42 protein-coding genes are annotated in these 57,671 nt (G+C 69.3%); 15 read left to right on the top strand and 27 right to left on the bottom strand.

Annotated elements, in window-relative coordinates:
* The first annotated feature begins 107 nt into the window (after positions 1–107).
* Positions 108–1,751 carry an AMP-binding protein gene (locus tag HUA76_RS30450; RefSeq protein ID WP_174462816.1) on the top strand — a complete coding sequence of 548 codons (1,644 nt, stop codon included), beginning with the start codon at positions 108–110 and terminating at the stop codon, positions 1,749–1,751.
* Here the strand turns inward: HUA76_RS30450 and HUA76_RS30445 are convergent.
* The 5 genes from HUA76_RS30445 to HUA76_RS30425 form a co-directional block, all read right to left on the bottom strand.
* A complete protein-coding gene (locus HUA76_RS30445) occupies positions 1,738–2,274 on the bottom strand; it encodes a TfoX/Sxy family protein (RefSeq protein ID WP_174462815.1) in 537 nt (178 codons plus the stop codon). The two genes, HUA76_RS30450 and HUA76_RS30445, sit on opposite strands and share 14 nt — an antisense overlap.
* Positions 2,275–2,381: 107 nt before the next feature.
* Positions 2,382–3,155 carry an AraC family transcriptional regulator gene (locus HUA76_RS30440; protein ID WP_217440416.1) on the bottom strand — a complete coding sequence of 258 codons (774 nt, stop codon included), beginning with the start codon at positions 3,153–3,155 and terminating at the stop codon, positions 2,382–2,384.
* A gap of 46 nt (positions 3,156–3,201) precedes the next feature.
* Complete coding sequence (locus HUA76_RS30435; RefSeq protein ID WP_174462813.1) at positions 3,202–3,723, bottom strand: hypothetical protein; 522 nt, start codon at positions 3,721–3,723, stop codon at positions 3,202–3,204.
* A gap of 63 nt (positions 3,724–3,786) precedes the next feature.
* Entirely contained in the window at positions 3,787–4,575 is a 789-nt protein-coding gene (locus HUA76_RS30430; protein ID WP_174462812.1) for an endonuclease/exonuclease/phosphatase family protein, read from the bottom strand.
* Between the two features lie 51 nt (positions 4,576–4,626).
* Complete coding sequence (locus tag HUA76_RS30425; protein WP_174456498.1) at positions 4,627–5,571, bottom strand: LysR family transcriptional regulator; 945 nt, start codon at positions 5,569–5,571, stop codon at positions 4,627–4,629.
* Between the two features lie 70 nt (positions 5,572–5,641).
* Between HUA76_RS30425 and HUA76_RS30420 the strand changes: the two genes are divergently transcribed.
* On the top strand, positions 5,642–7,006 hold the full coding sequence (locus tag HUA76_RS30420; RefSeq protein WP_141641596.1) for an MFS transporter: 1,365 nt from the start codon (positions 5,642–5,644) through the stop codon (positions 7,004–7,006).
* 51 nt (positions 7,007–7,057) lie between these two features.
* Here the strand turns inward: HUA76_RS30420 and HUA76_RS30415 are convergent, their stop codons facing one another.
* The gene (locus tag HUA76_RS30415; protein WP_174456496.1) at positions 7,058–7,528 is read right to left on the bottom strand and encodes an NUDIX hydrolase; all 471 of its coding nucleotides are present in this window, start codon (positions 7,526–7,528) and stop codon (positions 7,058–7,060) included.
* Positions 7,525–8,688 carry a DUF2380 domain-containing protein gene (locus tag HUA76_RS30410; RefSeq protein ID WP_254625247.1) on the bottom strand — a complete coding sequence of 388 codons (1,164 nt, stop codon included), beginning with the start codon at positions 8,686–8,688 and terminating at the stop codon, positions 7,525–7,527. The genes HUA76_RS30415 and HUA76_RS30410 overlap by 4 nt, the downstream gene beginning before the upstream one ends.
* 771 nt (positions 8,689–9,459) lie before the next feature.
* Between HUA76_RS30410 and HUA76_RS30405 the strand changes: the two genes are divergently transcribed.
* Both HUA76_RS30405 and HUA76_RS30400 read left to right on the top strand, forming a co-directional pair.
* Positions 9,460–10,167, top strand: a complete 708-nt coding sequence (locus HUA76_RS30405) for a DUF2339 domain-containing protein (RefSeq protein WP_174462810.1) — start codon at positions 9,460–9,462, stop codon at positions 10,165–10,167.
* A gap of 1 nt (position 10,168) precedes the next feature.
* Entirely contained in the window at positions 10,169–10,843 is a 675-nt protein-coding gene (locus HUA76_RS30400) for a hypothetical protein (RefSeq protein ID WP_174462809.1), read from the top strand.
* Here HUA76_RS30400 and HUA76_RS30395 read toward each other — a convergent pair.
* Positions 10,827–11,840 carry a serine/threonine-protein kinase gene (locus HUA76_RS30395; RefSeq protein ID WP_217440414.1) on the bottom strand — a complete coding sequence of 338 codons (1,014 nt, stop codon included), beginning with the start codon at positions 11,838–11,840 and terminating at the stop codon, positions 10,827–10,829. The genes HUA76_RS30400 and HUA76_RS30395 overlap by 17 nt on opposite strands.
* A gap of 87 nt (positions 11,841–11,927) precedes the next feature.
* Positions 11,928–13,079, bottom strand: a complete 1,152-nt coding sequence (locus tag HUA76_RS30390) for a hypothetical protein (protein ID WP_141641590.1) — start codon at positions 13,077–13,079, stop codon at positions 11,928–11,930.
* Between the two features lie 271 nt (positions 13,080–13,350).
* Between HUA76_RS30390 and HUA76_RS30385 the strand changes: the two genes are divergently transcribed.
* Together HUA76_RS30385 and HUA76_RS30380 are read left to right on the top strand one after the other, a co-directional pair.
* Complete coding sequence (locus HUA76_RS30385; protein ID WP_141641589.1) at positions 13,351–13,821, top strand: YqaA family protein; 471 nt, start codon at positions 13,351–13,353, stop codon at positions 13,819–13,821.
* A 159-nt stretch (positions 13,822–13,980) separates the two neighbouring features.
* Positions 13,981–15,693, top strand: coding sequence for a lamin tail domain-containing protein (locus HUA76_RS30380; RefSeq protein ID WP_371823536.1), 1,713 nt, complete (start codon positions 13,981–13,983; stop codon positions 15,691–15,693).
* 61 nt (positions 15,694–15,754) lie between these two features.
* Here HUA76_RS30380 and HUA76_RS30375 read toward each other — a convergent pair whose 3' ends face one another.
* Positions 15,755–16,933 carry an AI-2E family transporter gene (locus tag HUA76_RS30375; protein WP_174462807.1) on the bottom strand — a complete coding sequence of 393 codons (1,179 nt, stop codon included), beginning with the start codon at positions 16,931–16,933 and terminating at the stop codon, positions 15,755–15,757.
* Between the two features lie 120 nt (positions 16,934–17,053).
* Here HUA76_RS30375 and HUA76_RS30370 point away from each other — a divergent pair, with 120 nt between their 5' ends.
* Entirely contained in the window at positions 17,054–17,470 is a 417-nt protein-coding gene (locus tag HUA76_RS30370) for a DoxX family protein (protein ID WP_174462806.1), read from the top strand.
* A 4-nt stretch (positions 17,471–17,474) separates the two neighbouring features.
* Here HUA76_RS30370 and HUA76_RS30365 read toward each other — a convergent pair whose 3' ends face one another.
* Entirely contained in the window at positions 17,475–18,722 is a 1,248-nt protein-coding gene (locus HUA76_RS30365) for a threonine/serine exporter family protein (protein WP_174462805.1), read from the bottom strand.
* A gap of 149 nt (positions 18,723–18,871) precedes the next feature.
* Here HUA76_RS30365 and HUA76_RS30360 point away from each other — a divergent pair, with 149 nt between their 5' ends.
* On the top strand, positions 18,872–19,687 hold the full coding sequence (locus tag HUA76_RS30360; protein WP_174462804.1) for a pseudouridine synthase: 816 nt from the start codon (positions 18,872–18,874) through the stop codon (positions 19,685–19,687).
* A gap of 4 nt (positions 19,688–19,691) precedes the next feature.
* Here the strand turns inward: HUA76_RS30360 and HUA76_RS30355 are convergent, their stop codons facing one another.
* The 13 genes from HUA76_RS30355 to HUA76_RS30295 form a co-directional block, all read right to left on the bottom strand.
* Positions 19,692–20,273 (bottom strand): alpha/beta hydrolase, encoded by a 582-nt coding sequence (locus tag HUA76_RS30355; RefSeq protein WP_174462803.1) that lies wholly within the window; start codon positions 20,271–20,273, stop codon positions 19,692–19,694.
* A gap of 16 nt (positions 20,274–20,289) precedes the next feature.
* Positions 20,290–21,114 (bottom strand): aminotransferase class IV, encoded by an 825-nt coding sequence (locus HUA76_RS30350; RefSeq protein ID WP_174462802.1) that lies wholly within the window; start codon positions 21,112–21,114, stop codon positions 20,290–20,292.
* Positions 21,115–21,135: 21 nt separating this feature from the next.
* Positions 21,136–21,705, bottom strand: a complete 570-nt coding sequence (locus HUA76_RS30345) for an aminodeoxychorismate/anthranilate synthase component II (protein ID WP_174462801.1) — start codon at positions 21,703–21,705, stop codon at positions 21,136–21,138.
* The gene (locus HUA76_RS30340) at positions 21,702–23,147 is read right to left on the bottom strand and encodes an anthranilate synthase component I family protein (RefSeq protein WP_174462800.1); all 1,446 of its coding nucleotides are present in this window, start codon (positions 23,145–23,147) and stop codon (positions 21,702–21,704) included. Before HUA76_RS30340 ends, HUA76_RS30345 begins: the two co-directional genes overlap by 4 nt.
* A gap of 45 nt (positions 23,148–23,192) precedes the next feature.
* The gene (locus tag HUA76_RS30335; protein ID WP_174462799.1) at positions 23,193–27,077 is read right to left on the bottom strand and encodes a helicase HerA-like domain-containing protein; all 3,885 of its coding nucleotides are present in this window, start codon (positions 27,075–27,077) and stop codon (positions 23,193–23,195) included.
* Positions 27,078–27,098: 21 nt separating this feature from the next.
* Positions 27,099–28,103 carry a hypothetical protein gene (locus HUA76_RS30330; protein WP_174462798.1) on the bottom strand — a complete coding sequence of 335 codons (1,005 nt, stop codon included), beginning with the start codon at positions 28,101–28,103 and terminating at the stop codon, positions 27,099–27,101.
* Positions 28,090–29,352 (bottom strand): endonuclease domain-containing protein, encoded by a 1,263-nt coding sequence (locus HUA76_RS30325; RefSeq protein ID WP_174462797.1) that lies wholly within the window; start codon positions 29,350–29,352, stop codon positions 28,090–28,092. Before HUA76_RS30325 ends, HUA76_RS30330 begins: the two co-directional genes overlap by 14 nt.
* A gap of 215 nt (positions 29,353–29,567) precedes the next feature.
* Entirely contained in the window at positions 29,568–30,458 is an 891-nt protein-coding gene (locus HUA76_RS30320; RefSeq protein WP_174462796.1) for a GIY-YIG nuclease family protein, read from the bottom strand.
* A 194-nt stretch (positions 30,459–30,652) separates the two neighbouring features.
* Positions 30,653–31,891: a DNA cytosine methyltransferase gene (locus HUA76_RS30315; RefSeq protein WP_254614575.1), complete on the bottom strand. Its 1,239-nt coding sequence runs from the start codon at positions 31,889–31,891 to the stop codon at positions 30,653–30,655.
* 73 nt (positions 31,892–31,964) lie between these two features.
* The gene (locus tag HUA76_RS30310; protein ID WP_174462795.1) at positions 31,965–32,408 is read right to left on the bottom strand and encodes a very short patch repair endonuclease; all 444 of its coding nucleotides are present in this window, start codon (positions 32,406–32,408) and stop codon (positions 31,965–31,967) included.
* 32 nt (positions 32,409–32,440) lie between these two features.
* The gene (locus HUA76_RS30305; RefSeq protein ID WP_174462794.1) at positions 32,441–33,640 is read right to left on the bottom strand and encodes a cupin-like domain-containing protein; all 1,200 of its coding nucleotides are present in this window, start codon (positions 33,638–33,640) and stop codon (positions 32,441–32,443) included.
* Between the two features lie 68 nt (positions 33,641–33,708).
* Positions 33,709–34,653, bottom strand: a complete 945-nt coding sequence (locus HUA76_RS30300; protein WP_174462793.1) for an NAD-dependent epimerase/dehydratase family protein — start codon at positions 34,651–34,653, stop codon at positions 33,709–33,711.
* Entirely contained in the window at positions 34,650–35,471 is an 822-nt protein-coding gene (locus HUA76_RS30295; protein WP_141641574.1) for a lysophospholipid acyltransferase family protein, read from the bottom strand. Before HUA76_RS30295 ends, HUA76_RS30300 begins: the two co-directional genes overlap by 4 nt.
* A 99-nt stretch (positions 35,472–35,570) precedes the next feature.
* Between HUA76_RS30295 and HUA76_RS30290 the strand changes: the two genes are divergently transcribed.
* The 4 genes from HUA76_RS30290 to HUA76_RS30275 are packed head-to-tail and all read left to right on the top strand — an operon-like array spanning position 35,571 to position 40,241.
* Positions 35,571–36,521, top strand: a complete 951-nt coding sequence (locus HUA76_RS30290; protein WP_141641573.1) for an ABC transporter ATP-binding protein — start codon at positions 35,571–35,573, stop codon at positions 36,519–36,521.
* A complete protein-coding gene (locus HUA76_RS30285; RefSeq protein WP_141641634.1) occupies positions 36,521–37,549 on the top strand; it encodes an ABC transporter permease in 1,029 nt (342 codons plus the stop codon). The genes HUA76_RS30290 and HUA76_RS30285 overlap by 1 nt, the downstream gene beginning before the upstream one ends.
* A 10-nt stretch (positions 37,550–37,559) precedes the next feature.
* Positions 37,560–39,053, top strand: a complete 1,494-nt coding sequence (locus HUA76_RS30280) for a class I SAM-dependent methyltransferase (protein ID WP_174462792.1) — start codon at positions 37,560–37,562, stop codon at positions 39,051–39,053.
* Between the two features lie 21 nt (positions 39,054–39,074).
* Complete coding sequence (locus HUA76_RS30275; protein ID WP_141641571.1) at positions 39,075–40,241, top strand: pyridoxal phosphate-dependent aminotransferase; 1,167 nt, start codon at positions 39,075–39,077, stop codon at positions 40,239–40,241.
* Positions 40,242–40,243: 2 nt separating this feature from the next.
* On the opposite strand, the gene HUA76_RS30270 is transcribed toward HUA76_RS30275, so the two are convergent.
* Positions 40,244–41,176 carry a fatty acid desaturase gene (locus HUA76_RS30270; RefSeq protein WP_371823535.1) on the bottom strand — a complete coding sequence of 311 codons (933 nt, stop codon included), beginning with the start codon at positions 41,174–41,176 and terminating at the stop codon, positions 40,244–40,246.
* Positions 41,177–41,347: 171 nt separating this feature from the next.
* On the bottom strand, positions 41,348–42,844 hold the full coding sequence (locus tag HUA76_RS30265) for a class I SAM-dependent methyltransferase (RefSeq protein WP_174456476.1): 1,497 nt from the start codon (positions 42,842–42,844) through the stop codon (positions 41,348–41,350).
* A 189-nt stretch (positions 42,845–43,033) separates the two neighbouring features.
* Here HUA76_RS30265 and HUA76_RS30260 point away from each other — a divergent pair, with 189 nt between their 5' ends.
* The 3 genes from HUA76_RS30260 to HUA76_RS30250 are packed head-to-tail and all read left to right on the top strand — an operon-like array spanning position 43,034 to position 47,190.
* Positions 43,034–45,079: an FtsX-like permease family protein gene (locus HUA76_RS30260; RefSeq protein ID WP_174462790.1), complete on the top strand. Its 2,046-nt coding sequence runs from the start codon at positions 43,034–43,036 to the stop codon at positions 45,077–45,079.
* 3 nt (positions 45,080–45,082) lie between these two features.
* Positions 45,083–46,387 (top strand): ABC transporter permease, encoded by a 1,305-nt coding sequence (locus HUA76_RS30255; protein WP_174456474.1) that lies wholly within the window; start codon positions 45,083–45,085, stop codon positions 46,385–46,387.
* Positions 46,387–47,190 (top strand): outer membrane lipoprotein-sorting protein, encoded by an 804-nt coding sequence (locus HUA76_RS30250; protein WP_174462789.1) that lies wholly within the window; start codon positions 46,387–46,389, stop codon positions 47,188–47,190. The genes HUA76_RS30255 and HUA76_RS30250 overlap by 1 nt, the downstream gene beginning before the upstream one ends.
* Here the strand turns inward: HUA76_RS30250 and HUA76_RS30245 are convergent.
* Entirely contained in the window at positions 47,156–57,622 is a 10,467-nt protein-coding gene (locus tag HUA76_RS30245) for a non-ribosomal peptide synthetase (RefSeq protein WP_254614590.1), read from the bottom strand. The genes HUA76_RS30250 and HUA76_RS30245 overlap by 35 nt on opposite strands.
* Between the last annotated feature and the right edge of the window lie 49 nt (positions 57,623–57,671).

Here is a 57,671-nt window from a genome sequence, read left to right as displayed (position 1 = left end):
ATCCACCGGGTCGCCCGGGTTTAGGACCGCTTGTCGGGCGGGCGCTTCACAGCGGACTCGCCCCAGGGGCGCTTGCTCGACCTTCTTGACGGCGTGACGATGGGTGCATGAGCCAGGCTCCCTCGTATGTCCATGGCACCAGTGCCACGCCGCTCCTCGGTGAGACCCTCGGGCAGAACCTGCGAACAACGGTGGAGCGCCATGGGGACCGCGAGGCGCTGGTCGTCGTCTCGCAGGGGTATCGGGCCACGTACCGGGAGATGTGGGAAACCACCACGCAGGTGGCGAAGGGCCTGCTGGCGATGGGCGTGGAGAAGGGGGACCGCGTGGGCCTCTGGTCTCCCAATCGTTTCGAGTGGGTGGTGACGCAGTACGCGGCGGCGCGCATTGGCGCCATCCTGGTGAACCTCAACCCGGCCTATCGCACGGCGGAGCTGGAGTACTCGCTCAACCAGTCGGGCACCAGTGTGCTGCTGTTGGCGCGGGGTTTCCGCCAGACGGACTACCGGGCCATGCTGGAGGAGGTCCGCCCCCGCTGCCCTCAGCTCCGCGTGGCGCTGGTGCTGGACGACGACTGGCAGCTGTTGCTCTCCAACGCGAAGCACGTGAGCGAGCACACGCTGGAGGACCGCGAGGCGTCGCTCCAGTTCGACGACCCCATCAACATCCAGTACACGTCCGGGACGACGGGCTTCCCCAAGGGCGCCACGCTGTCGCACCACAACGTGCTGAACAACGGGTACTTCATAGGCGAGGCGCTGCGCTACGGGCCGGAGGACAGGGTGTGCATCCCCGTGCCCTTCTACCACTGCTTCGGAATGGTGATTGGGAACCTGGCCTGCACGACGCATGGCTCGACGATGGTGATTCCGGGCGAGGCGTTCGACCCGCTGGCGGTGCTCCAGGCGGTGCAACTGGAGCGCTGCACGTCGCTGTACGGCGTGCCGACGATGTTCATCGCGGAGCTGGACCACCCGCGCTTCGGTGAGTTCGATTTGACGACGCTGCGCACCGGCGTCATGGCGGGTTCACCGTGTCCGGTGGAGGTGATGAAGCAGGTGCAATCGCGGATGAACATGCGCGAGGTGACCATCTGCTACGGGATGACGGAGACGTCTCCGGTGTCCACGCAGAGTTCGCTGGATGACCCGTTCGACAAGCGGGTGTCCACGGTGGGGCGCGTGCATCCGCACCTGGAGGTGAAGGTCATCAACGCGGAGACGGGGGCGGTGGTGCCTCGCGGGGCGGCGGGAGAGCTTTGCACGCGGGGCTACAGCGTCATGCTGGGGTACTGGGCGAACGAGGAGGCCACGGCGAAGGCGGTGGACGCGGCGGGGTGGATGCACACCGGCGACCTGGCGACGATGGACGTGGACGGCTACGTGCGGATTGTCGGTCGCATCAAGGACCTCATCATCCGGGGCGGGGAGAACATCTCTCCGCGGGAGGTGGAGGAGTTCCTGCACACGCACCCGGGCGTCAGCGAGGCGCAGGTCATCGGTGTGCCGAGCGCGAAGTACGGCGAGGAGGTGATGGCCTGGGTGAAGCCGAAACCGGGCGTGACGCTCACGCCCGAGGAGCTGAGGAAGCACTGCACGGGCCGCATCGCCACGTTCAAGGTGCCGCGCTTCTGGAAGCTGGTGGACGCGTTCCCGATGACGGTGACGGGCAAGGTGCAGAAGTTCCGGATGCGGGAGGTCTCCGTGGCCGAGCTGGGCCTGGAGTCGGCCTCGTCCATCAAGACCGCTTGAGGCGGGGGCTCTTGCGCGCGGTCTTCTTGGCGACGGCGCGCTTTTTCGGGGGTGTCGACCTCGTCGAGAGGGACTTCGGCTTCGGCTTGCTCGGGGCCGGGGTCTTCTTCGCGGGGGCCTGTTTCTTTGGCGCTTTCTTCTCGGCAGGGGCCTTCTTCGCTGCCGCGGCGGGCTTCTTCTTCGGAGCCTTCTTCAGCGCGGCCCTCGCCGCCGCGTCGACGGCACGGCGAGCCCAGGGCAGCAGCTCATAGGCGTCATCGCTCGCGTCGGCGGGCGGCGTCCAGTAGCCCAGCGCCACCGTCTTCCCGCCGCCCTCGAAGATGAAGGGGCGGCAGCCGGCGGCCTGGAAGTCGGGCCTGGTGACATCGTCGACCTTCAGGAAGAGCTGTCCGTCTCCAATGAGGCCGAACATCCGCCCTCCGAAGTACAGGCCCCACCCGCCGAACATCCGCCGAGCCTGGACCGGTCCGAGCTTCTCCAGCAACTCCACCACGTACTCCACGAAGCTGTCCGTCCGAGCCACGCTGCTCCTCCTTCACACCACGTCCCGATGAAACGCTGGAGGGATAACATCCCCGCGCGTCTTGTCGTAGGGCATCGAAGGGGGAGCGTAGCGGAGGTGACGCGCGCTCAGCCGCGCCCGCGTGCAAGCGCCGAGGGCGTGCACCCGAACTCCTGCCGGAACGCGCTGGTGAAGTGACTGTGCGAGGAGAAGCCCACTCCGAGCGCGACGTCCGTGAGGCGGCCTGATGCCTCCTCCAACTCGAACAGCGCGGCGCGCAACCTCACGCGGGTGAGGTGTCGATGCAGTGTCTCCCCTGTCACCGCGTGAAAGACGCGACTGGCGTGGAAGGGGGATGCGTGGACCTCCGAAGCGAGCGCCTCCAGCGTCAGCCGCTCCGCGAAGCGCGTGGCCACCTGGTGTTGCAACTCCTCCGTGAGTTGACGCCACGCGGGCGTGACGGAGGCTGCTCGCGTCCGCTCGGGCGCGGCGTCCCGCACGAAGCGATGGACCAGGGCCAGCGCGACTTCCTCTCGCGCCAGCGGGTCCGTGTCTCGCAAGAGCTTGAAGTGCAGGCGTGCCACCTCCGCGGAGACCTGGAGGACCTGGGCTCGAACGTGCGGGCCCAGCTCCTCCGCCAGCGCGCCACGCAGGAGCAGCAGCGTGCTGCGCTGTGGCTGCTCCCCGGTCGAGGCCATCCAGTACTCGTCACCCGGAACCTGCAGCGCGGCGGTCGTCGGGTCCACCACGCTCCGTTGCCGACCGAGGGTCCGCACATGCATCCCCGCGCGCAGCAGGTCCAGCTCGACGTAGTGCGCCTGCTCCAGCGTCCGAGCCTGGCGCGCTCCGGGACACGTCCACTCGCCCACGAAGAGTTCGTTTCCCTCGACGAGCGGGCGCATCGGACTGGGGAGGTCCCAGCTCATTCTCTCGCCCGCGCGGTCATGCTCAAGGACTCGAGGCGGGAAGCAATTCCGGTGGAATGGGATGCGCCGCGTCTTCCGACTGCCACACCACGCTCGTCACCCACCAGCGCGCGCCGTCGAAGTAGAGCTGGATGTAATTGACGCCCCGCGAGAGCGAGCCTTCTCCGGGGCCCGTCCGCGTCTCGTAGGTCGAAGCCACATGCGCGATGTTGCCGTACCGGCGCGTGACGCGATTGATTTCCCGCTCGCGAAACCCGGCGCGGACGAGCGGCTCCGTGGCCTCCACGAAGCCCTGGTGGTCCCAGATGGAGACCTTCTGGCCAATCGACACGAAGTGAATCCATGGGCTGTAGAGCGTCCTGTCGCGTGCCCACTGCCGGGGTGCGTCGGGGGCGAGGTTCACCACTTCGTAGAAGGCCTTCATCACCCCATCGATGGAGGCCACGTCCTCGGGGCGGGCGGGAATCGTCTCCACGGGGACGGAAGGTGGCGCATGGGCGCATGCGGTCAGGGCGAGCAGCAGGCTGAGGAGGGTGGTTCGCATGGACATACCATCGGAGTCCTCCCGGGGCTGGCGCTATCAGGATCTTGCGCGGACGACCGCGTGTCAGCGGAACGTGGCCACCAGCGGGTTGTGGTCGGACGTGTCGCCCACGTCGATGACCTCCGAGGACACCAGTCGCTCCACCATGCGCGGTGACGCGAAGACGTAGTCGGTGCGGTAGTCGATGGTGACGCCACCCCGGTTGCGCCGCGCCGTCACCCACTTCGTGGACCCGGCCCGCGTCGGCAGCGTGTCCACCCAGCCGAAGTCCTCCACGTCGTCGATGACGTCGAAGCGCGGCGGGTGTCCGTACTTGTCCGTCCCCGCGCGACGCAGCCTGTCCTCCAGGTCCACCGGGTACGGGTCCCTGCGCGACAGCGAGTTGAGGTCTCCGGCGAGCAGGTACTGCCCGTCCCGGAACTTCGCCGGGTCGATGAGCGAGCGCAGGTAGCGCGCCTCCACGTAGCGGAGCCTCTCGTGGTGCGCGTCGAAGTGCGTGCCGAACAGCGTCACCGGTCCGTTGGCCTCCAGCTCGCACTCGACGATGCAGTGGCCCAGGATGTGGCGGTCATTGTGGATGCGCAGCGAGCGCAGGGGAGGGCGGCTCACCACCGCGACGTGGTAGCTGCGCCCACTGGGGCGCGAGCGGGACTGACCCAGCACCACGTGCGCGTCGTCCTGCGGCACGTCCAGCGCCTCGGCCACCCGACGCAGGCGCCCGCCGTCTTCCCAGCCCAGGCACTCCTGGAGCACCAGCACGTCCGGTGAGGCCCGGGAGAGGAAGGTGGCGATGTCGTCGAACCGCTCCTCGCCTCCCTGCAACACGTTGAACGTCATCACCTTCAGCGACATGCGACAGCCCTCTCGCCCGTGGGCTCCCGTCACCCGCCCACGCGCGACAGGCTATCGCACCCGCTGCCCCGAGGGCGCTCCTCCACGCCTGCCTGCTCCCCAGGGCTCCGGCATCGCGCGCACGCTCTCCACGATGAACGACTTGAGCTCGCGCGCCGCCGCCGTGAGGTAGCCCTCGCCCCGGTGGACCAGCGCCACCTGTCGCTTCAGGCCGCTCTTCGCCAGCGGCACCACGTCGAAGCCGCGCGCCGCGTGGTCCCTGGCCATCAGCTCCGGCACCAGCGCGATGCCCAGTCCGCGCTCCACCATGCGCCGCATCGCCTCCGCGTTGTCCGTCTCCATCGCGACCTTCGGTGTCACTCCGCGCGCCTCGCACTCCGCCTCCAGCGCGCGCGTGCCGCTCATGCTGGGGATGACCACCCACGTCTCTTCCACCACGTCCCCGAGCGTCACCGGCCGGCTGCTCTTCGTGAGCCGGTGTCCGCGCGGCACCGCCAGCATCAGCACTTCCTCCCAGAGCTTCTGCGACACCAGGTCCGCCCGTCGCACGGGCAGCGACAGGATGGCCAGGTCCAGCGCGCCACGGGCCACGCCTTCCTCCAGCGTCGACGCCATGGCCTCGCTGAGCCGGGGGCGCACCTCCGGAAACCGCTGCGCGAAGGCCGGGATGATGTCCGGTAGCAGGTACGCTCCCACGGTGTGCAGCGTGCCGAGCGACACCGGCCCGCGAGGGGTGTTCGACAGCCGCTCCAGCTCGGAGGTACCCGCCGCCAGGGCATCGAGCGCGCGCCGTGCGTGGGGCAGGAACCGCTCCCCCGCGTCCGTCAGCACGGCGCCCCCGGGCGTGCGAACGAGCAGGCGAGTGCCCAGCGCCGCCTCCAGCGACTGGAGCTGGCGGGACAGCCCGGACTGGGACAGCCCCAACCGTTTGGCGGCCCTGGAGAGGCGGCCTTCCTGGGCCACGCGGAGGAATGCCTGGAGCTGTTCGTGAGTCATGCGGATTCCGCATGGAGTCTATGCGGAAGTTGCGATTTCCGCATGGGGAGCCCCCGGTTACACGTGTGCCATGGATGGAAGCGGCTTGACGGTGGAGCCGGTGTCTTCCGCACGGCCTGGAGCGGCGCGGCGGATGGCCACTGGCGCGGTGCTGCTGGCCCTGGTGGTCAGTGCCTTCGAGGGCACGGTGGTGACCAGCGCCATGCCCACCATCACCCGGGAGCTGGGCGGACAGCACCTCTACTCGTGGGTCTTCTCCGCGTTCCTCTTCGCGTCCACCGTGGGCGTGCTCATCTCCGGGAAGCTGGCGGACCGGCTGGGACGCAAGCCCGTCTTCTTCGCCGGCATGGGGTTGTTTCTCGTGGGCTCCGCGCTGTGCGGGCTCGCCCATTCGGTGGAGGGGCTCATCGCCTTCCGTGTGTTGCAGGGGCTGGGCGCGGGCGCGCTTCAGCCCACCACGCTCACCATCAGCGCGGACCTCTACACGCTGCGCGAGCGCGCCGCCGTTCAGGGGCTCTTCACCGGCGCCTGGGGCGCGGGAAACGCGGTGGGGCCGCTCATCGGTGGATGGCTGGTGATGCACGCCTCGTGGCGCTGGGTGTTCCTGGTCAACGTGCCCGTGGGCCTGTTCGCCGCGCTGCTGCTGTACCTCTCCTATCGAGACCCGCCGCGTCGCACGGACGTGAAGTTGGACCGCTGGGGGCCGGTGCTCGCGGGTTCGTCGGCGGCGATGCTCCTGTTCTCGCTGGAGCCTGGGCATGCGGAGCTGCGCTGGTTGTGTCTGCTGGGCGCGGTGGTGGGGGCCGCGGCGCTGGTGTTCCAGCAGCGTCGGTCGGAGGCGCCGCTCTTGCCGATGGAGTTGGTGAAGGACCGCACCGTGCTCAGTGGCGTGGCGGGAGGCATCGCGGGCGGGGCGTTGCTCTACAGCATGGCCGCGTGGGTGCCGCTGTGGATGACGGAGCAGGGCGGCCAGACGCCCATCGTCGCGGGGCTGACGCTCCTGCCGATGTTGCTGGGCTGGTCGGTGGGCTCCACGTTTGGCGTGAAGCTGCTGGTGCGCGGAGGCATGCGCTTGAGCGCGGGCGTGGGCTTCGCGGTGGCCGCGACGGGGGCGGGGCTCCTGGCGCTCACCGCCGCGTATGATTGGGGCACGCTCCCGGCGCTCGTCTCGCTCGCGGTGCTGGGCATGGGGCTGGGGCCGGCGGCGAGCACGTCGCTCATCGGACCGCAGTCGCGCGCGCCCTGGCATCACCGGGGCATCGTCACCAGCAGCCTCTATGCGACGCGACTGCTGGGTGGCTCGCTGACGGTGGCAGCGCTGGCGCTCGCCCGAGGCCACTTCGCGCTCCAGTTCGCGATTGCTGGCGCGCTCGCGGGCACGGTGGCGCTGCTGCTGGCCGTGGTCGCCCCCGGCAAGATGGCCAGCGAGCCCTGAGTTCACCTGATAGGGCGGTAGAAAATCCTGAGCAGGACGCGCTGGTTCCGCTCAGGCTTCGTCGTCCGGCAGCAGCGCCCGGAGAAGCTCGTCGTCAGGGCCGAGCGGGCGCCAGCTCGCGGGAGGCGGATTCGCTCGGAGCGCGACAATCACCCGTCGAGTGCGCTCCGAATAGGCTTCTGGAGTGGAGCCCGACCAGAGGCCAAGCGCCTTGGCGACCTGGAAGCGGGTCACATCATCAAGTTCGGCTGGCCACCCGTTGGGAAGGCCTGCTGCCAACTCCCGCGCGAGCAAGTCTCGAACGAGTCGTGTGACCTGCTTCCGTCGTTCCGCTTCAGTGCGCAACCCGGTCAACACCTGCACCCCTGCGACGTCATCCTTGCCAAGCTCTTCGGCCAGGGCGTACAGCGGGACAGCAGGACGTGCATCCGCGAAGGCGGTCAGCGAGTCGAAGCCACGCTCGCGGACCCGTTCATAGAGGCGGGCCTTCCAATCCCCCTGCCATGAACGTCCGTCGGTCATCGGCTGCGCCCCTTGGTGAACTTCATCGGAATGTCGTAGAGCCTCATGTTCTCCGCGACGATGCTCAGCACCTCATTGCGCGTCAACTTCTGCCCTGCCGACAACTCCGCATCATTCAGGGTGCGCATGATCCTCCTGTTCCATTCGTCGGGCCATATGCGCCCCAGCTTCCAGTTCCCCCCGCCGTGAATCGCCTCGTGGTGGGCCCGTTCCAGTCGAACACAGAACTGGTCGATGTCCAGGTCACCCTTGAAGCCGCGCTGCTCGAACCACTCGCGATGCTCCTTGGGCATGACGTGGTGCTTCGGAGCCTCGGACATGCCCGCTCCCGCTCTGCCCGTCACCTGCATGCCGCGCACCTCGGGACTGTCCCCCAGCGCGTCGCGCACACCCTTGGGTAGGCCTTGGTGGGCCTGCGCCATCATGACCTGACCGCCGTGGATGCGGACGGCCGCGCTCACTGCCGGAACGGAGATGACGCCCGCCTGCACGAGCCTTCGCATCATCTCCACCCACTCAGCGGAGACGACGATTCGCGAGCCCGCCATGACTCCCCCCGAACTCATCGTGAGGCCCACGCCGAGCGTCGCAGGTGTGGCCGGGGGCAGCCGTGGCAGCGACATCTTCAGCGAGGAGATCAGGGTGACCATCTCCAACACCTGCATGGCCACCAGGACCTTGCCTCCATCCTCTATGGCCGACAGTCCATCCGAACGAAGCGTGTTGAACTCCCGGGTCAATGTCCCCATCAGTTCGGGCATCCCGAGTGCCGCCGCCTCGACACGGTCAGGGTCCTGGGAGGCGAGGTCCGCCAGCGCGGTCTCCATCAAGCCCCGAACGCGGTTGAGGTCCACGAACTGCTTCTCGATGCCGCACATGAAACACTCTCGGAGCAAGGCGTCGGAGAGCTGAAGGAAGTCGCCCCAGGTTGCCAGCAGCAGCGTCCCGAACATCGCGGCCTGGAGCTTGGGCCCCGTCATGCGAAGAATCCCCAGCTCCATGGCCGGATCCCCCACCTCCGAGGCCACTTCCGTCAGTCCGGTCGTACTCTCGAGCGCGCCGCGAATCCACGTCGCCTGCTTGTCGCCATGATGGAGAAAGCGCGTGAACACCTCGCCGTTGATGCTCCGGCCATCGAAGCCAGGCCGACGCGTCGCCATCTTGGACAACGCGGACTCGACTCCTTTCAGCGAGCCCTTCGCCTCGTTGATGGAGTCGAGGAGGGCTTGATGCGTTCGTTCAGCGCTTTGCCTTTCGCCCCCGACGGCGCCCGTGGTTGTGCCAGGTCCCGCGCGCGTCGCGTCAGCTCGTGGAGTCGCGTGTCGCCACTGTCGGGGTGTGTAGCTCAGCGTTTCGCCACGCCCGGGAACCTGCGTCACCGAGGAGCATCCCGCGGTCAGCAACGCCACGACCCAGAGCAGAGCGTCAACGCGCATCGTCCACCCGCAGGCCCATCGAGGCGAAGGCCCCCGGTCGCAACGGGACCTTCAGCGCGGGCAACAGCAGCGTGTCCCTCCCCAAGTCTTGGAAGAATTCGCAGGAGGTCTCGCCATTCGTGAATAGGACAACGCTCCCAGAGGGATGGGGGATGGGCAGGAATCTCCGAGCGCCGCGCGAGAGGGGTTCGCGCAAAGGCAGACTCAAGGTACTGCCAGCCCGTCTGGACTTGAGCGACGTGGTGGGTCCAACAACCATGAAACCGAAGCGCAAGAGAGCCACCGAACTGGGGCAGACTCAGTTCAGGGAAAAGAGCCGTGAGCCGGTAGCGCTCGTGCGCGCTGTGCAGCGGCCTCCCCACGGTGTGCCGCGCGCTGCACACCGTGAGCCCGCCCCGCCGTGCAAACGTGCGTGATGCCGTGCGTCAGCGGTTGGCAGGTCCGATGCAATCGGAGCCTCCCCACACGCCACGGGTTGGCGGTGGAGGATTGGCGATGACGGAGATGATGGCGAAGTGGGACGTGAAGGTATTGGGTGGGCTCGGCGGCGCATTGCTGGCCCTGGCCGCGGTGTTCCTCTGGCGGGACCTCCACATGCCCGTGGAGGCGCTCCTCATTCTGGCGGCGGTCGCGACGCTGGCCCTGGGCTTCCTGGCGGTTCCTCGCGGAGGACTGCTGATCTTCCCCATCGCAGTGCTCGCCACCTCCGTGACAGGAGGCCTGTGGTACGCGGCGACGAAGCAACCCTTGTTGCTCGTGGGACTCGCGCTGACGTTCATCGCGTCCGTCATCATGTTGCCGCGCTCGCTGCGTCGCGGTGACACGCAACTGGAGCGAATCCGTGACGTGCTCGTCTGGTTCGGCCTCACCGCCGCGACCATCGCCACGTCGTGGACCTTCTACTTCCACTTCCTCACCCTGGGCGTCGCGGAGGACCACATCGCGCGTCGGCTCGTGCTCACGCTGGGCTGGCTCGTCATCGGCGTGGTGCTCGTGTTCCTGGGCCGCAAGCGGGGCGCTCCCGTGATTCGCGACGCGGGCTTCTGCTTCGTCGCCATCTCCGTGGGCAAGACGCTCCTCTATGATACCGCCCACCTCGACGGCTCCCTGCGCGTGGCGGGGCTCGCCGCGGCCGGTGCGCTGATGCTCGGCACCGCGTGGCTCTCGGCGCGGTCGACCCCGGCCACTCCCCGGAGCTCGTGACATGGGGCCCCTGCTCTCCTGGATGGGCGCGCTGTGGCTGACGCAGGCGACGCCCGTGGCGTGCTGGTCGCATGAGGACCCGACTCCGGGCTGGAAGCGCGTGGAGCTTCCTGCGTCCGCGCCCCAACTGGCCGCGCCGGCGGACGTGGACCAGTTCCGCTCGGGTGAGCCCGTCCTTGTCCGGGAGGCCAACGTGGGGACGTACTTCGGCGGCCAGCACGTGGGCACGGGCCGCATGGCCTTCCGCTTCCAGGTGCAGCCGGGCACGACGCGCCTGGAGCTGGACTTCCTCGGCTCGTTGCGCGGCGCCAAGGTGGATGCCACCGCCTACGTGGGGCCTCGCCCCCTGCACCTGCTCGACGAGCGACGCATCCCGGGTTCAAGCCTCATGCTGGAGTGGGGCTCGGAGGAGGTGAGCGCGGTGGTGGTGGAGGTCCACTACCACCTGCGCGAGCGGCCCGTGGTGCAGTCCTGGTGGGCGACCCGCCGCGTCTGGCCCGAGCGGGATGCCGCGCTCCCCGGCGAGTTCAAGGCCGCGCGCTCGCTCTATTTCTTCCACCCTGGCGGAGGCCGCGTCCTCACGCTGTGCCAGCAACCGGACCTCATCCCGCGCACGTCCCGCTGGCCCCAGTTGGGACTGCGACTCGTCACCGTCGCGCTCAAGCCGACTCCTTGAGCGCCCAGGGCCACAGCTTCGCCAGCGCGGAGCGCAGCTCGCCCGCGCTGGCGTAGCGGTCCTCGGGTCGCTTCTCCAGGAGCTTCAGCACCACGCGCTCGAACGGCCCGGGCAGGCTCGGGCGCAACGTGGTCGGCGGCACCGGAGCCTGCTGCACGTGCAGGAACATCAACGGCACGGGCTCGGTGTGACGGAAGGGGAGCTGTCCCGTACACAGCTCGTAGGCCACCACGCCCAGCGCGTACAGGTCCGTGGTGGGCGACAGCGGCGGGCTGCCCATCACCTGCTCGGGCGCCATGTACTCCGGCGTTCCGAGCACCGTGCCCTGCGCGGTCGTCCCCACCACATGGGTGCTCTTGGCGAGGCCAAAGTCCATCAGCTTCAGCACGCCCGCACGGGTGATGAAGAGATTGGCGGGCTTCACGTCCCGGTGCAGCACCCCCCGGCCATGCGCGTGCTCCAGCGCGACGGCCGCGTGCGTGAGCCAGCGCAACGTCTCCGCGAGCGTGGGCCGTCGCTCCAGCATCCGCTGGCGCAGGTCCATGCCGTCGAGGAGCTCCACGGTGAGGAAGTGCCGGTCTCCATCCAGGCCCACGTCGAAGACGCGCAGGATGTTCACGTGCTCCAGCGCCCGCGCGTGCTCCACCTCCTGACGGAAGCGCGCCACCGTCGACGGCTCCGCGTGCGGTGTCGCGAGCACCTTGAGCGCCAGCCGCTGGCCCTGGCGCAGGTCCTCCGCCTCGTACACCGTGGAGCTGCCTCCGGCGCCGAGCCAGCGCTCCACCCGGTAGCGCTCGCCCACGAGCTGTCCTGGCACCAGTCCGCGCACCGTCGCGGCCGGAGCAGGCGCGGGCGTGGGGATGCCTTGCAGCCACGTCCCGTGCGGCGACATGGGCGTCACCGCGCGCAGCGTCTCCGCCAGCGACACCGGAGGCGGGGGCGTCACGGGCGCGGGCGTCGGTGTCCGCGCCACCACCGCCGCGGGTTCCAGGGACATCCCTCCGAGGTACACCACGCCTCCGGAGTCTTCTTCCGTCGAGCCCACCGCGCCTCCCTCGGTGTCCGTTGGCCCCGTGCTCTTCGCTCAGGGGTCCAACAGCGAGATGTGCGACGGCGCTCCCGCGCCTTCGATGTCCAGGTGCGGCGTGGGCAGGTTGTACTCGGCGGCGGCGCTGGTGGCCTCCACCATGATGGGCCCCGCGATTTCTGGCGGCTCGCCTTTGCACAACACGTCCACCACGTGCTCCACGGTCCACTTGCCCAGCCGGTTCACGACCAGGCGATTCCCGTCGAACGTCGACGTGTCCGACAGGTCCTCGCTGGCCCCGAGCTTCACGTCCACCGAGTCGCCCAGGTAGCCCCGCGCCAGCGCCAGCACGCGGTCCACCACCGAGTTCCACGCCTGGAGATGCGTGCGGTCCTGCGCTTCGTCCATGATGTCCAGACCCACCTGGAGCTTCTCCATGCGCTCCAGGAATTGCTGCACCAGCGGGCCTCGGATGACGCGGCCGTGCTGCGGCGCGATGATCTCCACCGCCGGCGTGAGCTTGCGGATGGTGGCCACCACGCGGGCCAGGGCGGCGTTCACCGGCATGTAGATTTGATGGAACGCGCGGATGCCTGACCAGTCGGACTCGTCCGCCCACAGGCCCTTCGCGTTGGCGTCGGTGAGGCCGCCGAACAGGTCACCCGTGAAGAGCACCCGCGTCTGCGGGTCATAGAGCATCACCGCGCCCCGGAAGTGGCAGAAGGGCGAGGGCACCGGCAACAGCTTGTGCCCGGTGGGCACGCTCAGTCCCTGCGCGAACTTCTCCGTGGGGATGAAGCGGTTGCGCGGCAGGTTCTGGTGGACGATGAGTCTCCAGGTGTCCTCCGAGCACAAGAGGCCCGCACGAGGCGCATACCGCGCGGAGATGATGCTCGCGGACGAGCCCACGTCCGGGTCCTGGTGGTTGATGAACAGGGCCGACAGCCGCTCCATGCCACCGATGAGCGATGTCACCTTGGTGTGGATGGTGGAGAAGTCGCTGCTGGAGCCCGGGTCGATGAGGAGGTTGAACTCCGATGCCCGCTGCGTCTTCGTGTCCGTGCCTCGGAACCGTCGGAGGTAGGGGTTGGCGTAGAAGATGTTCCCGGGCTCTCGCTTGCCCACCCAGAACGTCTCGGGGGCAATCTCCACGGGAACGATGCGGAGGTCGTTGCTCAGGCCCGGGGCGGGGAGGTCGCTGCTGCTCATGACGCGGAGGTCCTTCGCGGTGGAGTGAGGTTCCCCGGCCCATAGCAAGGGGTGCGCCGCGGCCCGTGTCCCCTCGGCATGCGTGGCGTGGGCGCTCGTCGCGCGCAAGGTCTGCGCACCGCAGCATGCCCGCGCAGTTCATGCGGGGGGGCCGCGAGCCTCGTGGTACGTCGAGCGCTCGCACGCGAGGTGGGAGCAGGCGGCTTCGAGGTTTTCGCGCGTCCGCTTCCAGGCGCGTGGCACACTGCTGGGGCCGCTCGCACCCACCACTATGCCCGACGCAGCCATCCTCTCCACCTGGGGGCTCCCAGGTCTCTTCCTCGTCGCGATGCTGGCGGGTTCCGTGGTGCCGGTGCCGTCCGAGGCGCTGCTCGCCGCGCTCATCTATGGCGGCACGCCGCCGATGCTGGCCACGGCAGTGGCGACCGTGGGCAACGTGCTGGGCGCGCTGTCGCTCTACGTGCTGGGTCTGTGGGTGGCGCGCGGCGGAGGCGGTCCGCTGGGTCGCTGGTATGCACGGCGGCGCGCCAGCGAGGGCCCGCGCATGCAGAAGGTCGAAGCGCGGCTTCGCACCTGGGGCGCACCCGCGCTGGTGATGTCGTGGGTCCCCATCATCGGCGACGCGTTCGTCATCGCCGGAGGCGTGGTGGGCGTGAAGCCCCTGCCTTTCGTCGTGTTCGTCACGCTGGGCAAGGGCCTGCGCTACGTGTTCGTCGCCCTGTCCACTGCCGCATCCCTGTAGGGCGATGCCGCGTCATGTTTCAATCGTGTTTCACGCGCCTTCCTTGCGCGACATCCGGATAAGTTGAGGCTGTGGCCTTGGGTGTGGATTGCCTGGACCACCCGTTCAGCAGTCGTTGCCGACCTCAACAGCTCCCGCTCGGGAGCAGGACCGGACTTCGTGCGAAACAACCTCGCCGTACCAACGCGTGTGCTGTCGTCGTGGCGCCAATGGCTCGTGGCGCTCTTCCTGGGACTCGCAGCTTGCGGTGGCGAGGGCGTGGAGCCCACCACTGGGGAGTCCTCGCTCGGTGAGCGCCAGGACTCGCTGGCCAACGTGCGCATCCGGGTGATGGCCGCGAACATCTCCAGTGGCAACGGGCAGGACTACGACCCGGGCCACGGCATCCGCATCTTCCAGGGCACGGACGCCGACATCGTGATGATTCAGGAGTTCAACTACCTGACGGACTCCGCCGCCGACATCCGGACCTTCGTGAACACGGCGTTCGGCGCGGGCTTCTCGTACTACCGCGAGGCCGGCGCGCAGATTCCCAACGGCATCATCAGCCGCTACCCCATCATCGCCTCGGGCGAGTGGGATGACCCGCAGGTCACCAACCGCGACTTCGCCTGGGCGCGCATCGACATCCCGGGGCCCAGGGACTTGTGGGCGGTGAGCGTGCACCTGCTGACGTCGAACGCCAGCACGCGCAACACGGAGGCGGCCAGTCTGGTCAGCCGCATCCAGGCCAACATCCCCACGGGGGACTACCTGGTCATCGGCGGCGACTTCAACACCAGCAGCCGCTCCGAGGCGAGCTTCAGCACCTTCTCGCAGGTGGTCTCCACGGCCAGCCCCTACCCGGCGGACCGCAATGGCAACACCAACACCAACGCGGGCCGCAACAGCCCCTATGACCACGTGCTGGTGGACAGTGATTTGCGGCAGTACCAGACGTCGGTGGTCATCGGGAGCAGCTCGTTCGCCAACGGCCTCGTCGTGGACACGCGGGTGTACTCGCCCATCGGCGACCTGTCCCCCGCGCTCTCTGGAGACAGCGGTGCGTCTGGCATGCAGCACATGGGCATCATCAAGGACTTCCTCGTGCCCGCGGACTCGGTGACGTCCAGCGTGACGGTGACGTCGCCCAACGGCGGTGAGAGCTGGACGACGAGCAGCGCGCGGACGATTGCGTGGACGTCGTCGAACGTGACGAACGTGCGGGTGGAGTACACGCTGAACGGCAGCACCTGGACGACGCTGTCGTCGAGCACGCCCGCCTCGGCGGGGAGCCTGTCGTGGACGCTGCCGGCCACCGCGAGCACCACCGCGCGGGTGCGCGTGACGGACACGTCCAACTCCAGCATTACGGATACCAGCAACGCGACCTTTTCGATTACCACGGGCGGCGGTGGCGGCACGGGCACCCTCATCATCAACGAGGTGCTGGTGAACGAGGCCGGCTCCGATGTGAATGGCGAGTTCGTGGAGCTGGTGAACACGGGCACGGCGGCGCTGAGCGTGGCGGGGTGGACGGTGTCCGACTCCGCCAGCGTGCGGCACACGTTCCCCAGCGGCACCTCGGTACCCGCGGGCGGCGTGCTGGTGGTGTTCGGCGGCGCGGCGGGAATCCCCTCGGGCACGCCGGGTGCGGTGGCCGCGACCACGGGCACGCTGGGCCTGTCGAACAGCGGTGACACCGTGACGGTGAAGAACGCGTCCGGCACGGTGGTGGACACGGCGACGTTGTCTTCCACCATGGCGGGCACCGACGGCGTCTCCGCGAACCGCAGCCCGGACGTGGGCTCGAGCGCGACGTTCGTGCTGCACACCAGCCTGTCCAGCCTGTCGACCTCGCCGGGTCGGCGCGCGAGCGGCGCGTCGTTCTGATGTAACCCTGGCACCGCGCTCCTGGCTCCTGCTTCAGGCGGGAGGCAGGAGCGCGGGTGCCTCAGTGACTTTCGCGGACCGTCGACGTGAGCGCGCCTTCCGGGCTCGAGGTCTTCGTCGACAGTGCAGCGTCTGGACCGCGCCCATCGCTGGGGCCGGGCGTCGTCGGGCTGTCGGGGCCTGGGTGGTTGCGGCCGTAGTCGCGCTCGTGGATGCGGACCAGGGCCAGGAAGAAGGCGACGATGAGCGGGCCCAACAGCAGGCCCACCGTGCCGAACGCCGCCAGGCCGCCGAGCAGCGAGAAGAAGACGATGGCCCCGTGCTGGTGCATGCCGCGCTTGGCGAGCAGCGGCTTGACGATGTTGTCCACCAGGCCCACCACCACTGTGCCCCAGATGGCCAGGAACAGCGCGGCCCAGGGGTGTCCGCTGAAGAACATCAACGCCGCGGCCACCAGCACGACGAGGGCGGCGCCCACGGCGGGGATGAGCGCCAGGAAGAAGGCGACGCCCGCGAAGAACAGGGGCGCGGGAACTCCCGCGAGCAGGAAGCCGATGAGCGCCGCGAAGGCCTGAACGCCCGCGGTGGCCAGCGAGGACAGCAGCACCGCGCCCGACACGCTGCGGAACTCGCGCATGATTTCCAGCGTCTCGCCGCGTCTGAGCGGGGACACGCTCTCTATCCACTGCACCAGCTCTCGCCCATCCGTGAGGAGGAAGAAGAGGGCGATGAGCATCATCACCGTCTGGAAGGCGATGGAGCCCGTGGCCGCCACCGCTCCCGTCACCGCGCGCGCGGCCGTTCCACCCTGGCTGCTCACCTGCTCCTGGATCTTCTCGTCCAGGTGCGCTTCCTCCATGGGCAGCCGCTCCATCAGGCTCTCCACGCCCTTGCGGACCGGCCCCGGCAGCTTCTGCACCAGACCTTCCACGCCCTCCTGTTGCACCGTCTTGGTGACGAACTGCGCACCCGACGACACCTCGGCGACCACGAAGGCCGTGAGCCCTCCCAGGGGCAGCAGCAACGCGAGGACGACCATCGTACAGATGAGCCCGGCGGAGATGTTCTTGCGCCCGCGCAGCTTGCGCGTCAGCCGGCTGTGCAGGCCGTAGAAGGCTCCGGCCAGCACCGCGGCCAGGAAGATGCCCTTGGCGAAGGGCTGGATGACCAGCGCCAACAGCACGATGGACAGCAGGATGAGACCGGTGAAGACGCGCCGGGCGGTCTGCTCGGATGCCATACCCGTGAAGTTAGGGCGGGTTCCCCAGGAGGGAAGGGGGGAGCGGCCCCCATGGCTGCCCGCCCGGTCTCCAGCGGAGAAGACTTGGGCCCGGGCCCCAGGCGGCTAGAGTGCCGCGCCATGCCGGCTTTTGAATCGACTCAGTTCACCGCGTGGCTGCTCCAGGCGCTGTGCTCCGCCTTCCTCGCCATCCTGTTCCTCCAGTCCGGGCTCGACAAGGTCATCGACTGGAAGGGCAACCTGGGCTGGCTCACCGGTCACTTCGCCAAGAGCCCCCTGCGGGGTGTCGTCCCGTTGATGCTCGGTGTCATCACCCTGATGGAGCTGGCCGCGGGCGCGCTCAGCGCCGCCGGACTGGTGGCGCTCATCGCCAAGGGCAGCGCGACCCTGGCCTTCTGGGGCGCGCTGGTGTCGGCGGTGTCGCTGGTGGGCCTGTTCTTCGGTCAGCGCATGGCCAAGGACTACGCGGGCGCGGGCGGCCTGGTGCCGTACTTCCTGCTGTCGCTCGCGGCCATCTACTTCACGCGCCTGGGCTGAGGCTTCACAGCACCTTGCGCGGCGGGACGAGCGCGTTGGCGGACAAGAGGCCCGCCACCAGCGCCACGGCCACCATCAGCATGTTGAAGGCCGTGTCGACTCCCGCCACCACGTCCCGCTCCAGCAGCGAGGACAGGCTGCGGAAGCCCACGCTGCCGGGCACGAGCAACATCAGTCCCGGCACGACGATGGTGACGGAGGGCTTGTTCCTCAGTCGCGCCAGCGCGTTGCCGCCGATGCCCAGGAGCAGCGCGCCCACGAAGGCGCCGAGCTGCGGCCCCAGGAACTCCGAGCCCAGCCGCGCGCCGGTGAAGGCGAAGGTGCCCGCGGCGGCAATCCAGCCCCAGTCGCGAGGGCGTGCGCGGAACAGCACACCAATGGCCACGCCCGCCACGGCCAGGGCCGCCGCCTGCGTCCATGCGGGCAGCGCGGCGACCGTCGGCGCGACGGGCGGCGGAAGCAGCTCGGACAGTCGGCTGCCCAGCGCGACGCCGAAGCCGAGCTGGAGGAACACCACCGCCGCGCCCGTGAGTCGCGAGGTGCCGGAGATGAGGTGGCGCGTGGCCAGCTCGTTGAGAGCCACCGTCAGCGTCAGGCCCGGCAAGAGGACGATGAGCCCCGCCAGCGTGGCGACCTGAATCGACAGCGGGCCGATGACGCTCGCGGCGAGCACGGCGAGCGCCGAGGAGAGGATGGCGGCGACTGGCTCCAGCACTCGCGCGGTGGAGGGCTGTCGCTGCGTCACCACGCTCAACAGGCCGATGAGCAGGCTGCTCACCGTCGCCACCGCCATCTCCTTCAGCCCACCGCCGAAGAGTCGAGCGCCAGCCCCGCCGGCCAGTGCCCAGCAGAGGACCTGGAGCACCGGCCCGAAGCGCTGCGGACGCGCGAGGATGGCCTCCACGCGCAGGGCGCCCTCGGCGGGCGTGAGGCGTGCCTGGATGACGTCGTCGGCGAGCACGTCCAGCAGCGTGAGCCGCTCCAGGTCCATGTCCCCGGGCTCCACGCGGATGAGGCTGGTGCGCAGCGCTTCAGGAGGCCCGAAGGACGCGAAGAGGGACGTGGGGGTGGAGAAGAAGCGGCCCTCCAGGCCCAGCCGCTCCGACACGCGCTGCATCAGCCCCTCCAGCCGGTGCGCGGGGGTGCCGTAGCGGTGCAGCGCTTCGGCCAGTCGCAGCGTGAAGGCGACGGAAGGCCCTGGGGGCGGCGGGAAGTGTTGGAGCGAAGCGGCGATTTCGGGAGGGACGGCCACGGCGGCGCAATGGCAGAGGCGCCCGGGTGGAGTCAAATGGCGGTGCCGTGACGTCCGCCTGTCCGCCGCCTCTCCCTCGGGAGAAGGTGCTCGTTGGTTCTCCAAGGTGGACATGGGATGTCGGGGTGACGAAGAGAGGAGGCGAGAGGATGGCGCGAAGGAGCAAGACGCCCCGGTGGCTGGAGGCGGCGCGGCGCAGGGGGCCAGAGGCGTCGTCGGAGGACGGCCGCTCGGACTGGCTGACGCGGGCGCTGGGGCGCGCCGGGGTGCTGTCTCGGGTCGAGGCGGAGGCGGCCATTCGCGCTGGACGGGTGGAGGTGGACGGACGCGTGGAGCTGGAGCCCTTCGCGCCGGTGCGGCCCGGTGGGGTGGTGCGCGTGGATGGACGGGCGTGCTCGCTCGCGGCGTCGACGCGGGTGTTGATGTTCCACAAACCGTCGGGTCCGGTGGTGCATGGCTCGGACCCGGAGGGCGTGGGCACGGTGTTCGAGCGGCTGCGCGCGGTGCTGCCCGAGTCCCTGCGAGGCTTCGAGTGGTACGCGGTGGGGCGCTTGGACCGGGACACCACGGGCCTGTTGTTCTTCACGAACGACGAGCGGTTCGTGCGGCATGGCACGGCGCCCGAGACGCACCTGCCCAAGCGTTATGTCGCGCGCGTGTCGGGCCGGCCCGGGGCGGTGGCGCTCCAGCGGTTGCGAGAGGGCGTGGAGCTGGAGGATGGGCTCACGCGTCCGGCGGAGGCTCGGCTGCGCGAGCCCGACGTGGTGGAGCTGACGCTGACGGAAGGGCGGCACCACCAGGTGAAGCGGATGCTGGCGGCCGTGGGACATCCGGTGCTCGCGCTGCACCGGGAGGCCGTGGGCACCGTGGTGCTGGACGTGGCCGAGAGCACGTGGCGAGCGCTGCGGGACGAGGAAGTCTCCGAGGGGCTGGGCTTTCGTCCGGAGGCGCCCGAGGTGGCCTGAGTGACTACGGCGTGGGGCGCGCGCCGAAGCGTGACAGCAGCGCCTCCAGCACCGCGGGCTCGCGCGGGTTGTTGAAGTGACGGCCACCGGGGACGACGAGGACCTCCGCGCCGAGGCGCTCCTCCCAGAGCTGACGGTTGCGGCGCCAGTCGGAGGTGAACGGGTCTCCATCCGAGAGGACCACGACGCAGTGGCCCAGCGCCGCGCGGACGCGAGCGAAGTCGATGGGCGTGTCGAGCCAGGGCCGCAGCGAGCCCCACGTCTTGTCCACCTCGAACCAGCCCGCGACGAGGACGGCGCCTTCCACGCGGTGTCCCTCGGGCATCGCGGCGAGGTAGCGGAGGATGGTCTGACAGCCCACGCTGTGGCCCAGGAACACCGTGGAAGGTGGCGGCACCGGCCCCAGGGATTGCGTGAGCGCGGACACCCAGCCCTCGATGGTGGGCGCGGCCGGCTCGGGCATGTCGAGCGTGACGATGGAGTCGAAGGGCGCCGGGGGCTGACGCAGTCGTTCCTCGAGCCAGGGATAGAAGTCGGTGTTCGGACGTCCTGCCCAGCGGTGAACGACGACGAGGGAACGGCTCATGGCCGCTCAGTCTGCCTCAACCCTCGCGCGACGCCATGGCCAGGACGTGCTCCCGGATTCGCGCCGCCAGTGACAGGCTGTCGGGGAGGGCGCGGCCCAGCAGGCTCGACACACCAGTGGCCAGCACCGCGGAGTTGGTGAAGACACAGGCCCGAGCTTCGGAGAGTCGCGCGAGCGGGAGCGCGCGTTCCACGACGGGCATGTCGTCGAGGTGTCCCGAGTCCAGGAGCACCTCGCGGATGATGCCGGGCAGGCATGGTGCATCCAGGGGAGGCGTGACGAGCGCGCCGTCCAGGAGCACGAAGAGGTTCGCGGTGGGCAGCTCGCACGCGTGCCCCAGGTCGTTGGCCAGCACGGGGAGCCGCTGCATGAGCGAGTACTGGCGGAAGTACGAGAGGCCCTTGTGGTTCGGCATGGGCTCACCGTGGCGGTAGGCACCGGCCTCCACGGTGTCCACGGCGCGACCTTCGCGCTGGAGTCGCTCGGCGTCCGGCGAGGGAGCCCGGAAGGTGAGCAGGAGCCGACCATCGCTCGCGGTCAGCTTGCCGATGCCGGTGAAGCGCGGACCGAGCGCGGAGTCTGACTCCAGGCATCGACGGAGGACTTCTCGCACGGCGTCGGGGTGGAGCAGCTCGGACGGTGGCGCACGGACGGTTTCGGGGAAGGACGCGACGCTCGCGGCGAGGCGCTTCAGATGCCGGGCGAGAAAGAGCGGGACACCGTCGTCGATGCGGAAGGTGGTGAAGAAGCCCGCGCCGAAGAAGAAGCCCTGCGCGTAGTCGTGCAGGGGCAGGTCTTCCCAGCGCCTCACCTCGCCATTCACCGCGACCGTGGAGAACATGCGTGAGGGCTCCGTCGTGCCTTAGCGTCGAGCCGCCAGGAAGTTGGCGAGCAACCGCGGGCCGTGCGTCGTGAGGAAGGACTCGGGATGGAACTGCACGCCCTCCAGCCCGGGCAGGGTGCGGTGACGCATGCCCATGATGAGCCCTTCATGCCAGGCCGTCACCTCCAGGCAGTCCGGGAGCCCCTCTCGCTCCACCACGAGCGAGTGGTAGCGCGCGGCGGTGAAGGGCCGGGGCAGCCCGTGAAAGAGGCCCTGCTCCTCGTGCTCGACTTCCGCCGTCTTGCCGTGGACGGGCACGGGGGCGCGCACGACTTTCGCGCCGAACACCTGCCCGAGACACTGGTGTCCCAGACAGACGCCGAGCAACGGCACGCGCCCACCGAAGGCGCGGATGACGTCCAGGGAGATGCCCGCGTCCTCGGGAGTGCCCGGGCCCGGAGAGATGACGATGCGCTCGGGCTGGAGCGACTCGATGTCGGCCACGGTGATGGCGTCGTTGCGCACCACCTTCAAGCGCGCGCCCAGGGCTCCGAGCGCCTGGACGAGGTTGAAGGTGAACGAGTCGAAGTTGTCGATGAGGAGAATCATCGCGCGCCTCGAGTCGCGGAAAGGGCGAGGAGCTGTGAGCGCGCCTTGTTGAGCGTCTCCTTGTATTCCTGGCGCGGCTGCGAGTCGTGGACGATGCCACCCCCCACCTGTGCGTAGGCTCGGCCGTCCTTCACGAGCAGCGTGCGGATGACGATGTTCAGGTCCAGGTCGCCGGTGAAGGACACGTAGCCGAGCGAGCCGGTGTAGAGGCCGCGCGCGTGAGGCTCCAGCTCGGTGATGAGCTGCATGGTGCGAATCTTCGGCACGCCGGTAATCGTCCCACCGGGGAACAGCGCGCCCACCACGTCGAGCGGCTCGATGCCCGGGGCGAGCTGGCCCGTCACCTCGGACTCGATGTGGAGGACGTGGGCGTACTCGACGATCTCCATCAGCTTCGTCACTTCGACGGAGCCGTAGGCACAGACGCGGCCCAGGTCATTGCGCTCCAGGTCCACGAGCATGGCGTGCTCGGCGAGCTCCTTCTCGCTGGTGCGCAGCTCCTGGACGAAGCGAGCGTCCTCCTCGGGTGTGCCTCTGCGCCGGGTGCCGGCGATGGGGCGGGTGATGGCGCGGCCCTGCTCCACGCGGACCAGTCGCTCGGGTGACGCGCTCACGACGTGGAAGCCGTCGCCTTCGAGGTAGCTGGCGAAGTGGACGGGGTTCGTGGCGGACAGCGTCTCGTAGAGCGCGAGCGGGTCGCCGGGGAAGTCGACCTCCAGGCGCTGCGAGAGGTTGACCTGATACGTGTCCCCGGCGCGGATGTACTCGCGCACGCGCTCCACCGCGTCCAGGTAGCCCTGCTGCGTGAAGTTGGAGCGAGGCTCCACGGTGGAGGTGCTCGGTGGTGACGGGGGCTCGGTGGGGACGGCTCGATGCACGTGGGCTTCGAGTGCATCCAGTCGTCGTGCGCAGTCCGTCCAGTCGGAGCCCGTGGCGATGGCGAGCAGGTGGCCTTCGAGGTGGTCCACCGCGAGGAAGGTGTCCACGAAGGACAAGGCGATGTCCGGCACCTTCAGGTCATCGTGGGGATGTCGCGGGAGCTTCTCGAAGTAGTGACTGGCCTCGTAGGCGAAGAAGCCCACCGCGCCGCCGAGGAAGAGGGGCAGGCCGGGAAGGCTCACGCCACGCCACTGCTTGAACAGCGCGCGGAGGGTGTCCAGTGGCGCGCCCACCTGGGGCTCGTCGTTGATGAAGCACTGGTTGCCCTTGGCGGAGAAGCGGAGGAACGGCTGCGAACCCAGGAAGGAATAGCGCCCCTCCTCGCTGACCCGGGTGCTCTCCAGCAGGAACCGATGTCCGGAGGGCAGGGCTCGCAGCAGGTCCACGGGACGCAGGGCGCCGGGCTCCAACCGTCGGACCACGGGGACTTGATTGAAACCCTGGGCCACGAGCGCGTCGAAGCGTGCTCGGTCCAGCGGAGGTGGAAGCGGCCGGGTGCTCATTCCGGGGCGCTTCCTAGCAGGAAGTCGAGAGTCCTTCGCGGGACTTCAGTCCGTCCCGGTGGGCCTGGATGGACCTGGCGCGGCCTGCTGCTCGCGTGACTGGCGAGCGAACCGGAGAATCTCGTCCTCGGAGAGCTGGTCGGTGCGCATGACGGAGCGGTCGGCCTTGAGCTGCTGCACCTTGCCTTCGCGCAGCACATGGAACTGTCCCGGCTTCTGCCCGGGGAGCCTGGCTTCGGCATCCACGCGGGCCTCGGTGAACATGGGTTTGACCTTCCGGATGGCGTTGTCTTCCTTCACCCGCCCCACGCACCAGGTGCGCACGTTCTCCCGGCACTTGTAGTCGAGGTCTCCGGGGCTCTGCGTGGCGAGCATGATGCCCACGCCCGCCGAGCGCGCCCGCTTGAGCAGGCTCTCCATGGGCTCCTTGGTCGCGGGCTTGCTCGTCGCGGGCAGGTACAGGTCCGCCTCGTCGAAGAGGAGCACGGCCTGAAGCTGGGGCGAGGGGTGCTGACTGGCCCAGCGGTGGGTCTCCAGCAGGAGTTGGGAGACCCAGAAGAGGACGCGCGGATTGTCCCCCAGGAACTTCGTGCTGATGATGCTCAGTCGCGTGCGCCCGGGAATGCCGTGGACGCCGCGTCCGAGCAGCTCATCCAGGTCGAGCCGCTCGCCACCGGATGTCAGCAGCGAGCGCAGGTTGATGCGCAGCACGCTGAGGTCCTGGGCGAGCTTCGCGAAGGTCTTCTGGGGAATCCCATCCGTGGCCTCCAGGAGCGCGGGGTCCTGAGAGGTGACGAACTGCTGGATGAGTTCGAGGGTGACTTCCTTGCCGAACGACTGGCCCAGCAGCAGGCGGAGGGCCTGGGCGAGCAGGGCCTTCGCGGCTTTGTCATTGGGGCTGGTTCGATAGTCGAGCATCCCGGCGATGGCATCCGCCGCTTGCTGGACGCCCTGCTCGCGCTCCTCGGCGGGCAGTGTCTCCATGCCGTGAGGGACGATGGGAATCGCCAGCGGTCTGCCATCCGAGCGCCCCGGCGTGTACAGCGCCACGTCCACGCGCTCGCGCAGCAGCCGGCGCCGCTCCTGGAGCACGGCATCTTCCAGCGGCTCGTTCCAGGACTCGGGGCGGGCGTAGGTGGCGAGGTCGCCCTTCCTGTCCACGAGGATGACGGGGATGCCGCGCAGCAGGAGCTGCTCCAGGATGTTGAGCGCGAGCGTCGTCTTGCCGCTTCCCGAGCCACCCAGGAAGGCGCTGTGCCGTGTCAGCTCGGACGGGTCGATGGAGATGGGCTGCGTGAGGAGCCCTTCGGACGCGCCTATTCCCAGGGGGCCTGTGAGCACCTCGCGAGGCACTGGAGGGATTGATGCGGGAGCAACGCGAGGTACTGGGGGGAGGGAGGCGTGAGTGACGCGAGGCACCGGGGTGCCGGAGTCAGGAGTGACATGAGGCACCTGGGTGCCGGCTGCGGGAGTGACGCGAGCCCCGGGGGTAGCGGACAGGGGCGTGACCCGAGCCACCGGAGTGCCGGATGGGGGAGTGACGCGAGCCCCGGGGGTAGCGGACAGGGGCGCGACCCGAGCCACCGGAGTGCCGGATGGGGGCGTGACGCGAGGCTTCCGCGTGAGCCCTGGAACGGTGGCGGGGGGAGCCCGCGCGGCCGGCCGGCTCTCGTGCCCGGTCAAAAGCTCACTCACCGCCTCCATGTGCTGGGTGGCGTTTTCGACGTCATCGCCCACGGAGACCGGTGGCTGGCTCGGGGGGCGTGGTGCGGTGGGCGCACTTGCTGGACTCGAAGAGGCCTTGTCCAGGGGGCTCGGTGCGCCAGGCGCACTTGCTGGACTCGATGATGTCTTGTCCGGGGTGCGCGCCTCCGTGGTGCCACGCGCGCATTCCGAACGAGAGGTCGACGCGGTGTCCTCGGTTGCGGCGTCGCGAAGCGGTTTCCCGAAGGGAGACGTCACCGAGCCATCGAAGAACCCGGCCTGCCTGGGAATGAAGCCGTTCTCCGTCCTGGCGCGCGATGGAGCGGGCGGGGCTGGGACGTCGGCGCTCTTCATGGCGCGGCTCGTGGGCTCGCCATCAGTCTTGGGACGCGCGGGCCCCGTGGGCGGAGGCGGAAGCCCGAGTCGCTCCAGCCCGAGAATGTCACCCATCGACTTCAGTCGCGTGACGGGCCGCGCGGTGCGGCTCCACTCCGCGAGGGCCGCCTGCGCCACGTGCTGGGCGCGGAAGTCTCGCAGGGCGGACAGGTCCCTCAGGTCGCTGTCTCCCAGGACCACGCGACGCCCACCCTGACGGAAGAGATGTCCCAGTTGATCCTCCACCACGGTCCCCTTCGTGGCCGGGAACTCGGAGGTCCGGACCAGGACAGGTGTCTTGCCGGCCGCGGCCTTGAGGGCCTCCGCCATCTGTCGACCCAGATGACCACCTCGGGAGCTGTGCTCACACAGCGCGAGGATGAGCTTGTTGCCCGACGGGTGGACGCCGACGTCCAGCAGGTCGTCACCGTTGCGCGTCTTCACCATGAAGCGGGGCGAGCCGTTCAGTTCCTCGCTGCCCATCTCGATGGCCCAGGCGAGCAGGGCCGTCACGTCGGACGGGTCCTCGGGCAGCTTCTCCTTGTAGGCGGCGCGGAAGTCGGTCCACGCCTGGTCCATGTCAATGCCTGGTCCAACCGGGGGCTTCACGAGGTCCCCACCCAGGCCCTTGTTCGGAGACGGGAGCGGGAAGGAATCCGGGAGCCGCTGCAGGTCGATGGCCCGCTCTCGATACCGGCGGCACTCGTTCAAGACATCTCGTGCCCGCTGGCCGCCGAGTGCCTCGAAGCCCTCGGGAGGAATGGGATAGGTGGGCGTGCTGGGGTCGAAGGCCACGCCGCGCTGCTCATACAGGGAGCGGAGCCTGCGTGCCGCGATGTCCCGCGCGGTGCTCGCGGTGACGGTGCGCTCCAGCGTCCCGGGCTCCGGGTCGGTCTCGATACGGTCGACCATGGAGCGCGTCAGCAGGGGCCGCATCTTCTCCCAGTAGTCGGAGAGGCAGCAGACGACGACCACGGCCCTGGGCACCTTGCCCGCGATGGCGGCCAGCGTGTTCATCGCCCGGCGGAACGAGTTCTCCATCTGCGGACGCTGATCGAAGTCGCTGATGTCCTCGACCTGGTCCACGCAGAGCACCAGCGCATGGCCCAGCGCGCCCATGAGCCGGCCCAGGTGCTCCACCATCCGCGCGGGGCCGTCATCTGACGTGCGGGGAATGAGTTCTCCGATGACCTTCCGGTCCTCGGTCGAAATCTCCTCGCAGCGCAGCCAGTTGAAGATGCGGCGGTTGATGCGGGGGTCCCTGCGCTGGAAGTAGATGAGCGCGCGAAGCAGGTCCACTTCCACGTTCCGGAAGCGCGCGTCCGCGAGCAGTTCGTCCGCGACGGCTCGGACGGTGCCGTGCAGTTCATCGTCTTCGAGGATCTTCTGTTCGTGCTCGATGAGCGGCGCGAAGAGACTGGTGCACTGGCTCATCAGGGTGTTGGACAGGTGCATCAGACCGCTGTCGTCGCCCTGGGCCACGTCGTACGGGTGGTCCAGCGAGTCGATGAGGCTGGAGAGGATGTAGCGGTCGTAGTGCGAGGCATCGACGGTCATCGGCATGTAGCCGGTGAAGCCGCGCTTCTGTCCGTGCGCGTGGTTGCGGAAGGCGCGCACCAGGTGCGTCTTTCCGCTGCCGGACTCGCCGAGCAGGAGCAGGATTTTGCCGGTGTCGGGAGGAGGCGTGGTCGTCGCGCGGTCCAGCAGGCGCTTGAAGGCGCGGCGCGCGGGCGCGTTGAGCGTCTCCACGTCGAACGGGTCGGGCTGCCAGAGGTACTGGCCCTGTTGGACGCCGCTGAAGACCTCTCCGCTGTCGGAGAGGAAGACCTTGAGTCGAGGGTCGCTGGACATGCGCGCTCCTGGAAGGGCGAATCAGACGACGACGAAGTGGAAGCTGGCGCCGTAGGAGCGCACCTCGGACTCGGCGACGTCCGTGGGGTTCATGGCGGAGACGAGGTCGGCGCGAGTCAGGGACAGGCGTTGGGTGCGGTTGGCTTCCAGCAGCGCGGCCTCGAAGGCCTCCCGGTGGGGCCACTCGGGCTGGAGGGCCTTCCACACGTGGGAGATGAACACCTTGTCGCGGCCGAAGCGGCCAGTGGGCAGGGCTCGGGCCACCGAGAGGACGTGGTCGGCGAAGTCCTCCGTGCGTGGGGCCGGTGGCTTCGCGTCCCGGGTCGTCGGTGCGGTGGACACCACTGTGGGAACAGCGGGCTGCTCGGGGAGGAACCACTTGCGCAGGAGGGTCAGACGCACGGCTTCCGCGTCGGCACGTGTGGCTCCCGCGACGCGGGCGGTGAGCTGCTCCACGGCCTTGCGAGGGTCCTTCACCTCCGTGCCGAGCAGCTTGCCGAGGAGGTGCGCCTGTACGGCGGCGAGGGAGAAGGGGCGCTCGGTGTCGACGCCGAGCTGTCGCCAGAGGAGCCGGTCGCGGAGCTGGGGGAGGGAAGGGTCTCCCGCGCTCACGGCGGGGTACTGCCGGCCGAGTACGGCGGCGCGCACGCCATCGGCGTCAGCGAGTCGGGTCAGCACGGCCTTGGACGGAGTGAGCTCCAGGCTGTTGGCGAGCAGGTAGGTGGCCTTGAGCTTCTTCCAGGTCAGGCCCTTGGGGAGCTGTTCGAGGCGCAGGAACTGGAGGACGCGGGTGAGGCCGGCGCTGGTCAGCTCCAGGCCGGCCTTGTTCTTCCGGGCCACGAGCTGTTCTTGGAGCAGGTGCTCCAGCACGGAGTCGAGGAGAGTCTTCCACTCGGCGCGGCTGAGTCGGTGTTCCACGAAGGGGCGCAGGGCCTTGTCGAGGTCCGCTCGGGTGCCGGTGCGGTGGGGACGGGGAGCGAGCCAGGTGAGAGTGAGTCCCGCCAACCGGTTGTCAGCGCTGTCCATGCGTTGTCCTCTGCGAGGCGGCTTCTTGCCGCCGGGCGGCCATCAGCGTTTCGATTGTCTTGAGAATCTCTTCGTAGCGAGGCACCACGTCCTCCTCGAGGAAGCGGACGACCCAGTACCCGGCGCGCTGGAGCGCGAGGTCCTTGCGTCTGTCGCGGCGGAAGCGCTCGGTGTCGAGGAAGTGGTGGTAGCCGTCGATCTCCACGGCGAGCCGGAGCTCACGGCAGAGGAAGTCCACTTCGAGGGGGCGACTGCCGTCGCCGAGGTCCAGGGTGGCATTGAGGGCGAAGAGGCCCCGGGTGGCGGGGTGGACCTGGAGGATCTTGTTGTAGAGGAAGCGCTCGGCCTTGCTGCGGGCGCGGGCTTCGTCCTTCTGTCGGGCGACGTGGACGGCCTGCGCGCTTTCACGGAAGCGTTCGAGGAGGACGGGCTCGGCTTCGTCGTCCTTCGCGCGCGGAGTCTTGCGCGGGGTGCGGGGTGGTGGCGCGGGAGGGGGCGGCACCGCGTTGGACGTCACTGCGACTGGCGCGGACACGCTGCCGGGGTCTGGGAGTTCGAGGAGGCCCTCACGCAGCATGGCGAGGGCATGAGACTCCTTGCGGCCACGCGGTTCGCCGAGGGCGTCGGGGGGCAGCACGCAGGCGACATGGAGCATGGGAGCCGCGGAGCAGAGGGCGGTCGCCGTGCGCAGGCTGCGCGGGTCGGAAGGGGAGACGCGGAGTTGGAGCGCGGGAGCGCGGCCCTCGGGGATGAGGCAGAGGAGGGCGTGGAGGATGCGGAGGGGATCGCGAGCGATGGCCTCGCGAACCTCGGCCGAGAGTTCGCCGGGCGTGGCAGGCGAAGGGGCAACGAGGAGCTGTCGGCACAGGGCCCAGGTGACGGGCTCTGCGTGGGGAGGTTCCAGTCGCTCGAAGAGGACGTGGCGCTCGTGAGGCGTCTTGCCCTCGAAGTGCAGCTCGCGAGGGGAGAAGGCGCGTTGGGAGAGGACGACATAGCTCTCCGCGTCACGAGAGAGATTGCGCTCGGTGGCGAGGGCGGAGGCCCAGGTGGAGACGGTGGTGCGAAGGTCCTCGCTGCCCGAGGAGGTGGCTTTCAATCCGCTGCGGTGAAGCCATTCATCCCAGAGGAGGAGGGCGCGGTCTTGAGGACCGACGAGGACGCTCAGCGTGGGGATACCCTCCGCGCGCCGCCGGGCATGCCGGTCCAGCGAGTCCAGGAGCGCGGTGTCCGCCGGTGACAGCAAGGCCATTCCCCCACGGGTCTCCTGAGATGGACCCGTCACGCTGGGATGGAAGCCTGCTCCCGCACAGACACCGCTGGCAAGCCAGGAGGGGCCGAGCTCCATCCAATGGCGCACAACCTGCGTGGACGGGTCGGCCACGACTCCCTTATGGGCAGCGACGAGGCCTACTCCCATGAAACAGGCATTGATTCGTGGGCTGTGCCGCGTGCGGGAGGCGCTTGTCAGTCGATGTCTTCGTCGATCAGGTCGGTCTCGCGCTCGTCGAATTCGGCGACGGGGGCAGTTTTCATCTCCTGGCTTTGGGCGTCGACTCCCTCTCTCGTTCGAACCCAGCGATAAATAGCGCTCGGATATGGTATTTGTTTGGGATTGGGGTAGAGGATGAGGTAGCCCGGAAGCGCCGTCACTTGCCACTGTTCCGGCAACGCCCGAATCGCGAAATCAATAGCCTCTTGGGCGGTTGGCATGGCCTGAGTAACGTGTACTCGCGCGTTGTATGCCTGTGTGGCTGGGGCCTTTTTCTCGAAGCGAAGATTGTAGGGAAGGTTGGATTTTAGCTGGGAGAGGTACTTGCCAAGCGTCGTGTCCCCTAGATCGAGCCCCTGCACTCTAAATGCCAGATTGATTGGATATTGCGCGTCAAAATGGTTCGCGGCGACTTCGCTCGTATCGCGATTCTTGCCTGGGTCCTTGTTCCCAAAGCCGTTCGTATTCCAAGGAACCCCATTGGCCGTTGCTTCGCCTGTCTGTCGATACTTCTTGATCAGAAGTCGTTCAGGGGCGGCGGCGTCGAGATCCTCGTCTACATAGAGGCAGACGAAGCTAATCTCTTCGAGGGTAATATTCTTTCGACCGCTTAGTTTTCTTCGGTGATTCAGAAGCCGGGTCGGGAGTGATTGTTGTGCCTTCCCGACGTAGACTCGTCGATCATTGTGAAACAGTAGATACACGCCGGGGCGCGACTCAAGGCTGTTGATATTCTCTTGGGTGAGCGGCGCTTTTCGTAATGGGCCATCGTTGATGTCCAGCTTTTCGGCGAGCTGATCGGCGAGTGCCTTGGTAATGCTGAGCTTGAAGTCCGTGGCGAAGAACGTGGGCTTTGATGAGGACACGCGGAAATTCTAGCACCCTCGGTTTCGAAATTCTCTGATTCCGCGGATTGAGTGCCTTGGCCGGATTGATGAGCGAGCCAAGGCATCCTATTGGTGCCGTAAGAATGAACCGCCGAGTCTCCAATCGCATCCGGACTCGCCTTACCGACAACTTCGCTTGTTCCTGTACCGAACGTCGAGTTCAGCTCGCTTTGTTACTGTGCTGGCGCAGAGGGTTGTTCGTCCGTTGGAGAGGGCTCTTTGCCCTCCGAGGACTTGAGCTTGGACGCGACGCTGCGTGCCACCACCGCCGCCAGGCCCACCGGGACCGCGTTCCCGAGTTGCCGCATGACCTCGGACCACGCGCCTTCAAACCGCCAGGAGTCCGGAAACGTCTGGACCCGTGCAGCTTCTCGGACGGTCAGGTAGCGCACGGAGCCATCCTCGAAGGAGATCATGTTCTCTCCGCCAGGCACGCCGTGGACACCCGCCTTGAGGGTCTTGGACGGCATGTCGAGCGGGCTTCCCGTGTGACCTGGGTAGACCTTGGCGCCCGGCATGAGCTTGTGGTTCGTGAAGCCCTTCGCGTCTCGGTCCACGCGAGGCTCGGGCATGTCCGCGATGGCGTCGCGAATCGTCACCCAGGGCTTCGTTGGGATGGGCTGCCCGTTCTCCAAGTCGCGCATCCGCACGCCGCTGAGGGCGAAGGCCTTGCTCGAAGCCGGCTGCCGGACACCATGGCGCTTCCAGTACTCACCCGTGACGTGCTTGTCCCAGATGAGTGCGTCCTCGCTGTGGGTCGGCTCCGGGAAATGCCACTCCAGCCCCGTGTCCGCGCGGAAGCCCACGATGAAGACGCGCTCCCGCTGTTGCGGCACTCCGTAATTGGCGGAGTTCAAGAGCTGGGCGACGACGTTGTATCTGACACCTTGAAACCGTCCTCGCGTGTGGACGTCCTCGAGCCGAGTCCGATGCTCGGGCCACTCCTCGGTCCGCTTCTTCGTGATGGTCGGGTACGTCAGGTGCAGCTTGATGTACTCGAAGTAGTTCTGAAAGCTCGCCCGGAGGAGCCCCTTCACGTTCTCCAGAATGAACGCGCGCGGCTGGAGCTCCCGCACGGCGCGCACGAACTCGGGGAACATGTTCCGCGCGTCATCCTGGGCGCGATGCTTCCCCCCCAGGCTGAAGGGCTGGCAAGGCGCCCCGCCAGCCACGAGGTCCACATCTCCATTCCCGAACATGTCGAAGGAGAGAAGCCGAATGTCGGTGTGGTGGATTCTCCAGTGCTGGATGCCGGGAACGGAGTTCGCACTCGCGTTGTTGCGCAGGGTGTCGCAGGCGTCCTCGTCCCACTCGACGAGGCCGCGGTGGCGGAATCCGGCTTGGTGCGTGCCCAGGGCCAGTCCACCCGCGCCGGTGAACAGCTCGATGGAGTTCATGGGGGGCGTATCCATGTCGATCCCGGCCTCGAAGTGCAAGAGGGTTTTGGTCGGACCGTGAGCGCCGTGGCGCTCGCCACCCCGTGCCTCAGGGGGACGGAATCGGACCGGGTTTCCGAGGCGTGTCCAGAAACTCGCGGATGATTTCCCGCAGGGCGCCCTCGTCGCGCAACTGGCACTCCCAGACAACGAGGGCCGACCACCCCAGATTCCGAAGCTCCTCGAGTTTGCGAATATCGCGCGCGCGGTTCCCATCCAGCTTGGGCATCCAAAAATCGAGCCGGGATTTTGGCAGGCGGGCGAGAGGACAGCCCGGCTCCGGGTGCCGGTGCCAGAAGCACCCGTGAACGAAGAGGGCCTTCTTCTTTCCGGGGAAGGCGAGATCGGGGCGCCCTGGAACTTTCTTGTACTGGAGGCGATACCGGTAGCCCATGCCCGAGACCAGTCGGCGGACGCGCAGCTCCGGTTTCGTGTCCCGGTCGCGCACGCGGGACATTCGTTCGCTTCGCTCCTTGGGACTGAGCGTGTCCATGCGCGAATCGAGTCGGGCCGGAGACTTCCCTGCTACCGCGGGTCCGGGTCCCCCTGAGGCAGCTCCAGCACATCCGGCATCTCCGCGAGCATGTTGGCGTTCGGGTAGAGCGTGAGCTGTCCCGCCTGTCGCTCCAGGAGTCCCTCAATCCCTCCCGGCGTCGCCTCGAACGGCGTCCCATGCACCTGGAAGGCGAACGCCTCCCACAGTCTGGCCACGTGCTCCCTCCAGGAGCGAGGCAGTGCCTGGAACGTCTTGCGCGCCTGCTCCGCCAGCGGTGACGTGTCCCCACCCTCCTCGTTCCCGAACACGCGCCGCCGGAAGATGTCCCGCTCCCGGCTCCGCTCCTCCGGTGTGGCCTTCGCCAGCGCCCTCATTCCCGCCGACAGGTCCTTCCACAATTCCAACGTCGCCGAGGACGGAATCGTCGTGATGAAGCTGTTCACCATCACATGCATCGCCCCGAACGACTCCACGTGGTGCCACCAGAAGGGCGGAATCAACAGCGCCTCCCCGGGCTCGACGACCGCGACACACGCATGCTCCAACGCCGTGCGGAACCTCGGATGCCGCTCCAAATCCATGTTCAACAACTGCACGCTCGTCGTGGGCGCGCCTCCCGCCAGCACGTCGAACGGCGCGTGGTACAGGTTCGCCAACTGCTCCGGCGGGAACATCGTCACCCGCTTGGTTCCCTCGAACATGCAGATGAAGTTGATGCAGTCGTCGTAATGCAGGTTCACCACCTGCCCATCCGACCCAATCCAGAACTTGCTCTCCACCCCACGCGGCTCGGTGAACCGCAGGAAGTCGAAGCGCAGTTTCTCCCGGACGTGCGACTGCTCCAGCATCCCGTTCTGCATGTAGACGTACTCGCCCGTCTCCACCGCCGCCTTCAGGCGCCCCGCGAAGTCCGCGAACGTGCCCTCCTCCGGCACCGCCGCCGCCCCCCCATCCGCATGGTTCTCGACGAGCTTCGGCCGATACTGCCCCCGCGACTCCGGCGGCAACACGCAGAAGTAGTGCGGGCGCTCCCCAAGCTGCGCCTCCAGCGCCGCCAGCTTGCCGTCCAACGTCGACCGAGAGCGCAGCTCCCCGAGCAGCCCCGAGTCCTCCAGCAACCCCCGCACGATGACGGGCTCCCGGTAATGCCACTCCCGGAGTTCCTCCAGTGAAGGTCGCTCCAACCTGCGAACCGATGGGGCGGAAAAGGGCAGGGGCTTCAGGGGCATGGGCTCCGACTCGGGGCACGAGGGGGCCTCCACGCTAGCATGTCTCCCGAAGCCCTCCGGAGCACCCCTTAGAGCAGTCCCCCCGACACGGGCACCGGCGCCGCCTCGCGGTAGAGGCGCAGCGTGTCCGCCACGCTGTGCTGGAACTCGAAGCCCGTCGCCTCCAGGAAGCGCCGGTTGTCCACGACGATGGGATAACGCAGGTGGTCCAAGGCCCCCACCGACAGTCGAGGGAAGCCCGCCCGCCCCAGGAGGAACGACAACACCCTCGAAGGCAACGGCACCCCCGTGCGCCCCGTCTCCCGGACGATGACGGAGAGCGGAATCGGCGCGGGCCCGGCGATGTTGAAGATGCCCCGCACCTTCTTCTCCAGCGCGAGCTGCAACGCCGTCACCACGTCCTCTTCCTGCATCACATGGAACAGCGGGTCATACCCCAGCACCAACGGCACCCGCCGGCCCTTCAGGAACGACGCCAGCGTCCCCGTGCCCGGCGCGCCCAGGGTGTACGGCAGCCGCAGCACCCCCGTCGTCACCTCCGGCAGTCGCCACAGCGCCGTGGCCGCGTACAGGTCGGCGGCCACCAGGTCCGCCAGTTCAGGGATGGCCTCCAGCGCGCGCGGTGGCTCGTCCTCGGAGTGGTACAGCGGCGAGTCCGGCGCCGCCCCGTAGAACGTGTGCCGTCCCACGAAGAGCAGCTGCTTCACCCCGTGCGTCGCGCAGTGGTCGAACACCGCCTTGGTGCCGTCCAGGTTGATGCGCCCCCGCTCCGCCCCCGGCACCGTGAAGGCCGTGACGGTGGCCATGTGCACCACCGCCTCCGGGCGCCAGCGGCGGAAGACGTCCTCGGCCACGCGCTTGCGCACGTCACCCCGGAACACCTCGATGCCCGCCTCCCGCGCGTTCTCCCATGGGCGGATGTCCACCCCCGCCACGTCGTGGCCAGCGAGCTTCAGCCGCAGCGCCAGCTTGCGCGCGATACCTCCGGCGATACCCGGGATGAGCACCCTCATGGCAGCAGCTTCCTCGCCAGCCCGCGGTGCTGTCGCCCCGCCCGGCCAAGCTCGATGAGACCCGCGATGCGCTCCTTCACCTTCGCCACATACCCCTCGATGACGTGGTCGTCCTCGTCCCCGGTGCCGTGGAAGACGAGCGGCTCGCCATAGTGAATCTCCAACTGCACCGGCAACGGCAACGGGAGCAGGTATGGCGTCAGCGGGATGTACGGCACCCCCAGCAGCTTGCCCAACGTGTATGCGTTGAACACCGTGGGGATGGCCGAGCCGCCCCCCAGGAACGCGAAGGGGATGATGGGCGAGCGCGTCTGCAACGCCAGCCGCACGAAGCCCGTGCCGAAGTCCACCAGCGAGTACCGGTCCGGATACAGCTTGGCCGTCCCGCGCGCGCCTTCCGGGAAGATCATCAACAGCCGGTCATCCTCCAAGAGCCGCTTCGCATGCTCGGGCAGCCCGGTGAACTGGCCGGTGCGGCTGGCCCAGAGGGAGGAGACGGGGAACTTGTGGAGGAAGCGCTCCACCATGCCCTGCGACAGGCGGGGCGGGTCCATCTCCAGCATGGTGGACGTCAGCACCATGGCGCCGTCCACCGCCACGCCGCCGGAGTGGTTGCCCACCAGCATCCCGCGGCCTCGGGCGGGGATGTGGTGGATGCCATGGCAGCGCACCCGGAAGTAATACCGGTAGATGAGCGTGAAGAGGCGCAGCGCGTCCCTCACGTGCTTCTTGGAGATTCCGTACGGGTCCACGCCGTACTCGTTGAACGGCAACTCCAGCCGGTCAACCCGCGCTTCCAATCCGTCGCTCAGGGCCACGGCGCGGGACCGTAGCACCCCCGGATGAGTCCCGCTGCATTCCGCGCCGAGTGCATTGGGCCCCGACCCCCGCCTGGGCCATACTGCCGCCACCCCCCTATGACATCCCCAGACGAACTCGCCATCGAGGTGAAGGGACTGGTCAAGCGCTTCGGTGACGTCGTCGCCGTGGACGGCATCGACCTCGACATCCGCCGGGGCGAGTGCGTGGGTCTGCTCGGCCCCAACGGCGCCGGCAAGACGACCACCGTCGAAATCCTCGAGGGACTCCAGGAGCCCACCTCCGGTCACGTGCGCCTGCTCGGCCTGGACTGGAAGCGCTCCGCCACGCAGTTGCGCCAGCGCATCGGCCTGACGCTCCAGGAGACGCGGCTGGTGGAACACCTCACGGTGGAGGAGACGGTGAAGATGTTCGCCTCCTTCTATCCACGCCCGCTCCCCGTCGAGGAGCTCATTGGCATGGTGCAGCTCGGCGAGAAGCGCGGGGCGCGGGTGGGCAAGCTCTCAGGCGGTCAGCGGCAGCGGCTGGCCCTGGCGCTGGGCCTGGCGGGAGACCCGGACCTGTTCTTCCTGGACGAGCCGACGACGGGGTTGGACCCACAGTCGCGCCGGGCGCTGTGGGACGTGGTGGTGGCGCTCAAGGCGCGAGGCCGCACGGTGGTGCTGACCACGCACTACATGGACGAGGCCGAGGTCCTCTGTGACAGGCTGGTCATCATCGACAAGGGCCGGGTCATGACGCGCGGGACGCCCGGGGAAATCATCGCCTCGCTGGGGGCCGATCAGGTCATCGAGCTGGAGGCGGACCCCGCGTTGGACCTGGAGCGGCTGCGCCCGCTGCCGGCGGTCGTCTCGGCGCAGCGCCACGCGGACCGGCTCTCCCTGCGGGTGAAGGAGCTGCATGTGGCGCTGCCCTCGGTGCTGCGCGAGGTGGAGCTGTCGGGCGCCCGGCTGCGGCACCTGTCCACGCGCAGGTCCACGCTGGATGACGTGTTCATCGGATTGACGGGGCGCTCGCTTCGCGAGGGCACCGAGGAGAAGGCGGCGTGATGGGCTCGCTGGGACAACTGGTGCTGATGCGGCTGCGGGTGCTGTGGCGCCAGCCGGAGGTGTTCTTCTGGACGTTCATCTTCCCCATCGTCACCACGCTGGTGCTGGGGCTGGCCTTCCGCAACGAGTCGCTGTCGCCCGTGCGCGTGGCTGTCACCGACGGGCCGGGGGCCCCGGCGCTGCTCGCCCGGTTGGAGGGGACGCCGGAGCTGGAGGCCCAGGTGCTGGACGCCGCCGAGGCACGGCGCATGCTCGCCCGAGGGCGGGTGTCGCTGGTGCTCGTGCCCGGTGACTTGAGTCCCGAGGCGCTGGTGGACCCCAGCCAGCCCGAGGGACGCACCGCGCGGCTGCTGGTGTCCCAGGCCCTGGCGCGGGCTCCGGACGCACCTCGACTGGAGGCGGTGAAGACGACGCCGGTGTCGGAGCCGGGCAATCGCTACATCGACTTCCTCATCCCCGGGCTGCTCGGCATGTCGTTGATGTCCTCCAGCCTGTGGGCGCTGGCGGTGCCGCTGGTGTCGATGCGCGGCGGCAAGCTGCTCAAGCGCCTGGCGGGCACACCCATGTCCCGCTCGCACTTCTTCCTCGCCTTCCTCTTGGGGCGCACGGTCTTCGCGGTGCTGGAGGTCGCCTTCTTCTGCGCCTTCGCCCGCTGGCTCTTCGGCGTGCCCATGTTCGGCAGCTACTTCGCGCTCCTGGGCGTGGGGCTGCTGGGGGCCATGTGCTTCGCCTCGCTGGCGCTGCTGGTGTCCATCCGGGCGCGCAACGAGGAGTCGGTGGGCGGCCTCGTCAACCTCGTCTCCATGCCGATGATGTTCCTGTCCGGCGTCTTCTTCGCGTCGGAGAACTTCCCCGGCTGGATGCAGCCGCTCATCCGCGCGCTGCCGTTGACGGCGCTCAATGACTCGCTGCGCTCCATCATGCTGGAAGGCACGTCGCTGATGACGCTGGGCATGCCCATGGCGGTGCTCGCCGCCTGGACGGTGCTTCCGATGGTGGCCGCGCTGCGCTGGTTCCGCTGGGTCTGAAGGAGAGTCCATGTCGAAGCCCGCCGTGTCGCCCGCCTTCGTCCAGCAGCTCAACTTCCTCGCCCGTGACGCGAGCAACGAGTCCGCGGCGCTCCAGGCCGCATTCTCGCTCGGGTTGCTCGACAAGCTTCCCCGGGGACCCGGCGCGGTGCCCGTGTCGCTGGACGCCCTGGCTCGACAGTTGGGAGCGAACTCGCGCGGAGTGCGCGCCGTCATCGAGCCCCTGGTGGGCCTGGGCTTCGTGCGGCTGGAGGAGGTGCGGGGCTACTCGCTCGCGGACGCGACGGCGGCCTTCCTCGCGCAGGACTCCTTCACCGCGCGGCTGCGGGACGTCCTCGATTGGTGGCATGTGGTGGCGAAGCTGCCGGAGGCGGTGCGCACGGGTGGCGCGGTGGATGGGCGCGACCTGCTCGGCTGGTACCGCGCGCTGTTCCTGGAGCCCTCGCCGCCCGCGCCCGGTCCGGAGGCGGAGGACTTTCATGACCGCTTCGCGCGCAACTTCGCGCGCACCCAGGCACTGGTGACGGCGGCGGAGCTGGGCCTGCTGGCGCGGCTGGTGGAGTCATCCGCGCCGAAGGCCACGCTGGCGGCCGAGCTGGGCGCGCATCCGGAGGGGCTGGGCGTGCTGCTGGGCGTGCTGGCCACGCTGGACGTCACTCGCGAAGAGGACGGCCGCTGGGGCTTCACGGAGTCCGCGGCGCGGATGCTGGATGCGACGAGCCTGCCGTACTTCCAGCGCGCGCTGCCGGCGACCATGGCCTACTGGGAGGCCTTCGGGCACCTGGACGAGGCGGTGCGTGAGCATCGCTTCCGGTTGGACTTGAGGCAGCCCGAGACGGCGCGCCGCATCTACCAGGAGAACGCGTCGCGCATCTCCAGCATCTTCGCCTCTCACCTGCGGCTGAGTCGCAAGGCGGCGGAGTTGGTGGGTTCCATGCGCTCGCTCGCGGGCGCGCGGGTGCTGGACGTGGGCACGGGCTCCGGCGTGTGGGGCGCGGCCTTCGGGCTGGCGGCGCCCACGACGCATGTGACGTACCTGGACTCGCCCCACGTGCTGGACGCGGTGCGCCCGCACCTGACGAAGCTGAAGCTGGAGGCTCGCTCGCGGCTGTGGGAGGGCGACTGCCTCACGGTGGACTACGGCGAGGCGGAATACGACGTCATCCTCCTGCCGCAAATCATCCCCGCGCTGCCGCCCGAGGCCCTGCCGGGCTTCTTCGCGAAGCTCGCGCGGGCGCTGCGGCCCGGAGGGCTGCTGCTCATCTCGGGCTACCTGCTCACGGACCGGCGGGATGGGCCGCTCGACGCGCTCTACTTCTCGCTGCGGCGCTACGTGTCCAACGAGGGCGACGTGTTGTCCCTGCCGGAGTTCCGCGCGCTCCTGACGCCCGTGGGACTGTCGTCCGCGCGAGGCTTCGACATGCCCATCCAGCAAGTCGTCGTCGCCCATCGCGGTGATGTCGCCTGGCCCGTGGTCCCCAGCGCCGCCGTGACGGCCGCCTGAGTCTTCACTTCCGGAGTCGAGATGGAACCGCTGCGTTCATTCTTCATGGAGGACTACCTGGAGGGCTCGCGGTTCACCGCGCGCTACAACCTGGGAGAGTCCGGAGGCCGTCCCGTCACGGTGGGCGAGCTCTTGACGGGCTCGGGGGTGAGTGCCGCCCAGGCGTCGGAGGTCTTCCTATCCACGCTCCTGCGCGACAGTCCGAACTGGGGGCGCGCGGACCTGCGGGATTTGGTGGCCGCCATGCACCCGGGTGCCACGCGGGACAACGTGCTCATCACCACCGGCACCAGCGAGGCGCTGCTGTTGCTGTTCCGCCAGCTCCGTCCGCGCAAGGTGGCGTTGGCGTGGCCCGCGTTCCAGCTCCTCTATGAGCTGCCCATGCAGCAGGGCGCGCAGTGGGTGAAGCTGCCCGTGCGTTGGAACGCCCAGGGCCAGCCGTCCATCGACGCGGCCGAGTGGCTGGAGTGCCTGGAGCGCGAGCGCCCGGACGCCGTCATCATCAACACCCCCCACAACCCGAGCGGCCTGGTGCTGGACGCGGACCTGCTGGGCGCGGTGACGGCGTGGGCCGAAGCCCATGGCGCCACGGTGGTGGGCGACGAGCACTACCGCTTCTTGTCCTCGGAGGACGCGGTGCTGGGTCCCACCGTCTGGCGGCCGGGCACGCGCTCGTTCGTCACGGGCTCGTTCATCAAGTGCCTGGGGTGTCCGGGGCTGCGCATCGGCTGGTGCGTGGGCGACACGAAGATGCTGGCGCTGATGCAGAACGAGAAGAACTACACGACGCACACGGTGAACCCGGTGACGGAGTGGATTTCGTACGAAGTCCTCAAGGACCTGCACAGCCCCGCGCTGCATCGCGCGCGGGAGGACTGGCTCCAGAACCGGCGCACGCTGGCCGCGTTCCTGGAGCGCTCGCGGGGCGTGTACGGCACCGCGCCGCAGGGCGGCCTCGTCACCTGCATCGGCGTGCGGGACGCCATGGAGCCGGCGGCGTTTTCTGCCCGGCTGGAGGCCCTGGCGGCCGCGGGCGTGTTCGTGCTGCCGCTGAGCGCCATGGAAGTTGGCGAGCCCCACGGCGCGCATCCCCTGGAGCGGGGGCACGGCTTCCGGCTGGGTTTGGGCGCGGCGCCGGCGCACTTCGCGGAGGCGCTCGAGGTGATTGAGCGGGCGACGGCCCGGTAGCGCTACCGCAGCAGCGCGGCGAAGGAGTGGTCGCGGGCGGAGTAGTCCGCGTCCTCCATCAGCATCTGGTGCACGCGGCCCTGGAACGCGGTGGGCACGGCGGGGAACAGATGGTGCGTCAGGTGGTACTGGTCATGCCGGGGGAACAGCACCCGGTTGAGCCAGCCCCACGCGAAGACGTGGTTGCGGGAGCGGTGGAACTCGTCCGGCGAGCCGATGACGCCCGCGTGGTCCACCGCGTCCGACCAGTAGCGGATGACCTGATACGGCACCAGGTACGGCAGCGCGTAGAAGAGGGCGAACGCCTTCCAGCCGATGCCCCACTGCGCCAGCGCCACCAGCCCCGCGAGGAAGGCCCACCGGGTGAGTGTCACCGCCCACGGGTCCGTGCGGTGGAAGAACACGGGCCGCAGGAAGGCGGGCAGGTGCATCAGCGACAGGGGCCGCAGCAGATGGTCCTTCACGAACGGCCGGTCCGCCTCCGCGAAGCCGAAGCGGCGCCGGGAAGCGAAGTCCAAATCCTTCTGTGCGTCACCCAGGTGCAGGTGGTGCGTGAAGTGCTCGCGCGTGTACGGCTCCAGCGCTGTCAGGTCGATGACGGCCAGCAGGTGGCCGAAGACGCGGTTGCGGCGCTTGCCGCGCACGAACATGCCGTGACAGGCCTCATGCAGCATGTTGCCCAGCGCTCGGAAGCGCGTGCCGATGAAGAAGGCCACCAGCGGGTAGAGCACCCAGCCCGCCAAGGGGTGGTCCGCCATCAACCGCGCCGTGCCCAGGGCCGCCACCACCGCCAGGCCCACGTGCAAGAGGAGATGTCCCACGCCCGCCGGCAACGAGTGCGAGTGGTAGCCCAGCGAGGCGACCCGCCGGGCGAACCGACCGCGCAGCTTCGTGGCGATGGACGCACCGCGCTCGCCCATTTCGGGCAAGGCCACGGAGCCTGGACTGTCCACCTTCGGCACGGCGCGCATCGGGACCTTTCAGGGGTCTGACTCGAACGCGAGGGAGGAGCGACGCTAGTCGGGGTGCCGCGCGACGAGCAAGCGAGCGGCCCGGATTCCCACGGGGACAGGCCCTGGGTGGAAGGCCCGTGACGCGGTGCGTGCTCAGTCCGCCAGCCGCGTGGGCAGGTTCACCCCGGGGCGCGCGGCGAAAATCATCTCCTGCGTGGGCAGGGGGATGCAGACGGAAGAGGACAGGCCCACCGCCTCCAGCAGCCGCGCGTACTCGGAGGCGGACAGCAGGTCGCCCTCGTTGGTCATGAACCGACGCAGGCCGAAGTACAGGTGGTCCAGGGGGCCGTCACGGCGCTCGTTGAGCACGTACTCGGCGATGAGCAGCACGCCGTCGGGCTTGAGGGCCCGGGCCACGCGCGCGAACAGGCCGGGCAGGCTCTCCGGCCTCAGGACGTTGAGCACCTGGGGCAGGATGATGACGTCGAAGGCGGCCTCCCCGAAGTCGTGGGTGAACAAGTCCCCGGGCCAGAAGCGCGCCCGGTCCGCCACCTGGAGCCGCTCCAGGTTTGCGCGCACCTGCTCGAGCACCACCGCCTGGTCGAAGTAGGTGACGTGGGTCGTCGGCGTCGCGCGTGCGAAGGCCGCGCCCCACACGCCGGAGCCCGTGCCGATGTCCAAGACTGACGCGCCCTCCAGCGGGTGCGCTTTCGAGAGCGTGGTGGCCGCCTTGCGACTGAGCTGGAAGTGCGACGCGAAGACCGCCGTAATCTGGTTGGAGTTGTCCGCGTAGAAGCGTCGGCTCACCTCCGGGTCCTTCAGGTCCAGGATGAAGCGCTCCTCGCGCACCGTCTCGTCCAGGCGCTCCAGCGCCTCCGTGTACTGCGCGGACACGCTCAGCGAGCGCACCATGTACGCCAGCGCCTTGCCGTCCAGCAGCCTCCGCGCCTCCGCGCTCAACCCGAAGGCCTCGCCCTCCCGCGTCGCGAGGCCCAGCTTCTCCAGCACCTCCACCACGACGCGCAGCCCGCCCGTACTCAGGTACGTGGCCGCGCCCAGCTCCGGCAACGTGCGCGGCGCCGACGCGAGCAGCTCCAGCAGGCCCAGCCGCCCGGAGGTGATGAGCACTTGCGTGCGCGCGCCGCTCCGGGCGAAGCGGTCGAAGAAGTCCTCCGCTTCCGTGCTGGAAGCGGGCGCCGCGGCCTCCAGGAACAGCGCGCGCAAGTGTCCGAGCACGTCCCAGCGCTTTCCCGCGTGCTGCACGGGCTCGCCGTGTTTCACCGCCTCGTCGAGCAGGGCCACCGGGCCCCCCCAGTCCTGCTCGGCCTCGAGCCGCTGGAGGAAGGCGCTGTCGCGCAGGAATGCCGCCGCGCCTTGCGTCAGGGCGAAGCGCCGCGCGTCATCGTCATCCCGTTGGGAGACGTAACCCAGACACACCAGCAGCTCGAGCAGGGCCCGCAGTCCTCGGGCGGAGGTCTCCGTGGCGGTGGCGAGTGCTTCGAGGGAACACGGAGTGGAGCTGCCCTGCACCGGAAGTGCGTCGAAGAGGCCCAGGCGCAGGGAGGCTCTCAGGAGCGCTGACTCGTTGGCGGCGTTGCGCGCCCAGAAGTGGAGTGACTGCGCGAGGGAGGGGCTGGGGGAGGCCGTCATGCGCTGTCTCGGGAGAGGGAGGAGGCGGCGTGCAGCTTGGTCTGTCCTTCTCGCGTCGCGCAACCATCCAGGGCGTGTGGCTTGTATCGCTCCAAGGGGTTCTCTATCGTCCGGCCTCCACGTCCGGTCGAGGACGCCGCCCGCCCCGCCGGGGCGAGTGTGCAGGGTCCGCATCGCGAGGAGTCTCCAGTGACGTTGCTGTCGTTCGCGCTCCAGAGCGTCGTGGCCCGACCTCGGAGCTGGGTGGTGGCCCTGCTGGCGCTCGGCTCCGCGCTGCTGCTCACCCTGGGGTTCGCGATGGTGGCGGGCATCTCCGAGGGCACCCAGCGCAGCGTCATCGAGAGTGGAGCGGGCCACTTCCTCGTCTACAACTCCCAGTCCACCGAGTCCGCCGTGGTGGTGACGGGGCCCACGGGCGCACCCGTGCTGGTGCCCCTGCCGGACTATCCCGCCACCGAGGCCCGCGTGCGCGAGACGCCCGGGGTGAGTGACGTCGTGCCGCTGGAAGTGGGCATGGGCGCCACGTTCCGGGGCAACTACCTGGACGACAAGCTCTCCACCGCGCGTGCCGTGGCGCGTCAGCCCCCCTCGCCGGAGCGCGACGCCCGGCTGGCGAGGCTGGCGGCGGACCTGCAACGCACGCTGCTGGAAGTGGCGCGTGACGCGGACCGGCAGGCGGAGGCCTTCCTCACCGCCGACGAGGCGCGCATGGACCGCGCGGCGCTGGAGGAGGCGACGACGCCCGCCTTCTGGGCGCGCTTCGGCGCCCAGCCGCTCGCCGCGCTCGAATACCTGGAGAACCACGTCGCCCGGCAGGTGGGCGAGGGCGAATCCATCGACCTCGAGTACCTGGGCAGCGACTTGAATCAGTTCGTCCGCGCCTTCCCCCGCTTCGAACTGGTGACGGGCACGCTGCCACCTCCGGGACACCGGGGCCTGCTCCTGGGGCACGGCCTGTACGAGCAGCGCTTCAAGCTGCCGGTCGCCGCGCGGCTGGACGAGCTGAAGCGGGAGCTGGACCGGGGCGCGTTGCTCGCGGAGGACGAGCGGCTGCGCACGCTGGTGGACCGCGCGTCGGCGGAGCTGCCGGACCTGCTGGCGCGCGTGGACGCGGAGCGCTCGGACGCCGCGCGCGCGGTGCTCACCCGCGTGCTGGGACACCCCGGAGAGGCGGAGGCCCTGTGGCGCGAGTTCCTGAAGTTGGATGACGCCAACTTCGCCACGCGTCACCAGCTCTTCTACGCGGAGCTGGCGCCGCTGTTGCCGCTGTACCGCGTGAAGCCCGGGGACACCGTGGTGCTCAAGGGCCTGGACTCACTCGTTAATGGTGTGCCGCTCAAGATTTGGGGCACGTACCGCTTCCGGGGGCTCGGCGGAGACTCCAGCCGCGTCAACACGCTCAGCCTCATGGACCTGGTGAGCGCGCGCTACCTGTCGGGCCGCCTGTCGCCGGAGCTGATAGAGGAGGCGAAGCGCGACGCCCAGTCGCTCGGCCTGGACTTCCTGCCGGAGTCGGAGGTGGAGCTGCTCAAGCCGGCCACCGTGGTGGAGGTCGAAACGCCGGAGAAGCCCTCGTCGGAGGTGCCCGACTTCCCGCGTGCCCGCGCCTGGCCGGAGACGTTCTCCGCGACGGAGCTGCGCGGAGGCAGCGTGCTCCAGGCCGCCGTGGTGGTGACGCCGGAGGCGAACCCGGAGGCGGTGGCCCTGGACGTCGTCCAGCGGGCGACGAGCGCGTCGGTGCCGCTGACGACGGTGGACTGGGAGGCGGCGGGCGGCTTCGTCAGCGAGGTGGTGGGCCTGACGCGGGTGGTGCTGCTCGGCTTCTCCGTCATGTTGTGTCTGTTCGTCGTGCTGGTCTCCGCCGGCACGCTGCTGCTCCTCGCGCAGGAGCGCGTGGGTGAGGTGGGGACGATGCGCGCGGTGGGAATGCAGCGGAGCGACGTCTTCGGCTCGCTGTTGACCGAGGGGTTGCTGTTGGGCGGGCTGGGCGCGGGCGTGGGCCTGGCCATCGCCGCGGCGCTGCTGTTCGGGACGATGGGAGACGGCATCGGCGTCACGGACGAGTCCCTCCAGTTCTTCATGGGCGGCCCGGTGCTGATGCCCCGGCTGTCCCTGGGGCAGGGCGCGGCGGTGTGGCTGGGCGTGGTGGGCGTGGTGGTGGTGGCGTCCCTGGTGCCCGCGTGGCGCGGCAGCTCGGTGCCTCCCGCCGTGGCGATGCGCAAGAGGGAGGACTGACCCATGCTCTCCCTCATCCAACTCGCCCTGCGCAACCTCTTCGCCCACCGGGAGCGGGCGCTCTTGCTGCTGGGCATCGCCGCCGCGGCCAGCGGCGTCATCGTCTCCGTGTCGTCGCTGTCAGCGGGAGTGGCCGCGGCCCAGCGCGAGGCCATCACCACGTTCATCAGTGGCGACCTGAATGTCGGCGGCTTCTTCAAGGTGCACCCGGACTCCATCGCCCCGGTGGTGGGCGACGCGGCGAAGGTGCGAGGCGTACTGGCGAAGAGCGTCCCGGAGGGCTGCTCGGTGCGCGAGCGTGGCCGCAGCTTCGCGCTGGCGGGCGCGGGCCGTCGCCGCACGGGCTCCTTCCTGGTGGGCATGGACGTCGTGGGAGAGCGCGGGGCGCTGGAGCGCTTCCGGGTGGCGTCCGGCAGCCTGGAGTCGCTGGCCCGGCCGCGCACCCTGGCCATCTCCACCACGCTGGCCGAGCGCCTCCAGGTCAAGCCAGGCGACATCGCCACCCTCTTCGCGCAGCCGGTGGGCGGCGGTCGCCGCAACGCGCTGGACGTGGAGGTGGTGGCCATCACCGAGAAGGCGGGCCTCTTGGGCGAGTCCGCGGGCCTGCTCGTCTCCAACGACACGCTGCGCGAACTGGACGGCTACAAGCCGGGCTCTGCGGGTGTGTTGCAGTTGGTGTGCGGTGACACGCCGGTGGACGTGGACGCGCTGGGGGACACGCTGCGCGAGTCGCTGCGCGGCGCGGGCTTCGACGTGCTCCCCGCCACGAACGAGTCCTACGCGGAGAAGCAGATGCCCCTCTTGCGCGAGGGCTGGCGCGGACAGCGGCTGGACGTCAGCACGTGGGAGGACGAGTCCTCCTTCCTGTCCTTCGTCACGCTGGGCCTGGCCGCGCTGGCGGTGCTGGTGAGCGCGGTGGTGCTGGTGCTGGTGGTGATTGGCCTGTTCGTCGCGCTCAGCGTCGCGGTGCGGGAGCGCACGCGGGAGATTGGCACGCTGCGCGCCATGGGTATGCATCGCCGGAGCCTGGTGGCCCTGTTCCTCATGGAGGGGCTGCTCTTGGGGCTGGTGGGCTCGACGCTGGGCGCCGTGCTGGCCTCGGGCCTGTGCGTGGCGCTGCGCGGCGCGGTGCCGTTGCAGGGTGAGATTTCCAACCTGTTCTTCAGTGGCACGCTGCCCCTGGCGCCCAGCCTGGGCCTGGGCCTGCTGTCGGTGGTGCTCGTCACCATCGGCGCGGGGCTTGCCACCATCGTTCCCGCGGCGCGTGCCGCTTCGCTGACCCCGCGGTCCGCCATGGAGGCCCTGTGATGCCGACGTCCGTCCGCCGTCTCGCCGTCCTGCTCGCCGTCGTGCTCGCCCCCCTGGCCGGGGCCGAGGAGAAGGCTCCGAAACCGCCGGAGACGAAGGCCGCCCTGTCCGCGGAGGACGTGATTCGTCGCGTGGACGAGCGCATGGCGCTCAAGAGCGACTTCAAGAGCACGGTGCGCCTGCGCGAGAAGCGCAAGGACGGCTCGGAGGCGCTCCTGGAGATGCTGGTGTTCCGCCGCGACTCCTCGCGGGACCTGCTCATCTACATCACCAAGCCGCGCAACATGGCGGGTGGCGGCTACCTGCGCATCGGCCGCAACCTGTGGGAGTACGACCCGTCCGTGGGCCACTGGCAGCGCACCACGTCGCGCGGCAACATCGTCAACACCATCTCCTGTGAAGAGGACTTCGACCGCTCGCACCTGCTGGAGACCTACGAGGTGCAGGACGAGGGCGAGGAGGAGGCGGCGGGCACGAAGTTCCGCAAGCTGTTCCTCAAGGTGCGGCCGGGCATGGAGGCGTCCTTCCCGCAGCTGCGCATCTGGGTGGACCCCGACTTCAACATCGTCAAGCGCGTGGGCTACGCGCCCTCGGGCCGCACCCTGCGCACCGACATCATTCGCGGCTACCAGAAAATCAAGGACCCGGCCGCGGACAACCGGCCGGTGTTCCTGATGCGCGAGGTGCTCGAGGTGGAAGAGGCCGAGGGCACCCAGCTCACCGTGCGCTACGACGAAGTGGAGCTGGCGCCACTCAGCCCCAACATCTTCACGAAGACCTGGTTGGAAGGCCGCTTCCGCTGAGGAGCTGTTCCGCCAGGAGGTCCACTTCTGGCGGGTGAAGCACCGTGGCGTGTTCGCCCTCCAGCTCCACGACGTCCAGGTGCTCGGCGGGAAGGTGGCGCGTCCAACCCAGGAACGCGTCACCCACCTGCTGACGCACGGCCCGGCTGGTGAGCAGGCGCGGCCGCACCCGAGTCAGCGGGATGCTCCACGCGCGGGCCTGAGGCGTCAGCACCTCGCCCAGCACGCGCCAGATGCGAGCGAAGTCGCTGCCCCGGAAGTGCGGCGCCGCCGTGCCGCGCTCGCGGGCGCGCAAGGCCACGTGCTCCCACTGCTGGGGCCGGGGCATCGTGGACAGCTCCTCTTCCAGCGCCTCATCCCTCACGCCGAACTCGCTGGCCAGCACGAGCACCGGGTCCTCGCTGGAGGACGGAGTCACGGCCTGGATGGCCTCGGACGTGGCGGTGTCCACCATGCCAAGCAGCTCCACCGTCTCGCCCTGGGCCTCCAGCGCGGCGGCGACACCGAGGGCGGGATAGCCGCCGTAGGAGAAGCCCACCAGACGGTAGGGGCCCTGAGGCTGGAGGGCGCGGATGTCTCGGGTATAGGCCTCCACGCGTGCTTCCATCGTCGCGTGGCCGTGGCCTGACGCCAGCGTCTCCGGGGCCTGGATGCCGTAGCAGCGGAAGTGTGGCTCCAGCCGAGGCACCAGGTCCCGATAGTGGTGCACCTCGCCGTCGCCCGCGTGGAAGAGGAACAGGAGCGGCGTGCCCTCCGGCACTTGGGGACTCGCCAGCCGCACCGCGCTGGTGCGTCGGGGGCCTTCACGCATGAGCGCGAGGATGGCCTCGGCGGACTCGCCCAGGGTGGGGCTCTGGAAGAGGGTGGCCAGCGGCAGCGGCAGGCCCAGCTCCTCCTCCAGTCGTGCCAACAGGCGCATGGCCAGGATGGAGTCTCCGCCCAGCGCGAAGAAGTCGTCGCTGGCCTGCACGTCGGCGCGCCCCAGCGCCTCCTTCCACAGTCGTTGGAGCACCATCTCCAGCGTGGTGCGGAAGGGCGTCTCCAGCTTCGATTCTGAGGCGGGCTCGGACGACTCGGGAGCCACCAGCACGTCAGGGTCCGGCAGCGCCTTGCGGTCCACCTTGCCGTTGGCGTTGATGGGCAGCGCGTCCATCACCACGAAGGTGGCGGGCACCATGTAGCCGGGGAGCTGGGAGGCGACGTGCTGCCGGAACACGTCGGAGCGCGTGACGCCGGGCGCCTGGACGTAGGCGCACAGCGATGTCGTGCCCGCGGAGGACACGCGCGCGACGACGACGGCCTCCTGCACCTGGGGCTGGCGTCGCAGGCAGTTCTCAATCTCCGACAGCTCGATGCGGAAGCCGCGAATCTTCACCTGGTGGTCGGCGCGGCCGAGGAAGCGCAGGCGTCCATCCGGCAGCAGCCGGGCCAAATCTCCCGTGTGGTACATGCGCGCGCCGGGCGTGGACGAGAACGGGTCCGGCAGGAAGCGCTCGGAGGTGAGGTGCGGCGCGAGCAGGTAGCCGCGCGACAGCGCCGCTCCGCCGATGTACACGCGGCCGGGCAGGCCCGGAGGCACCGGCTCCAGGTGCTCGTCCAGCAGGTAGAAGCACACGCGCGGCATGGGCCGGCCAATGGGGAACGTGGCCGCCGTGCCCAGGCCCTCCTCACCGGGGATGTCGCAGGTGGCGGAGGTAATCGTGCACTCGGTGGGGCCGTAGACGTTCACCCACGGCGCGTGTCCACCGCCCACGCGCACCCAGGCTTCGAAGGTCTCCTTCTTGAGGACGTCACCACCCGGAGCGAGCAGCTTCAATCGCGCGGGCACGCGCTGGCCGAGCGCCTCCATCTGCCGAATCCACTCCTCGATGTACGTGGGCGGCAGGCTGATGATGGTGATGCCCGTCTCCTCCAGATACGGCGTCATCGTGTGCGCGGGGACGAGCCCGCTGCGCATCACCACCGTGCCACCCACGGCCAGGGGCGGGTACAGGTCCTCGGCGGCGGCGTCGAAGGTGAGCGGCGCGAACTGGAGCATCCGGTCGCCCTCCACCAGCCGGAAGCGTTTGGCGATGGCGACGTTGTGGTTCACCACGGAGCGGTGCTCCACCATGACGCCCTTGGGCTCGCCCGTGGAGCCGGAGGTGAAGACGATGTACGCCGTCTGCGAGTCGAGGACGCGACGCGGCCCGGGCTCCAGGTCATCCGTCACGGCCGCGGGCTGGGGCGCCACCTCCACATCCGCGACGAGCGGCACGTGGGCCTCCAGCACGTTTTCATCCACCCACAGCCGGCGCACCTCGGCGCGTTCCAGCACGTCGCGCTTGCGAGGCTCCGGCCAGTCCGCGTCCAGCGGCACGTAGGCTCCGCCCGCCTTGAGGATGCCGAGCAGCACCGCCATGGCCTGCGTGGAGGGCTCCATCACCACGCCCACGCGCTCCTCGGGTACCAGTCCCCGCGCGAGCAGGCGAGAGGCCAGCAGGTTGGCGCGAGCGTTGAGCTGGGCATAACTCCACGTAACGTCACCGTGCGCGACGGCGGGTGCGTGCGGCGTGCGGCGCACCTGGGCCTCGAAGAGGGTGTGGATGCAGGTGCCCGGCGCGATGTCCTGCGAGGGGCCCGCCAGCGCGGCGAGCACATCGGCGCGCTGGGCCGGTGACAGCATCGACAGCCGGGGCAGCGACACATCCGGCTCGCTCAGGGCGGAGGCGGCGAGCTGCTCGAAGGCGCGCGCGAAGCGCTCCCCTGTCTCCGGCGTGAAGAGGGCACCGTCCAGGGCGACGAAGCCCGCCAGCGCGCCCGAATCGCCCAGGGTGACGCTCACCACCACGTCATACGCGGGGATGACGCCGTCGACGTCCAGCTCCGCCACGGACAGTCCCTCCAGCTCGGGCAGTCCGGGACGCTCCGCCTGGAGCAGCGCCTGCGCGAGTCGGGGCGCGGCCCGGTCTCCATCCGGCTGCACCGTGTCCGCGATGCGCTTGAAGGGCACTTCCTGGTGCGTGGTGGCGTGGGCCACGACGTCGCGCACGCGGCCGAGCAGTGCCCGCAGCGACGGCGCGCCCGACACGTCCGTGCAGAGCGGAAGCACGTTGGCGAAGTAGCCCAGCAGCCTCTCCACCTGGGGCGTGGCCCGGCCGGAGAAGGGCGTGGCGACGACGACGTGGGCCTGTCCGCTGAGCCGGTGCAGCCACGCCTGCGTCAGCGCGAGCAGGACGCTGAAGGAGGAGACGCCTTCGCTCCGGGCGAGCGCGCGGATGGTGTCCGAGTGCTCCACCGACAGGGACACCGCCACGGCGCGCATGTTGTCGTTGAGCGCGGGCGCGCGGCGCGGGAAGTCCAGCGGAAGGTCCAACAGCGGCGGCGCATTCGCCAGGGCCTGCTTCCACGACGCGAGTCCTTCTTCGAGTCGCCGCAGCTGCTCGGGCTGCCGCTGCCAGACGGCGTAGTCGGTGTACTGGAGCGCCAGCGGAGCCAGCGTCACGGTGCGCCCGTGGACCGCGGCGTTCCAGGCGGTCGCAAGCTCCTCAGCGAAGGTGCCCAGGCCCACGCCGTCATTCACGGTGTGGCTGAAGGCAATCACCACGGCGTGGCGCGTGCCCGTCGCGTCCAGCTTCAGCAGCTCGAAGCGATACAGCGGGCCGTGCTCCAGGTCGAAGTGCTCGCGGTCCAGTCGCACCACGGCCTCGCGTGCGGTTTCCAGGGCGTGCGCGGCGGACAGGTGCGAGAGGTCCACGCGCGTGAGGACCGTGGCGCGCGAAGGCAGGACGCGGACGCGCAGCGCATCGCCGTGCTGGAAGAACGTGGAGCGCAGTGTCTCGTTGCGCTCCACCACGGCCGCGAGGGACTCCTCGAACCGGTCCGCGTCCAGCGCGCCCTCCAGCAGCAGGCCGAGCGTGAGGACATACGGAGGCGCCTGCGGAAGCTGGAGCGCGTACCAGAGCCGCTCCTGGACGAGCGACGGGGGCAGCACCTCCGGCCGGATGACGACGGTGGGGCCCTGCTGCATCGCGCGAGGCGCAGCGTCGATGAACGCCGCCACCGAGGCGATGGTGGGGTTCGCGAAGAACACCGACAGGGGCAGCTCGACTCCGAAGGCCTGACGCAGCCGCGCCACGAGTCGGGTCGCCGAGAGCGAGTGTCCGCCGTGCTCGAAGAAGTTCCCCTGTCGGGAGAGCTGCTCCAGTCCCAGCGCGTCCTGGAACATGCTCGCCACCTGTAGCTCCGTGGCGCCGCGTGGCGCATCGTCGCCCAGGGCGGACAGCTCTTGTCGAGGCAGCTCCCGCTGTGACAGCGCCTTGCGGTCCACCTTGCGCGACGTCGTGAGGGGCAGTGCGTCAATGGGAATGAAGGCCGAGGGCACCATGTGCTCGGGCAGGCGCTGACGCAGCCATGCGCGAAGCTCGTCGAGGGCGAGGGTGCCGGAGCTGGCGGATACGAGGAACGCCACCAGTCGCGTGCCGCCGCCCGCGTCGTCGCGAGGCACCACGGCGACCTCGCGCACGTCCGAGTGGCGCGCGAGCACGGCCTCGATTTCGCCGGGCTCCACGCGCATGCCACGTATCTTGAGCTGGGTGTCCAGTCGGCCCAGGTATTCGACCTGGCCGTCCCCGAGCCAGCGCACCCGGTCTCCCGTGCGGTAGAGCCGCTCGCCGGGCGTGGTGGCGAAGGGATTCGGGATGAAGCGCTCGGCTGTCAGGTCCGGGCGCTCCAGGTAGCCACGCGCCAGTCCGATGCTGCCGACGTACAGCTCACCCGGCACGCCAATCGGACTCGGCTCCAGGCGCGCGTCGAGCACATAGAGGCGGTTGTTGGTCAGGGGCTTGCCCACGGTGACGCGGGTGATGTCCGCCGCCGCGCCGGACGGCTGTCCGAGGCCGGGGAAGGTCGTGATGGTGGCGGCCACGGTGACTTCCGTGGGGCCGTAGGAGTTGAGCAGCGCGCGGCCCGGGGCCCAGCGCTGGGCCACCTCGACTGATAGGGGCTCGCCGCAGGAGATGATGAGCTGGAGGTGCTCCAGTCCCTCGACTTCGAGCTGGGCGAGGACCGTCGGCGTGAGCGCGCAGTCGGTGATGCGCTGCTCTCGCATCAGTGTGCGCAGCGGCAGGTCGGGCATCAGCCGCTCTCGGGGGGCCAGCACCAACGTGGCGCCGGAGAGCAGCGTGGAGAAGATCTCGCAGACCGAGCCATCGAAGGTCACGGAGGCGAACTGGAGGACCCTCCGGCCGGGCCGGAGCCCTTGCGCGTCGAGCAACGCGAGGGCGGTGTTGCACAGGCCCTGATGTGTCAGAAGCGCGCCCTTGGGGCGACCTGTCGAGCCCGAGGTGAAGATGACGTACGCGAGCTGGTCCCCCGCCGCGAGCGGTGGCAGGTCCTCCACCGGCTTGCGGGAGATCTCCGCCGCGTCGGTGTCGACGTACGCGGCCATGATGGGGACGGTGGAGAAGACGTGCCCCAGGGACTCGCGCGTCACCAGGACCCGCGCGCCCGAGTCGACGAGGAGCTGGGTGAGCCGCTCTGGCGGATGCACGGGGTCCAGCGGCACGTAGGCTCCGCCGGCCTTCAGCACGGCGAAAATGGACACGATGAGCTCGGGGCCGCGCTCCAGGCAGAGGGCGACGCGCTCCTCGGGCCCCACGCCGAGCTCCCTCAGGAAGCGGGCGAGCTGGGTGGAGCGGGCATGCAGCTCCCGGTACGAGAGCGTCTGGCCCTCGTAGCAGAGGGCCTCCGCGTCCGGCGTGCGTGAGACCTGCGCGGCGAAGCGGGAGACGACGTTGTCGTGTGCGTCCCGGGCGAGGGAGAAGTCGTTGAAGTCGACGAGCACCTTCCGGCGTTCCTCCTCCGTGAAGAGCGACAGTCGGCTCACGGGAGTCGAGGGTGCGAGCAGCGCGGCCTCGAGCAGGCTCACGTAGTTCGACACCATCCGCTCCGCGCTCTCGGCCTCGAACAGCGCGGTGGGATACTCGAGGTAGAGGCCGAAGCGGTCGCGGAACTCCTCGGCGGTGAGCATCACGTCATAGAGGCTGGCCGCCGAGCCGAGTCGAATCTGGTTCGCCTTCAGTCCCGGGAAGCCATCCGAGAGAACACGGGGACTGGGGTTCAGCTCGAACATCGCCTGCACGAGCGGCGCGTGAGAGAGGCTGCGCTCCACCTGGAGGGCATCCACGACTCGCTCGAAGGGAACCTCCTGATGGGCGAACGCCTCCAACGCCGTGGTCCGCGCGTGGTTCAGCAGCGTGAGGAAGGACGCCTCGGGGGCGATCTCCGTGCGCAGCGCCACGGTGTTGATGAACAGGCCGACCAGGGGCTCCACCGACGGATGGACCCGACCGGACACGGGCGTGCCCACGCACAAATCCAGCTGGCCGGTGTACCGGTGGAGCAGGGCGGCGAAGGCCGCGTACAGCGCGATGAACGGGGTGACCTGCTGCTCGCGGCACAGCGTCCGCAGCGCCTCGGCGAGGTGCTCTGGCAGGGGATGGTGCCGCGTGAAGCCGCCTTCGTGACTGCGCCCGGGGTGCCGAGGCACATCCGTGGCCAGCTCCAAGACGGTGGAGGCTCCCTCCAGCTTGCGCCGCCAGTACTCCAGGTGGACGTCCTGACGTGCGACCAGGGCGGGCGAACGCTGCCAGGCCGCGACGTCCGCGAAGTCGAGCGCGAGGGGGCGGAGTGTCGGCGTGCGGTTCTCGACGAAGGCCGCGTAGGCCTCCGCCAGCTCGCGCAACACGATGTCCATGGACAGGCCGTCCACCACGATGTGGTGGAACACCAGCAGCAGGACGTGATGCTCCGGCGCGAGGTGGAACAGGTGGAAGCGGCACATCGGCCCCGTGTCCAGAGGGAAGGGGCGCTCCGACTCCTCCTTCAATCGGGACAGGAGGACCTGCCGCGTGGCCTCGTCACCGCCAGCCACCGTCGACAGGTCCTCACGGTCGAGCACTCGCGGCGGTACGGGCTGGAAGCTCACCCGCGGCCCACCCTCCGCGGCGATGAAGGTGGAGCGCAGCGCGGTGTGGCGCTCGAGCATGAAGACAAGCGCGGACTCCAGGGCCTCGGCGTCCAGCGGCCCACGCAGCTCGGTGGCCTCCGGAATGGCGAGGGACGCGGAGTCGGGCATGATCTGCTGGAGGAACCACATGCGCTCCTGCGAGAGCGACGACAGGGTGGGCGCATCCGCGCTCCGAGGCAGGGGCTCGGGGAGCGGAAGGGCCTGCCCCGGAGCCAGCTCCGAGAGCGCCCGCGCGACGCCCGCCACCGTGGGTGCCAGGAAGAGGGCCTTGAGCGGCAGCTCCTGACCCAGGGCCTGACGGATTCGCGACACCAACCGCGTGGCGCTCAGCGAATGGCCGCCCAGCGCGAAGAAGTCCGCGTCGCGAGAGACGCTCTCCAGGCCGAGCACCTGGCAGAAGAAGCTCGCGAGCAACTGCTCCAGCGGTCCCTTCGGTGGCGCTTCGCTGGCGCCTCTCGTGGACTCGGTCTCCGGGAGCGGGAGCGCGGTGAGCGCCCTCCGGTCCACCTTCCCTGACGGCGTCAGCGGCAGCGCGTCCAGCACGACGAAGGCCGAGGGGACCATGGCCTCGGGGAGCAGGGTCTTGAGCGCCGCGCGCGACGTCGCGGCTTCTTCCGCTCGCCCCTCACGCGCGACGACGTAGGCGATGAGGCGCGCGTCGTTGTGCGCCGTTGCCCGTGCCAGGACAACGGCGTCACGCACGGAAGGCAGCCGCCGCAGCGTGGCTTCAATCTCCTCCAGCTCGATGCGCTGCCCGCGCACCTTCACCTGGAAGTCGGTGCGGCCCAGGTACTCCAGCGTGCCGTCGCCGCGCCAGCGGGCCAGGTCTCCCGTGCGATAGAGGCTGGCGCCGGGCAGGTCGCTGAACGGGTCCGGGATGAAGCGCTCGGCGGTGAGCTCCGGACGACGCCAGTACCCGCGCCCCACCTGGATGCCGCCGATGAAGAGCTCACCCTGAACACCCACGGGGACGGGCCGTCCCGAGGAGTCGAGGACGAGGAGGTGGGTATTCGCCACCGGGCGACCGATGGGCACGCTCGTGCGCGTGTCGCCTCGGCGGCAGCTCCAGTGCGTCACGTCCACCGCGGCCTCGGTGGGGCCGTAGAGGTTGTGGACTTCCGTCGCGGGAAGCCGCTCGTGGGCGCGTTGGACCAGGTCCGCGGAGAGGGCCTCGCCGCTGCACACCAGCACGCGCAGGTCCTTGAAGGACTCCTGCCAGGGCTCCTCGAGGAAAGCCCCGAGCATGGAAGGAACGAAGTGCGCGATGGTGATGCGCTCGGCGGCCAGCAGCCGCGCGAGATAGGCGGGCTCGCGGTGTCCACCCGGCCGCGCCAACACCAGCCGCGCGCCCACGGTGAGCGGCCAGAACAGCTCCCAGACCGAGACGTCGAAGCTGGTCGGCGTCTTCTGGAGGACGCTGTCACCCGGGGCGAGCGCGTGGACCTGGTGCATCCACGTCAGGCGATTGACGACCGCGCGGTGCGCGTTCATCGCGCCCTTGGGACGGCCCGTGCTTCCCGAGGTGAAGATGACGTAAGCGAGCGAGTCCGGGTGCGGCCGGCTCGCGACCCGTGTGTTCGGGAGGCTCGCGAGCCGCGGGGTTTCCGCGTCGAGGAGGACCGTGTGTCCTTCGTGCTGCGGCAGGTGGCTGACGAGGTCCTGACGAGTGATGACGACCGGAGCCGCGCCGTCCTGGAGCATTCCGGCCAGTCGCTCGCGAGGAAGCTCCGGGTCCAGTGGCAGGTACGCCGCGCCCGACTTGAGGATGCCCACCAGGGCGATGACGAGCTCGAGTGAGCGCTCCAGGAACACGCCGACGAGGACCTCGGGGCCCGCGCCGAGTGACTGGAGGTGCCGCGCGAGCTGATTGGCCCGTGCCTCCAATTCACCGTACGTGACGTGGTGTCCCTCGAAGGTCAGCGCGCACAGGTCGGGAGTGCGCTCCGCCTGGGCTTCGATGAGCGAGACGAGCGTCGCGTTCGCATCGTACTCCCTCCGCGTGTCGTTGAAGTCGCGGAGCACCTGTCGGCGTGCGTCGACATCGAGGAGCGAGAGGTGGGCGACCTGCTGGCTCGGAGCGCCGAGTGCGTCCTCGAGCAGGTGGACATAGTGGGACAGCAGGCGCTCGATGGTGGGCGCCTCGAAGAGGTCGGTGCTGTACTGGAAGGACAGCTCGTGGCCCTGGGGGCTCTCCGTGACGGTGAGGGCCAGCTCGGACTGGGTGTTCAGTCCGTCGACGACGATGGGGCGGGCCTGGAGCCCGGGGAAGGTGTCGGCGAGCGTGCTCTCCGCGTGCTCCCAGAAGAAGCCCACCTGGAACAGCGGGGAGTGCGCGAGGCTGCGCTCGACCTGGAGGGCCTCGACGACTCGCTCGAAGGGCGCGTCCTGGTGCGTGAAGGCTTCCAGGGCCGTGGTCCGCGTGCTCGCCAGCAGCTCCGCGAAGGTGGTCCCCGGAGCGAACCGCGTGCGCAGGACGACGGTGTTGGTGAAGAGGCCGACGAGGTCTTCGAGCGCGGGATGGGGACGGCCGGAGACCGGCGTGCCCACGGACACGTCATCCTGTCCCGAGTGCCGATGCAGCAACGCGCTGAGCGCCGCGCCGAGGACCATGAAGGGCGTGACCTGGTGCTCGCGGCATACCTTCGTGAGCGCCTGCTCCAGCGCGGGGGACAGTCGGTGGAAGCGACTGAGCGCGCCTGTGTCTCCGAGGACAGAGGGCCGGGGCTTGTCGGTGGGCAGGGATAGGAAAGCGGGAGCACCGGCGAGCTGGTGCTTCCAGTACTCGAGGTGGGCGCCTTCGCGCTCCCGGACAGGGGCTGAGTGCTGCCAGGCCGCCACGTCAGCGTAGTCGAGCGGGAGCTGGGGCAGCGCGGGCATCCGCTGCTGACCGAGGGCCGCGTAGGCCTGGGACAGCTCGTGCAAGAGGATGTCGATGCTCAGGCCATCGACCACGATGTGGTGCAGCACGAGCAGGAGGACATGATGCTCGGGCGCGAGGCGGAACAGGCGGAAGCGATAGAGCGGTCCCTGCTCCAGTGACATGGCGCGAGTCGCTTCTTCGCGCAGCCGCTGGTGGAGCAAGGGGCTGTCACCGTCCAACGCCGGAAGGTCTTCGACCTGGAGCAGCTCCACGGGAATGGAGCCCCGTCGAGGAACCGGTCGTCCGTCCTCCGCGACGAGCGTGGTCCGCAGCACCGGGTGGCGCTCCAAGAGCAACCGCAGCGCGCCATCGAGTGCAGGCACATCGAGCGGACCGCGCAGCTCCACGGCCTCGGGGATGTTGTAGGCGCGAAGCTCCGGCTGGAGCTGGTGGAGGAACCAGAGGCGCTCCTGGGCGAAGGAGGCGCGAGGAGGGAGGGAGGAGGGAGAGGGGTTGGGGAGAGGGAGGGCAGGCGCGTGGTGCTGAGCGAGTGCGGCGGCCAGTCCCGCGACGGAGGGAGAGGCGAAGAGGGAAGCGAGAGGAAGCTCGACG

Source organism: Myxococcus sp. CA056 (assembly GCF_013336715.1).
Lineage (GTDB): Bacteria > Myxococcota > Myxococcia > Myxococcales > Myxococcaceae > Myxococcus > Myxococcus llanfairpwllgwyngyllgogerychwyrndrobwllllantysiliogogogochensis.
The sequence above is the reverse complement of the archived record's forward strand: the minus strand, read 5'-3'. Positions and strand labels throughout refer to the sequence as shown.

Bases quoted from the DNA above. Each gene is read 5' to 3' on its own strand.
- HUA76_RS30250 (WP_174462789.1), top strand. From the start codon at position 46,387: ATGCCGACGTCCGTCCGCCGTCTCGCCGTCCTGCTCGCCGTCGTGCTC.
- HUA76_RS30415 (WP_174456496.1), bottom strand. From the start codon at position 7,528: ATGACCGACGGACGTTCATGGCAGGGGGATTGGAAGGCCCGCCTCTAT.
- HUA76_RS30390 (WP_141641590.1), bottom strand. From the start codon at position 13,079: ATGAGCAGCAGCGACCTCCCCGCCCCGGGCCTGAGCAACGACCTCCGC.
- HUA76_RS30335 (WP_174462799.1), bottom strand. From the start codon at position 27,077: ATGTCCAGCGACCCTCGACTCAAGGTCTTCCTCTCCGACAGCGGAGAG.
- HUA76_RS30300 (WP_174462793.1), bottom strand. From the start codon at position 34,653: ATGAGGGTGCTCATCCCGGGTATCGCCGGAGGTATCGCGCGCAAGCTG.
- HUA76_RS30405 (WP_174462810.1), top strand. From the start codon at position 9,460: ATGACGGAGATGATGGCGAAGTGGGACGTGAAGGTATTGGGTGGGCTC.
- HUA76_RS30315 (WP_254614575.1), bottom strand. From the start codon at position 31,891: ATGGATACGCCCCCCATGAACTCCATCGAGCTGTTCACCGGCGCGGGT.
- HUA76_RS30435 (WP_174462813.1), bottom strand. From the start codon at position 3,723: ATGCGAACCACCCTCCTCAGCCTGCTGCTCGCCCTGACCGCATGCGCC.
- HUA76_RS30345 (WP_174462801.1), bottom strand. From the start codon at position 21,705: ATGATTCTCCTCATCGACAACTTCGACTCGTTCACCTTCAACCTCGTC.
- HUA76_RS30265 (WP_174456476.1), bottom strand. From the start codon at position 42,844: ATGACGGCCTCCCCCAGCCCCTCCCTCGCGCAGTCACTCCACTTCTGG.
- HUA76_RS30395 (WP_217440414.1), bottom strand. From the start codon at position 11,840: ATGTCCCTGGAACCCGCGGCGGTGGTGGCGCGGACACCGACGCCCGCG.
- HUA76_RS30420 (WP_141641596.1), top strand. From the start codon at position 5,642: ATGGATGGAAGCGGCTTGACGGTGGAGCCGGTGTCTTCCGCACGGCCT.
- HUA76_RS30255 (WP_174456474.1), top strand. From the start codon at position 45,083: ATGCTCTCCCTCATCCAACTCGCCCTGCGCAACCTCTTCGCCCACCGG.
- HUA76_RS30285 (WP_141641634.1), top strand. From the start codon at position 36,521: ATGGGCTCGCTGGGACAACTGGTGCTGATGCGGCTGCGGGTGCTGTGG.
- HUA76_RS30360 (WP_174462804.1), top strand. From the start codon at position 18,872: ATGGCGCGAAGGAGCAAGACGCCCCGGTGGCTGGAGGCGGCGCGGCGC.
- HUA76_RS30350 (WP_174462802.1), bottom strand. From the start codon at position 21,114: ATGTTCTCCACGGTCGCGGTGAATGGCGAGGTGAGGCGCTGGGAAGAC.
- HUA76_RS30290 (WP_141641573.1), top strand. From the start codon at position 35,571: ATGACATCCCCAGACGAACTCGCCATCGAGGTGAAGGGACTGGTCAAG.
- HUA76_RS30280 (WP_174462792.1), top strand. From the start codon at position 37,560: ATGTCGAAGCCCGCCGTGTCGCCCGCCTTCGTCCAGCAGCTCAACTTC.
- HUA76_RS30400 (WP_174462809.1), top strand. From the start codon at position 10,169: ATGGGGCCCCTGCTCTCCTGGATGGGCGCGCTGTGGCTGACGCAGGCG.
- HUA76_RS30375 (WP_174462807.1), bottom strand. From the start codon at position 16,933: ATGGCATCCGAGCAGACCGCCCGGCGCGTCTTCACCGGTCTCATCCTG.
- HUA76_RS30370 (WP_174462806.1), top strand. From the start codon at position 17,054: ATGCCGGCTTTTGAATCGACTCAGTTCACCGCGTGGCTGCTCCAGGCG.
- HUA76_RS30450 (WP_174462816.1), top strand. From the start codon at position 108: ATGAGCCAGGCTCCCTCGTATGTCCATGGCACCAGTGCCACGCCGCTC.
- HUA76_RS30425 (WP_174456498.1), bottom strand. From the start codon at position 5,571: ATGACTCACGAACAGCTCCAGGCATTCCTCCGCGTGGCCCAGGAAGGC.
- HUA76_RS30340 (WP_174462800.1), bottom strand. From the start codon at position 23,147: ATGAGCACCCGGCCGCTTCCACCTCCGCTGGACCGAGCACGCTTCGAC.
- HUA76_RS30355 (WP_174462803.1), bottom strand. From the start codon at position 20,273: ATGAGCCGTTCCCTCGTCGTCGTTCACCGCTGGGCAGGACGTCCGAAC.
- HUA76_RS30305 (WP_174462794.1), bottom strand. From the start codon at position 33,640: ATGCCCCTGAAGCCCCTGCCCTTTTCCGCCCCATCGGTTCGCAGGTTG.
- HUA76_RS30385 (WP_141641589.1), top strand. From the start codon at position 13,351: ATGCCCGACGCAGCCATCCTCTCCACCTGGGGGCTCCCAGGTCTCTTC.
- HUA76_RS30330 (WP_174462798.1), bottom strand. From the start codon at position 28,103: ATGGACAGCGCTGACAACCGGTTGGCGGGACTCACTCTCACCTGGCTC.
- HUA76_RS30325 (WP_174462797.1), bottom strand. From the start codon at position 29,352: ATGGCCTTGCTGTCACCGGCGGACACCGCGCTCCTGGACTCGCTGGAC.
- HUA76_RS30410 (WP_254625247.1), bottom strand. From the start codon at position 8,688: ATGGCGACGCGTCGGCCTGGCTTCGATGGCCGGAGCATCAACGGCGAG.
- HUA76_RS30310 (WP_174462795.1), bottom strand. From the start codon at position 32,408: ATGGACACGCTCAGTCCCAAGGAGCGAAGCGAACGAATGTCCCGCGTG.
- HUA76_RS30275 (WP_141641571.1), top strand. From the start codon at position 39,075: ATGGAACCGCTGCGTTCATTCTTCATGGAGGACTACCTGGAGGGCTCG.
- HUA76_RS30430 (WP_174462812.1), bottom strand. From the start codon at position 4,575: ATGTCGCTGAAGGTGATGACGTTCAACGTGTTGCAGGGAGGCGAGGAG.
- HUA76_RS30440 (WP_217440416.1), bottom strand. From the start codon at position 3,155: ATGCGCCCGCTCGTCGAGGGAAACGAACTCTTCGTGGGCGAGTGGACG.